Source organism: Oceanobacillus sp. MO10714A (assembly GCF_037072045.1).
Classification (GTDB): Bacteria; Bacillota; Bacilli; order Bacillales; family Amphibacillaceae; genus Oceanobacillus; species Oceanobacillus indicireducens.
Map to the genome: position 1 here is coordinate 1 of NZ_JAXHDC010000022.1, position 50,987 is coordinate 50,987.

At 38.5% G+C, this 50,987-nt stretch carries 51 protein-coding genes, 1 pseudogene and 1 riboswitch; of the genes and pseudogenes, 33 read left to right on the forward strand and 19 right to left on the reverse strand.

The features are described from left to right. Positions 1-40 precede the first annotated feature (40 nt). Positions 41-234: pseudogene (locus SPD53_RS11815) on the forward strand (helix-turn-helix transcriptional regulator). Between the two features lie 32 nt (positions 235-266). Here the strand turns inward: SPD53_RS11815 and SPD53_RS11820 are convergent. Next, positions 267-854, reverse strand: a complete 588-nt coding sequence (locus SPD53_RS11820) for an AAA family ATPase (RefSeq protein WP_336252686.1) — start codon at positions 852-854, stop codon at positions 267-269. A 323-nt stretch (positions 855-1,177) separates the two neighbouring features. Here SPD53_RS11820 and SPD53_RS11825 point away from each other — a divergent pair, with 323 nt between their 5' ends. From SPD53_RS11825 to SPD53_RS11885, 13 genes are all read left to right on the forward strand, one after another. Continuing rightward, on the forward strand, positions 1,178-2,587 hold the full coding sequence (locus SPD53_RS11825) for an ISLre2 family transposase (protein ID WP_336252687.1): 1,410 nt from the start codon (positions 1,178-1,180) through the stop codon (positions 2,585-2,587). Between the two features lie 714 nt (positions 2,588-3,301). Further along, entirely contained in the window at positions 3,302-3,631 is a 330-nt protein-coding gene (locus SPD53_RS11830) for a cupin domain-containing protein (protein WP_336252688.1), read from the forward strand. Positions 3,632-3,921: 290 nt separating this feature from the next. Beyond that, complete coding sequence (locus SPD53_RS11835; protein ID WP_336252689.1) at positions 3,922-4,356, forward strand: hypothetical protein; 435 nt, start codon at positions 3,922-3,924, stop codon at positions 4,354-4,356. 79 nt (positions 4,357-4,435) lie between these two features. Beyond that, the gene (locus SPD53_RS11840; protein ID WP_336252690.1) at positions 4,436-5,002 is read left to right on the forward strand and encodes an AAA family ATPase; all 567 of its coding nucleotides are present in this window, start codon (positions 4,436-4,438) and stop codon (positions 5,000-5,002) included. A 337-nt stretch (positions 5,003-5,339) separates the two neighbouring features. Beyond that, positions 5,340-5,651 carry a hypothetical protein gene (locus SPD53_RS11845; protein ID WP_336252691.1) on the forward strand — a complete coding sequence of 104 codons (312 nt, stop codon included), beginning with the start codon at positions 5,340-5,342 and terminating at the stop codon, positions 5,649-5,651. A gap of 362 nt (positions 5,652-6,013) precedes the next feature. Continuing rightward, positions 6,014-6,199 carry a hypothetical protein gene (locus SPD53_RS11850; RefSeq protein ID WP_336252692.1) on the forward strand — a complete coding sequence of 62 codons (186 nt, stop codon included), beginning with the start codon at positions 6,014-6,016 and terminating at the stop codon, positions 6,197-6,199. Positions 6,200-6,381: 182 nt separating this feature from the next. Further along, positions 6,382-6,546, forward strand: a complete 165-nt coding sequence (locus tag SPD53_RS11855) for a hypothetical protein (protein ID WP_336252693.1) — start codon at positions 6,382-6,384, stop codon at positions 6,544-6,546. 147 nt (positions 6,547-6,693) lie between these two features. Beyond that, positions 6,694-7,137, forward strand: coding sequence for a GNAT family N-acetyltransferase (locus SPD53_RS11860; RefSeq protein ID WP_336252694.1), 444 nt, complete (start codon positions 6,694-6,696; stop codon positions 7,135-7,137). Positions 7,138-7,722: 585 nt separating this feature from the next. Beyond that, positions 7,723-7,953 (forward strand): hypothetical protein, encoded by a 231-nt coding sequence (locus tag SPD53_RS11865; protein WP_336252695.1) that lies wholly within the window; start codon positions 7,723-7,725, stop codon positions 7,951-7,953. Positions 7,954-7,995: 42 nt separating this feature from the next. Continuing rightward, complete coding sequence (locus tag SPD53_RS11870) at positions 7,996-10,179, forward strand: type IA DNA topoisomerase (protein ID WP_336252696.1); 2,184 nt, start codon at positions 7,996-7,998, stop codon at positions 10,177-10,179. A gap of 117 nt (positions 10,180-10,296) precedes the next feature. Continuing rightward, positions 10,297-10,998 carry a hypothetical protein gene (locus tag SPD53_RS11875; protein ID WP_336252697.1) on the forward strand — a complete coding sequence of 234 codons (702 nt, stop codon included), beginning with the start codon at positions 10,297-10,299 and terminating at the stop codon, positions 10,996-10,998. Between the two features lie 245 nt (positions 10,999-11,243). Beyond that, entirely contained in the window at positions 11,244-12,452 is a 1,209-nt protein-coding gene (locus tag SPD53_RS11880; RefSeq protein ID WP_336252698.1) for an NAD(P)/FAD-dependent oxidoreductase, read from the forward strand. Between the two features lie 279 nt (positions 12,453-12,731). Beyond that, on the forward strand, positions 12,732-13,571 hold the full coding sequence (locus SPD53_RS11885) for a VanW family protein (RefSeq protein WP_336252699.1): 840 nt from the start codon (positions 12,732-12,734) through the stop codon (positions 13,569-13,571). A gap of 46 nt (positions 13,572-13,617) precedes the next feature. On the opposite strand, the gene SPD53_RS11890 is transcribed toward SPD53_RS11885, so the two are convergent. Beyond that, positions 13,618-14,154, reverse strand: coding sequence for a YceI family protein (locus SPD53_RS11890; protein ID WP_188857098.1), 537 nt, complete (start codon positions 14,152-14,154; stop codon positions 13,618-13,620). A gap of 256 nt (positions 14,155-14,410) precedes the next feature. On the opposite strand from SPD53_RS11890, the gene SPD53_RS11895 reads away from it, so the two are divergent. The 3 genes from SPD53_RS11895 (at position 14,411) to SPD53_RS11905 (ending at position 18,268) form a co-directional block, all read left to right on the forward strand. Then, positions 14,411-16,189, forward strand: a complete 1,779-nt coding sequence (locus SPD53_RS11895) for a M3 family oligoendopeptidase (protein ID WP_336252700.1) — start codon at positions 14,411-14,413, stop codon at positions 16,187-16,189. 55 nt (positions 16,190-16,244) lie between these two features. Further along, positions 16,245-16,349, forward strand: a riboswitch (TPP riboswitch). 121 nt (positions 16,350-16,470) lie between these two features. Then, positions 16,471-17,049, forward strand: coding sequence for an energy-coupled thiamine transporter ThiT (gene thiT, locus SPD53_RS11900; RefSeq protein ID WP_188857096.1), 579 nt, complete (start codon positions 16,471-16,473; stop codon positions 17,047-17,049). A gap of 238 nt (positions 17,050-17,287) precedes the next feature. Next, the gene (locus SPD53_RS11905; protein ID WP_336252701.1) at positions 17,288-18,268 is read left to right on the forward strand and encodes a zinc-binding dehydrogenase; all 981 of its coding nucleotides are present in this window, start codon (positions 17,288-17,290) and stop codon (positions 18,266-18,268) included. Positions 18,269-18,445: 177 nt separating this feature from the next. Here SPD53_RS11905 and spoVAE read toward each other — a convergent pair whose 3' ends face one another. The 6 genes from spoVAE to SPD53_RS11935 form a co-directional block, all read right to left on the reverse strand. Next, positions 18,446-18,796: a stage V sporulation protein AE gene (spoVAE, locus tag SPD53_RS11910; RefSeq protein WP_156856345.1), complete on the reverse strand. Its 351-nt coding sequence runs from the start codon at positions 18,794-18,796 to the stop codon at positions 18,446-18,448. Between the two features lie 7 nt (positions 18,797-18,803). Next, positions 18,804-19,808: a stage V sporulation protein AD gene (spoVAD, locus tag SPD53_RS11915; RefSeq protein WP_156856333.1), complete on the reverse strand. Its 1,005-nt coding sequence runs from the start codon at positions 19,806-19,808 to the stop codon at positions 18,804-18,806. A 1-nt stretch (position 19,809) separates the two neighbouring features. After that, the gene (gene spoVAC, locus SPD53_RS11920) at positions 19,810-20,283 is read right to left on the reverse strand and encodes a stage V sporulation protein AC (protein WP_156856332.1); all 474 of its coding nucleotides are present in this window, start codon (positions 20,281-20,283) and stop codon (positions 19,810-19,812) included. 17 nt (positions 20,284-20,300) lie between these two features. After that, the gene (locus SPD53_RS11925) at positions 20,301-20,753 is read right to left on the reverse strand and encodes a YhcN/YlaJ family sporulation lipoprotein (protein ID WP_156856331.1); all 453 of its coding nucleotides are present in this window, start codon (positions 20,751-20,753) and stop codon (positions 20,301-20,303) included. Positions 20,754-20,905: 152 nt separating this feature from the next. Next, positions 20,906-21,646: an oxygen-insensitive NADPH nitroreductase gene (gene nfsA, locus SPD53_RS11930; RefSeq protein WP_336252702.1), complete on the reverse strand. Its 741-nt coding sequence runs from the start codon at positions 21,644-21,646 to the stop codon at positions 20,906-20,908. Between the two features lie 24 nt (positions 21,647-21,670). Beyond that, positions 21,671-22,408, reverse strand: coding sequence for a hypothetical protein (locus tag SPD53_RS11935; protein WP_336252703.1), 738 nt, complete (start codon positions 22,406-22,408; stop codon positions 21,671-21,673). 156 nt (positions 22,409-22,564) lie between these two features. Here SPD53_RS11935 and SPD53_RS11940 point away from each other — a divergent pair, with 156 nt between their 5' ends. Both SPD53_RS11940 and SPD53_RS11945 read left to right on the forward strand, forming a co-directional pair. After that, positions 22,565-22,975: a YwpF family protein gene (locus tag SPD53_RS11940; protein ID WP_156856328.1), complete on the forward strand. Its 411-nt coding sequence runs from the start codon at positions 22,565-22,567 to the stop codon at positions 22,973-22,975. Between the two features lie 28 nt (positions 22,976-23,003). Beyond that, positions 23,004-24,368, forward strand: a complete 1,365-nt coding sequence (locus SPD53_RS11945) for a TrkH family potassium uptake protein (protein WP_336252704.1) — start codon at positions 23,004-23,006, stop codon at positions 24,366-24,368. A 77-nt stretch (positions 24,369-24,445) separates the two neighbouring features. Here the strand turns inward: SPD53_RS11945 and SPD53_RS11950 are convergent, their stop codons facing one another. From SPD53_RS11950 to lepB, 4 genes are all read right to left on the reverse strand, one after another. Continuing rightward, on the reverse strand, positions 24,446-24,571 hold the full coding sequence (locus SPD53_RS11950; protein ID WP_156856326.1) for a YjcZ family sporulation protein: 126 nt from the start codon (positions 24,569-24,571) through the stop codon (positions 24,446-24,448). Between the two features lie 101 nt (positions 24,572-24,672). Next, a complete protein-coding gene (locus tag SPD53_RS11955) occupies positions 24,673-25,815 on the reverse strand; it encodes a S1C family serine protease (RefSeq protein ID WP_156856325.1) in 1,143 nt (380 codons plus the stop codon). Between the two features lie 33 nt (positions 25,816-25,848). Beyond that, complete coding sequence (locus SPD53_RS11960; RefSeq protein WP_336252705.1) at positions 25,849-27,000, reverse strand: zinc ribbon domain-containing protein; 1,152 nt, start codon at positions 26,998-27,000, stop codon at positions 25,849-25,851. Positions 27,001-27,594: 594 nt separating this feature from the next. Next, positions 27,595-28,125, reverse strand: a complete 531-nt coding sequence (gene lepB, locus SPD53_RS11965) for a signal peptidase I (RefSeq protein WP_156856324.1) — start codon at positions 28,123-28,125, stop codon at positions 27,595-27,597. Positions 28,126-28,251: 126 nt separating this feature from the next. On the opposite strand from lepB, the gene SPD53_RS11970 reads away from it, so the two are divergent. Together SPD53_RS11970 and SPD53_RS11975 are read left to right on the forward strand one after the other, a co-directional pair. Further along, positions 28,252-28,437 (forward strand): aspartyl-phosphate phosphatase Spo0E family protein, encoded by a 186-nt coding sequence (locus SPD53_RS11970; RefSeq protein WP_336252707.1) that lies wholly within the window; start codon positions 28,252-28,254, stop codon positions 28,435-28,437. A gap of 433 nt (positions 28,438-28,870) precedes the next feature. Then, on the forward strand, positions 28,871-29,038 hold the full coding sequence (locus SPD53_RS11975; RefSeq protein WP_156856322.1) for an FbpB family small basic protein: 168 nt from the start codon (positions 28,871-28,873) through the stop codon (positions 29,036-29,038). A 45-nt stretch (positions 29,039-29,083) separates the two neighbouring features. On the opposite strand, the gene SPD53_RS11980 is transcribed toward SPD53_RS11975, so the two are convergent. Next, positions 29,084-29,995 (reverse strand): DMT family transporter, encoded by a 912-nt coding sequence (locus SPD53_RS11980; RefSeq protein WP_336252708.1) that lies wholly within the window; start codon positions 29,993-29,995, stop codon positions 29,084-29,086. Positions 29,996-30,117: 122 nt separating this feature from the next. Here SPD53_RS11980 and SPD53_RS11985 point away from each other — a divergent pair, with 122 nt between their 5' ends. From SPD53_RS11985 to SPD53_RS11995, 3 genes are all read left to right on the forward strand, one after another. Then, entirely contained in the window at positions 30,118-30,444 is a 327-nt protein-coding gene (locus SPD53_RS11985; RefSeq protein WP_336252709.1) for a hypothetical protein, read from the forward strand. A gap of 432 nt (positions 30,445-30,876) precedes the next feature. Beyond that, positions 30,877-31,737: a methyl-accepting chemotaxis protein gene (locus SPD53_RS11990; protein WP_336252710.1), complete on the forward strand. Its 861-nt coding sequence runs from the start codon at positions 30,877-30,879 to the stop codon at positions 31,735-31,737. Positions 31,738-31,754: 17 nt separating this feature from the next. Next, positions 31,755-33,212, forward strand: a complete 1,458-nt coding sequence (locus SPD53_RS11995) for an aldehyde dehydrogenase family protein (protein ID WP_156856318.1) — start codon at positions 31,755-31,757, stop codon at positions 33,210-33,212. A 200-nt stretch (positions 33,213-33,412) separates the two neighbouring features. On the opposite strand, the gene SPD53_RS12000 is transcribed toward SPD53_RS11995, so the two are convergent. From SPD53_RS12000 to SPD53_RS12010, 3 genes are all read right to left on the reverse strand, one after another. After that, a complete protein-coding gene (locus tag SPD53_RS12000; RefSeq protein WP_156856317.1) occupies positions 33,413-33,883 on the reverse strand; it encodes a YkyB family protein in 471 nt (156 codons plus the stop codon). 254 nt (positions 33,884-34,137) lie between these two features. Then, entirely contained in the window at positions 34,138-34,710 is a 573-nt protein-coding gene (locus SPD53_RS12005) for an SCO family protein (RefSeq protein ID WP_156856316.1), read from the reverse strand. A 96-nt stretch (positions 34,711-34,806) separates the two neighbouring features. Continuing rightward, complete coding sequence (locus SPD53_RS12010) at positions 34,807-35,667, reverse strand: metallophosphoesterase (protein WP_156856315.1); 861 nt, start codon at positions 35,665-35,667, stop codon at positions 34,807-34,809. A 538-nt stretch (positions 35,668-36,205) separates the two neighbouring features. On the opposite strand from SPD53_RS12010, the gene cbpB reads away from it, so the two are divergent. The 4 genes from cbpB to SPD53_RS12030 all read left to right on the forward strand — a co-directional run bounded on the left by cbpB (position 36,206) and on the right by SPD53_RS12030 (position 41,314). After that, positions 36,206-36,655 carry a cyclic-di-AMP-binding protein CbpB gene (cbpB, locus tag SPD53_RS12015; RefSeq protein ID WP_156856314.1) on the forward strand — a complete coding sequence of 150 codons (450 nt, stop codon included), beginning with the start codon at positions 36,206-36,208 and terminating at the stop codon, positions 36,653-36,655. A 193-nt stretch (positions 36,656-36,848) separates the two neighbouring features. Beyond that, positions 36,849-38,597: an ABC transporter ATP-binding protein gene (locus SPD53_RS12020; RefSeq protein ID WP_336252711.1), complete on the forward strand. Its 1,749-nt coding sequence runs from the start codon at positions 36,849-36,851 to the stop codon at positions 38,595-38,597. Positions 38,598-38,706: 109 nt separating this feature from the next. Next, complete coding sequence (locus tag SPD53_RS12025; RefSeq protein ID WP_336252716.1) at positions 38,707-40,449, forward strand: ABC transporter ATP-binding protein; 1,743 nt, start codon at positions 38,707-38,709, stop codon at positions 40,447-40,449. A gap of 196 nt (positions 40,450-40,645) precedes the next feature. After that, a complete protein-coding gene (locus tag SPD53_RS12030) occupies positions 40,646-41,314 on the forward strand; it encodes a potassium channel family protein (protein WP_336252712.1) in 669 nt (222 codons plus the stop codon). Positions 41,315-41,356: 42 nt separating this feature from the next. On the opposite strand, the gene rnjA is transcribed toward SPD53_RS12030, so the two are convergent. The 3 genes from rnjA to def form a co-directional block, all read right to left on the reverse strand. Continuing rightward, positions 41,357-43,024, reverse strand: coding sequence for a ribonuclease J1 (gene rnjA, locus SPD53_RS12035; RefSeq protein ID WP_156856310.1), 1,668 nt, complete (start codon positions 43,022-43,024; stop codon positions 41,357-41,359). 2 nt (positions 43,025-43,026) lie between these two features. Further along, complete coding sequence (locus SPD53_RS12040; protein WP_156856309.1) at positions 43,027-43,236, reverse strand: DNA-dependent RNA polymerase subunit epsilon; 210 nt, start codon at positions 43,234-43,236, stop codon at positions 43,027-43,029. Between the two features lie 581 nt (positions 43,237-43,817). Next, positions 43,818-44,369 carry a peptide deformylase gene (gene def / locus SPD53_RS12045; RefSeq protein WP_336252713.1) on the reverse strand — a complete coding sequence of 184 codons (552 nt, stop codon included), beginning with the start codon at positions 44,367-44,369 and terminating at the stop codon, positions 43,818-43,820. A 785-nt stretch (positions 44,370-45,154) separates the two neighbouring features. Between def and SPD53_RS12050 the strand changes: the two genes are divergently transcribed. The 5 genes from SPD53_RS12050 to lpdA all read left to right on the forward strand — a co-directional run bounded on the left by SPD53_RS12050 (position 45,155) and on the right by lpdA (position 50,971). Beyond that, positions 45,155-45,814: a YkyA family protein gene (locus SPD53_RS12050; protein WP_156858003.1), complete on the forward strand. Its 660-nt coding sequence runs from the start codon at positions 45,155-45,157 to the stop codon at positions 45,812-45,814. 417 nt (positions 45,815-46,231) lie between these two features. Then, positions 46,232-47,275 carry a pyruvate dehydrogenase (acetyl-transferring) E1 component subunit alpha gene (pdhA, locus tag SPD53_RS12055; RefSeq protein ID WP_336252717.1) on the forward strand — a complete coding sequence of 348 codons (1,044 nt, stop codon included), beginning with the start codon at positions 46,232-46,234 and terminating at the stop codon, positions 47,273-47,275. Positions 47,276-47,278: 3 nt separating this feature from the next. After that, positions 47,279-48,256 (forward strand): alpha-ketoacid dehydrogenase subunit beta, encoded by a 978-nt coding sequence (locus SPD53_RS12060; protein WP_156858001.1) that lies wholly within the window; start codon positions 47,279-47,281, stop codon positions 48,254-48,256. Between the two features lie 23 nt (positions 48,257-48,279). Further along, positions 48,280-49,560, forward strand: coding sequence for a dihydrolipoamide acetyltransferase family protein (locus SPD53_RS12065; protein ID WP_336252714.1), 1,281 nt, complete (start codon positions 48,280-48,282; stop codon positions 49,558-49,560). Positions 49,561-49,564: 4 nt separating this feature from the next. Continuing rightward, positions 49,565-50,971 (forward strand): dihydrolipoyl dehydrogenase, encoded by a 1,407-nt coding sequence (lpdA, locus tag SPD53_RS12070; RefSeq protein ID WP_336252715.1) that lies wholly within the window; start codon positions 49,565-49,567, stop codon positions 50,969-50,971. The last annotated feature ends 16 nt before the right edge of the window (positions 50,972-50,987 follow it).

The following is a 50,987-nucleotide window of genomic DNA, read 5'->3' on the forward strand; positions in this document are numbered from 1 at the left end:
TTGTTTAAATAAAACAACAGAATCAAATGTTCTAACGTTTATACTGCAAAATCGATTAAAGGTGGCACGAGCAGAAAAAATATGACACAAGGCGAATTGGCAAAAACAGTTGGGGTCTCAAGGCAAACGATTAGTTCAATCGAGACAGGACAGTTTAGCCCAACTGCCAAATTAGCTTTGTTGCTATGTATTGCATTAGATAAGAAGTTTGAGGACTTGTTCTATTTTTATTAAGTGATTAGGCTATACGACAATTGATCCAGATTTTAGCGTATATGTTTTATTAATGTCATTGTTCTATCCAGCCATTTTCTTAATGAAGTTCTATCGTCTGGTATAAGGGTTATATTACTTCTTTTTGCTATTTCTTCAACAACGAAATCAACACTTATATTATCCGTTATTATTTTTTCTTCTGTAATATCTGTATGGAATGCATGGATACATCGGTCGATTTGTGATTTCGTCCAAGTCTCTCCTCGTTCTAACCGTTTATTCAACCGTTTTAATAACGTTTCCTTATTTGCATATAGAATATAATGCTTTAAAGGTATACCATCATCTGTAAGTTTTTGAATGATCTCTTTGTAATACTGGGGATTAGTTACTGTCATTGGTACAATGATTACGCCATCATATGTATTGGAAATGTATTTCAACATGCTGTAATTGAAAGACCGCCATTGTTCATGGTCCTGAAAATCAGATTTGTGTAATTCCTTTGGTGTATTTTTTCGAATAAAATATCCTATGTTTTCTGGGTCATAAACAAAAGAGTTGGGCAGTCGACGTTTTAATTCAAATGCAGAAGTTGTTTTTCCCGAACCAAATGCACCATTTAGCCAAATAATCATGTATGTAACCCCTTTTTATTGCTTTTTCAAATTACTGTATCACCTCAATATATCATTAGACCACCTTCAGTACAAAGGATTTTATTTCCTTGGAATCTACTGAGAAGGAAATCTCGTTGAACAGAATCATTTTATTTTTATTAAGGATCGGATACTTAGCCAAAATAAGAACTGTTCTAGATATGGGTATGATTCCTGTATATGAGGTATGTGTAAAATAGTTCTCGGTGGGATTTCTGCAAAATCCTAGTCAAAAAAGAAGAGGCACTCTATCATAAATGTATGCATACCAAAGCAAATACATCATAGAAAGAGGCCTCTTCATGGATACTATTATATCAGAATTATACAGATTAATACATCAAACAGATAATTTAATTGAATTCGAGGAAAATGTTCGCACCTTGATGTATGAGGTGTTTACGTCCTTATTGGGGGACGTATTCACCAATATGAATACTGTCATTGTGAAGAAAAAACAAGCAGAAGGATGGTCCGTTGAAAGAAATGACGAAAGGGAAATTCAATTCACTTTTGGTGGAGTGAGATTTACACATACGCTTATGCATGATCCAGAAGGTCATGCCCACTATCCATTTGATGAATGGGCTGGATTTAAAAAGTACAAGCGTAGAAGTCCTTTTGTAGAAGTTAAGGTTGCCGAAATGGCCGCTGAAGGCACGTACCGGGATGTGGCTCATGTACTGAAAGAGTGGACAGCTGTAGATATTAGTCATTCAACGGTTGGAACAATTGTGAGGGAAGTTGGAGAAGCACAAGCAAAGGCGGATGAAGATATGGTCATCGATTTAGAGGAATCCGCTGAATTGCCAGAAGGTAAGGAAGTTGATTTTCTCTATGCAGAAGCTGATGGAGTATTTATTCGGGGAACGGAAAAGAAAAAGAGTCACGAGGTAAGCCATGCGATCGTTTATGAGGGTTGGGACAAGAGTGGAGAAAGAGTATCTCTGCGCAATCAGAAAGTGATCATGACGACTAAGCCAACTTCGGAGTTTTGGAAAGAACTTCAAGCACTTACTGCCAACCACTATTCCTTGGAGAAAACGCAGATCGTGACAAATAGCGATGGTGGAGCCGGCTACACAGCTGAGAAGTTTCAAGAAGCCTTTTCCCAATCGGCATACCCTGTCCTAAACCAATTAGACGCTTATCATGTATTTCAAGGGCTTAATCGAGCGCTTGGTGCCGGCAAGAGTGACTATAAAACAGAATTACGAAAAGCGTTAGAGGATCACGATTTGGAGCATTTTAACTTATGGCTGGACACCTACGAAAGCACGCTTGATGACCCCAAAAAAGTCGAAAAGGTGAGAGACTTTCGGACTTATATTTTGAACAATTGGGATCGTATTTTGGACTGGAGGAAGCGTGTAGATAACCCCCCAGTAGACGCTAGAGGTTTAGGAGCGATGGAATCCCATCAGCGGCGTGTTACTTATCGTATGAAGAAACGAGGCATGCATTGGAGTCCAGAAGGTGCAGAGGCGATGGTAAAAGTGAAACAAGGTATACTAAATGGCACCTTACGGGAAGTTTACCTTGAGAACCTTAAACGAAGCGCAAGAAAGCAGCGAGAATTCAAAAAGATTGTCCGAATGTCTTCTTATCTGCATCAACCTACACGCCCATCGATAGGCGCTAAGCAAGGCTCAATCGGCGTATATGCACCTCATTCATCCGCGATTGGGAAGCTAGCCAAAAGCTTTAGATAATCATCTCCCGGCATTTTAAGTTAGGTTCTTGGTCTTTAGAACCTAACTTAAAATGCCGGGGAACCAAGCGAAGACATTCGCGCGGTAGCCGGAAAAAGCGTACAACTATAGAGTGCCGGAAATACTGGGGTGAAGACGGTACCGAGAAAAGCTTGACACAAACGTATATGAGTCATGGGTGTGTACAATCATCGTATTCGTGGTATAATTAAATATAGAAAGACATAAATTAATAACGACCGCCCATGTTGTTACATGGAATGGTCGAATAGACCGAACCCCGACAAGAGGGGCTAGGCGTTGTTCAGGAAAATAATCCCTCAAAGGCCTGTCAAACCACATGAGGGATTATTTTTTATGGTTATTATCAGAAACAATGAATGCTACTAACATCCCGAAAGATATCATGAGCGTTAGAGCACTAACAATGTCCATAGGCGTCACCTCCCTTCTTGAAGACTTTAAACGCTTTCAAAAAGATCGACAGTGCTACCTAACCCCCCCACGCGAAGCCAGTCTATTGTAAATATTATATCATAAAATTGATGGGATGGAGGAGGGCTTCAATAAACTCATATATCTGCAGCGAATGGGGCGCTTAGCGAAGTTTTGTAATTAAGTTATGTTATTACATTGGATGCCATGAATTAGTGGCATTCTTTTTTTTAGTGAAGAAACCTTGGAATATAAGCTTATCTATAGTAGGAGGGCATAATGGAGTTTTATAAATTTAGTAAATACAGTGGTAAAAAGATTTTAAAATTCAATTCAGATTTTATTATGTCTCGTATTATTCAAACAGACAAGCCAACTAACATTGGATGTATGTATTTAGATGAAAATGGTAGCGTTGGCTATCACCAAGCAGTCGTACCTCAACTTCTTTTAATTTTGAACGGCGAGGGCTATGTTCGTAATGAAAAAGATAACTATTTTAATGTTGAAGCTGGGGATGCTGTTTTTTGGGACAAAGATGAATGGCACGAAACGAAAACCAAAGTAGGATTAACTGCTATCGGATTATTAAATGAATTTGGTTTATAAGTTAGGAGGTAGTTGAATGAGTGCAAAAGAAGAAGTGATAAAGATAATAAAAGACTTACCTAATGATGTGACGTTAGAAGATATTGTTAACGAGCTCTGTTAAAGTGAAGATTGAAAAAGGGCTGGATAAACGTAATAATGGACAAGGCGATCTTAACAGGGGCGGTTTTATTTACGGTGCTAAGAATTGAGTTTTATTATTGGAATATTATGCTAGTATTAAGGAAGAAGTTATTGTGCTAACGGGGCAGGTTAATGAAATAAGAAGCAAATGTGAGAAGGTACATATAGTGAAGAAAGTTTTATTTAGTTTGATATATTTGTTGTTTTTATTATCAGCTTGTAGTAATCAGCAATCGAGAACGGATTATTATTTATCGCTGACTGGGCAGAGTGATAATTGGGAATTGAGTGGTTATGAAATACTGCTGAGTTCAGAGGGAAGAAAGGCAGGAAATGGAACACTGATAATGAAGGAAGAGACTGAATATTTTACGGACTCTTTTAGTTTTAATACACATGCTGTTATTAATGGTGTAGATAGTACAATTCATGCTGGGTCAGTATCTGGACGAACGGATATTTCAGAACAAACAACAGGAACTATCGAAGGGGAAGGTGAGAATTCAATTACGCTCAATGATGTAAGTAGTGTTTATATGGTAATTGAATGGTGGGATTCAGATGAAAATGAAAATGTTCAAGAACGAATTGATTTATATTAATCTAATAGTGCTGAAACATTTTTGCGTTAACGGGTGCGTTTAATTTAAAACATTAGATGGGATTTAAAGGGGGATAATATTGAAAAGGTTAGTTGTTATTACAGTAGGCAAAACCCATAGTGGGAAAAGTACATTTGCAAGAGATTTAGAAAAAGAACTAGAAAATTCTTTTGTTTTAGACCAGGATAATCATGCTGAATTTATTAATACGTATTACCAAAAGTTACAACCGAAAACTGGATCTAATACTCTTAAACATTCTATCTCGAAATTAATTGCTAATTATGCAATAGAAAACACGGATCTTCATATCATTGCTAGTAGTGCAAATCGAACTAGAAAAGGTAGAAAGTATTTGCTTGAAGAATTCTATGATAAAGATAAGTTTATCCGTATCTTAGTTCATTTTGATATTCCAGATGAAATTCTAAAAGAACGGGTTATCAACAGTACACGTAATACCAATATATTTAGAGGTGCCTATTCTAATTTTGAGCAAGTGCTTATTCGGCAACAAGCTGAATCTTTACATGAGGATGTAGTAGACCCGGAAGAAGGGGAAGCAGACTATTTATTTGTAATTAAAGATAACAAAGAGGTTAATTCTGTCATCGAAGAAATTGTTAGTATATCTAAATGTAAATGATTATCTTTCGGTTTTAAATTAAAGTTTTTTATTGTGCTAACGGTTGCTTTAGTGGAATAATTAATTATTAAATTAATAGTTAAGAGAAAAAAATCTCTTCTTTCTTTAATATTGTGTTTAGTATCGGGATATTAGTTTCCTTTTGATATTCAAGTTCTAACCTATTCTCTTGAAATCAATTGCTCGCCAACCTGTGGAATGATGATCACTAAATGTAATCGTTACTAAACAGGGCGGAAACGTGATTAGTTCGCAACCGGGCGTTGTTCTGGAACAAGGCTCAGCGTCCAAACATGAGGAAAAGAGTAAGGTCGTGAATGAAATGGAGGATTATTTTATGAAGCGAAAAGTTTTATCCGTTATTCTTTTTAGTATGACTTTAATTGCAGCGTTTTTAGGCATATATGGTCAAGACATAGCTTATTATTTCGAAGACCATTTATTTTATGAGTCTCCATTTAAGACTTTAATTATTGTAACTGTAACGAGTGTTAGTTTATTTTTACTTACATTCATAATAGAAATTATCTTATTGGCAGTACAAAAAATAAAACCAAAAGTATTTATTATGTTACTGATCACAAATGGTGTAGTTGGTTTCTTTATTTCGTGGTGGTCTTTGTTTGTTTTAGCTATGTGGTGGGGGTAATATCAATTCATTAAAAGGTCGCAGGAGTAGAATAAATATACCCTGGGAATAGAGTGTTACATAATGCACTTTGAAATTTGGTGAACGAATAGTGTATAAGGAGAAAGTTGAATGTGAAATGGGTATTCACATGAATAACACCGGCCATGTTGATCCTTGTTTAAAGAAATCCTATTTTGCTACATTGAATTAAGTTTCATTATTTTAAACAAAGTCCGATAACCGGTTAAAAAATTTGGTACAATTAAGTTAATGATCGGATTATGGTAATGAAACAAAACGGGCCAGATTGTCGCATAGAGCTTATTGAACAGGTTATCAGGTTACGGGAAGATGATTATTTTCTGAAGGAGTTTCTTTAAATGAATGAAAAAGAAGTAAATAAGGTCTATATAGTATCGGGACCAGCTGGAGTAGGTAAGACAGCAACCTCAAAGGAACTCGTTAAAACATTAAAGAATAGTTCCTATATCTCTGGCGACTATATCAGTCACATGCACGTTAACGGTAGGAAAAACCCTAGGAGAGTCAAGAAGAACTTTCTTTAATTTGAGCCAATATTTTAAGTCTTACAGAAAATTTTCTTAGGTATGGTAATGATGTAATTGTCGATTATGTAACTTTTCCTCAAGAAGCAAAATGGATTAGTGATAATCTTGAAAAATTAAATGTAGAAGTTAATTATGTAGTTTTATGGACTGATATTGAAACATTAGTTAGTAGAGATAATATGCGAAAGCCGGAGCATAGAATGGGTGAACGATGTTTAATTTTAGTTGATGAGTTTACAGAGTCAGGATTAGATGAAAAGCATATTTTTGATACAAGTAAAAATATTCCTATTACTTATGTGGTAAATGAAATTATGAGCAATCCAAAATATAAAATGACATAGAATCTTGTTTGATTAACGGGCGTGTTCGAGGAATAATGCTGTTCCGCGGAATCGAGCCAGATTGCTCAGTAACTGGTTGTTGAATCAAAAAGATGGATTGAAAGGTTTAAACTGTAAACAATCACATATTTTTTGGGGGAACGTAATTTGAAAATCAAAACTGATCGTTTGTTAATCATTCCGTGTACCGTGGAAAGCTATAATGCTTATTCTGACAGGTATGAAATGGGTTCACACATTGAAATGCATCTCGAGGAATTAAAAAATGATATTGAATCCAAAGGTTGGGGTGTTTGGTTTATCATTCATAGCGACAGCAACCAGGTTATAGGGGATGTAGGTTTCAAAGGAAAACCAAACAATCAAAAAGTTGTTGAAATAGGTTATGGAATTAGCTCTGACTATCAAAATAATGGTTTTGCAACAGAGGCCGTAAATGGTATCAAAGATTGGGCTTTTGCTTCCAATCAAGTTGAAAAAATAGTTGCGGAGTGTACTGAAGGGAATATAGCGTCAATAAGGGTTCTTGAGAAAATAGGGATGTGTCGAACCTGTTCTAAAAATGAATTTATATATTGGGAAACCCCATAAATAATAAAAAATTAAGGGTTTAAATATCAGTGATTTTTAGTTCTTTAAAAGTGTGCGTTTGCCAACAATGGACTATACTGCTGTCGGACATGATTGTGAAAGACCAGAAGTAGAAAGTAATCAAAATTTTAATAAAATATTTAGCGGATAGAACCTGTTTTGAATAATTCTTTTCAAAATAGGTTCTTTGAGTTTTAAAGTATAACGTGAGTTTTTAGACTATCTTTGAACAAATATTGTTTTAACATAACACCTAAATATGATTGACTTTTATAACGAAATCGTCCAAACTAAAAAAGAATAAACGTTCGGTTTGGAAGTGTTGAAAAGATAAAATGAAAAGTAGAAAACATAAACTCTTTTAGAGTGAAAAGTTAAACATACGTGAAAGGGGATTGACTTAAAGATGGGGCATGCATTGGTCCTCTTATGCGGATGATAATGGTCAAGCAACAAAGCAACTTGATATACGCTAGTTGAACCCGTCTAGCAAACGGTTAAAATTAATTTTTGTTTGACCTATTAAAGAGAATAGTCGAAGAAGTGAGTTACTTATAATTCAATATTGATATGGAGGTTATTTTAATGAAGGAATCATTCTTGATTATCAAAAGAATTGAAAGTGACTTAAAAGAAATTGTTAAGCAAACTGAAACCAAAATCATGAAATCTATTCCATCCCTTCCCTCCTACGATTTAAGGACAAGTAGAAAGTACTATATCTCCCACGACTATGATCCGCCGTGGGATCATTCTGGTAACCTATTTACTAGTTTATCGGGAAATGTCTCCCAAAAACGATATTATCGTTTATAATCAAAAGAAGCAACGTGTGTTTTACTTGGAGGTTAAAATGATATGAAATTAATTCTTGCTGAAAAACCATCCGTAGCAAAAAACATTGCAGATGCCTTGCAGATCAAGACGAAGAAAGATGGTTATTATGAAGGAAATGGTTATTTTATTACATGGGCTTTTGGTCATTTAGTAGAGTTATATGATGCGAAAGATTATGAACCGAAGATGCAGCGCTGGCATATGAATTATTTCCCGTTCATTCCGCAGACGTTCAAATATAAAGTGAAAAGCAATCCGCGGAACAGGAAAGCGGCTGACCCAGGAGCTGTAAAACAATTAAAAATTATTGAATCACTTATTAAAAAAACGGAAGTGGAATCTATTATTTCCGCTTGTGACTATGATAGAGAAGGTCAACTAATCGGTGACAGCATCATTTATCGTGGTGGCAAACGGCCGAATAAACCGGTGTACCGGCTCCTCTTGAATGAATGGACGCCAAATGAAGTGCGAAGCGGATTAGAGAAACTAAAGCAGAATGATGAGATGAAAGCTCTCCGGGACGCGGGAATCAGCAGGCAGTGGGCGGATTGGGTAATCGGGATTAATCTTACCTCCGTCACGACGCTGAAATACCAAGAGGGGAGTGGACAAGCGTTAAACATCGGACGCGTGCTCTTGCCGACATTGAAAATCATTTATGACCGGGATAAGGAAATTGAGAATTTCAAACCAGAAGATTATTATAAGCTTGCTGCTGTTTTTGAAACAAACGAGAAAGAGGTTTATGAAGGGACATATACAGAAGGTAAAGAAGATAAATTTAAGAAGAAAGAAACGCTTCTTGAAATTGAAGAAAAAATTGCTGGCAAACAAGGACAAGTCATGGATAAAAAAGTGACAAAGAAAAAGGAATTCCCGCCATTTCTTTTCAACCTTTCGAATCTTCAAGGGTTTATTACGAATAAATACAAAGGCTGGACCTCAGACAAAGTCCTCAAAGTTGCCCAGTCCCTATATGAGAAAAAGTTAATCACTTATCCTAGAACTTCCAGTGTAGCGCTTGATGAGAGTTTAGTCGGGAAAACGGCACATGTGTTAAAGACACATAGCGAAGATTTACCTTATAAAGATGAGATTAAATTTATGAAGACAAGACGGGTATTCAACAATGCGAAAGTAGAAAGCCATAGCGCAATCATACCGACTTATTTAAAACCGAAACGGCTTAACTCTGACGAATCAATTGTTTATCAGGCAATTAAAAACCGTTTCATCATGCAATTTATGCCGATTGCTGAATACGAGGAAACTAACCTGACGACAAAAATACTCGATGCCCCAATCGACGGTGTGTTTATAACGAAGGGAAGAGTCCAACTAATTGAAGGCTGGAAAAAAGTAGAGAAAATCCAGTCGAAGGATGTCCTTTTACCTATTATTCAAGTTGACGATCAAGTAGACATTAAGGAAACAAAATTAACTGATCATGTAACGAAACCTCCGAAACAGCATACCGAAAGAACGCTGCTGCGGGTCATGGAAACGTGTGGTAAGAATATAAAAGAAGATAGTGAAACAGATGAAGAGTTGCTCGGTAGCATATTAACGGGTTTTAGTATTGGCACACCTGCAACACGTGCTGAGACGATTAAGAAATTGAAGGATGTCGGGTATATTTCGGCAAAGGGAAAAAACCTAACTTGTACAGAACTAGGAAGAAAGCTTGTAGAGACTTTCCCGGTGAAAAGTTTATTTGATCTAGAATTTACCGGCCGACTCGAAAAACGTCTCGCGGATATTCAAAAAGGGGAAGAAACGCGAAAAGACTTCCTCAGTCTAATTTTTCAGTTCACAACAGAAGCAGTTGAAACTATTAAGCAGGACGAGGAAACGATCATCCATAAAGCAGCTAAAAAGAAGGCGACGAACGAAGTATTAGGTAAATGTCCAGCTTGTGGCGGGGACGTCGTTGATACTTACATGGCCTTCAGCTGTAAAAATTGGAAAAGCGGCTGTAAATTCGCCATCTGGAAAAATGATAAGTTCCTCGCCACGATGCGGAAGAAACCGACAAAAACAATGGTGAAGCAGATTTTGAAAAATAACCGAGCTTACGTCAAAGGATTGACTAGTAAAAAAGGGAAGAAATTCAATGCTTACCTTTCTTATCAGAAGAAAGAAGGAACGGCGTATTATAGCTGGGAAATGGATTTTAATAAGAAACAAACACATGAAAAATGACGAATTTCTTAGGTAAATGAGAGGTAAAGGAATAATTTATCAAAAACCATTGAAAAACCTCCTACTAAAAGCTTACAATAGGGGCAATTGGAAAGATGTAGCAAGGAGGGATAAATCGTGAAACCTAGGAAGCTGTTAATTATTAATATTATTACGTTTCTTGTTTTTGTTGGCGTTGTTGGCTTAGGGATTTACCAAGCGAATGCGAACCGTGGCGAACTCGGGAAAATAGATAATGAAGAGTTTGAAAAAGAAGAAACGGAAGAAACCGAGGAACAGGAAGACATTGAAATCGTAGAAAAAGAAGATGATGAACCATTTGAGACACCAGTAGATACGGTGAAAAAGGAAACGCTTAGTTCTTTAGTTTTAAAGGATAAGGCAAAGTTCATCCTTGCTTCAAGTGACACAATTGAAGAGGTAGAGGAAGAGCCGCTGGAAGAACCGGAAGTTCCGGAAGAAGAATCGGTGGAAAATGAATTACCGGAAACGGAAGAACCGACGAACTGGAACTGGACCGTTCCAAATAACAATAATTCAAATACTGGAAATAATAATACCCCAGATAACTCAAGCAATTATAATAATCGTAATGATCATAACCCAGATACGCATAAGCGGCCGGCACCGTCGACTCCGAAACCGGACCCGACTCCGAAACCGGATCCGGATCCAAAACCATCAAAGCCGGAACCTGATCCAGAACCAAAGCCAGATCCGAAACCGGATCCGAAGCCAAATCCCGAACCAGATCCTGATCCGGAACCAGAACCGGAAGAGCCGATTGATGATGATCCAGACGGTGGAAGATTGCATTAATAAGATATGGAAGAAGGGATTTGTTTGAGCAAATCCCTTTTCAACTGCAGCTAAAAGAATAAGCTTTCTAAATTTAATAAAAACGATTTCATTAATAGCTTAATTAAGCAAAGTTTGCTATCATTGTAAAGTAGGTTATAAGCTAACTGGTACAAGCGTTCTTTTGTACATAATCATGCTATGAAATGAGAAGAAAAACGCTTTTACTAAACACAGAAAAAATACAAAAAGGGATGGTGTTTATAATGAACAAACCCAAAATTGTTGTCTTGGGGGCAGGTTATGCAGGGCTTACTGCAACGAGAAAATTAGCCCAAAAACTGTCACCTGAAGAAGCAGAAATTGTACTCATTAACAGGCATAACTATCACTATGAGGCAACTTGGCTCCATGAAGTTGCAGCAGGTACAATTAACCATAACCAGGCTCGCTATATGATTTCTGACGTGGTTAATCCAAAGCGTGTTCGTCTGATCTATGACACCGTAGTGGAAGTTAAAACGGAAGACCAGCGTGTCGTACTCGAAAACAGTGAAGTAGAATACGATTACCTCGTTTTCGCATTAGGTTTTGTAACAAATACATTCGGTATTAAAGGAATGGAGGAAAATGCATTCTTCATTCAAGATATCGACAGTGCGCGCGTCATCCGCGAACATATCGAATATAAATTCGCACAATACAGCAGTGGTGAATCAACAGATGATAGTGATCTAACTGTGCTTGTTGGTGGCGGTGGATTTACAGGTATCGAATTTGTTGGTGAATTAGCCGAGAAGATTCCTGAACTCTGTAAGAAATATGATATCCCGCGTAACAAAGCACGGATCATTAACGTAGAAGCGGCACCATCTATATTGCCGGTATTTGAAGAGGATCTTGTAGCATATGCGAAGAAATCGTTAGAAGACCGTGGTGTTGAATTTAGAATCGGTGCAGCTATTTCGGAATGTACAGAAGAAGGATTCATTGTTGGTGAAGATAATGAATTAATTAAAGCTGGTACAAGTGTCTGGACTGGAGGAGTAATGGGAAGCCCAGTACTTGAAAAATCTGGATTTGAAGTATTCCGTGGAAAAGTTAACGTTGACGCTGATCTGCGCTTACCAGGATCTGAAAATGTATTTATTATTGGTGACTGCTCATGGACTATGGATAAAGAAACAGGAAAACCATATCCACCAACTGGTCAATTAGCAACACAAGAAGGTGCTCATGTAGCAGAGAACATCAAGAACGCATTATATGGCCTACCATTAACAGACTTTGTTTTCGATGACAAAGGTACAGTAGCATCACTAGGAATTTCCGATGGTATTGGAAACATCTTTAATGGCGTGAAATTGCAAGGGAAGCCAGCAGCTGCGATGAAGAAGGTAGTTGACGACCGTACACTTTTGGTAGTCGGCGGACCGAAAGCATTGCTGAAAAAAGGAAAATATCGTCCTTTCTAATTTGGAATTCTACTATTAATCCACTATAAAAGGTAAAGAGGAGTAGATGAACGATGAAAAGATTTTGCAGCATTTTGTTGCTCGCTGTAGCTGCAATTGTAGGCTACCGAGCAGTAAGTGATATCCTAGAAGATTCAAGGGATTTCCGCTAATAAAACCAATCTAAAAGCCACCCGGTTTATAAACTGGGTGGCTTTTTTATTCATTCGTATGTTATATCTTCAGTTGAGCCATATTATAACAGAGGTGATAAAGTTGCGCCGTAATACTTTATATTTTGTGCTCACTCTGTTATGGTTTCTCTTGTCTATAGCGGTTGTTTCTGCAGAAGATGATGAAATTATGCTTCAGAGAGACGAACTCCAATCTTATTCCCTATCTGATTGGGCACATGGATTTGTAAATTGGGAAAGGCTGGATGAATTAATGGATCAATTGGCAGAACAAGTTAAAGAGCCCCCTACTAACGCAACACTTGGCAACGGCTTTGAAATTATCGAGGGGCAGCCTGGAAAAGCGTTGGATCGAATTGCTTTTACAACCTCTTTTTTAAAGGCATTTTATACTGGAGAGGATCAGGTGGTTGAAATCCCGACTAAAGCAGTTCAACCAAGGGTGAGTCAGGAAATGCTGCGGGAAATAACTCAAAAACGTCTTGGCTCTTACACGACTTACTATAATTCCGCAAACAAAGAACGGACAAAAAATATTAACCTTTCTGCAGAAGCTGTACATGGAACGGTTATTTTTCCTGGTGAAGTGTTTTCATTTAATGATATTGTTGGTGAACGAACAGAAGAGAAAGGGTATCAACGAGCGCCGGTTATTGTAAAAGGTGAGTTCTCAGAAGATATCGGCGGGGGTATTTGTCAATTATCATCAACAATTTTTAATGCAGTTGATTTACGTGGTATCCAAATGATTGAAAGGTACACTCATAGCCGCTCCGTTCCTTACGTACCCCCGGGAAGAGATGCAACCGTAAGTTGGTGGGGACCAGATTTTACATTTAAAAATTTATACAATGAACCAATCGTGCTTACCGCCTATGCAGCAAATGGCAGCTTAACAGTTGAAGTATTCTCTTCTGAAACAGTAGACTATTTCCAATCAAAATAAAAGCAGTATCCCGGATTCATGGGGATACTGCTTTTATGTGCATCAGTTACTCAGCTTTATGAAGTTCTAGTTCGAAGTGGATTTTTACTTCGTCGGATACGAGTACGCCGCCTGTTTCAAGTGTAGCATTCCAAGTAAGTCCGAATTCTTTACGGCTGATTTTCGTTTCACCGCTGAAGCCGGCAACTGTAGAACCGCTCATCGGGTCTTTACTTTGACCTTCAAATGTAACGTCTAATGTAACTTGATTTGTATTTCCGTTAATTGTTAAATCGCCAATTACATCATATTCATTATTTCCTTTGCGTTTTACATCTGTTGAAACAAATGTAAGTGTCGGATGATTCTCTACGTCAAAGAAGTCTGCAGAACGAAGATGGTTATCACGGTCTTCGTTACGTGTGTTTATACTTGCAGCATCAATCGTTACTTCGATTTTCGAATCGGTAAGGTCTTCCACATCTGCTTCGATCACTGCATCAAATTTGTCGAATGTTCCTTTCGCTCGAGAAATCATCATGTGTTTAACCGAAAAACCTACTTCACTGTGCGCCAAGTCTACCGTCCATTTTTCTCTAGTCATTTAAAATCCCTCCAAATATTATTAAGTATTCCTCAATACTTACTTTCTGTTACCTAGTATAAATTAATAAATCGGTAATGTCAATATATCTTAATTAAAAAATATTTATTTAAGGATAAATTAACAAAACGAAACCATTATTCAAATACCACTAAATAGACTATCTCAAACTTGTTTTCCGTGTAAATGGATCTTAATAATGCAATCCTTCAGATATTTCGATACAATAATATGGGGAGAAGAAGGAGGAAGAGAAATGAAAGAATATAATCCAACTTGGGATTTGGATTCACTATTTCCAGGAGGAAGTGCGTCACAGCAATTCAGAGATTATCTTGGTCAGATTCGAACGGAGATTAAACAATTAGAAGGCCAATTCACCACATTGGAAGTGGGGGTAGATTCATTTTCCACGATGCTTAGCCAGTTTATAAAGGAATTGGAGAAGACAATGTTCAAACTTCGTGAGGCTGGAGCGTTCGTCAGTTGTTTAAGTGCGCAAGATGTAACGGATGAAGGGGCTAAAACACTAGTTGCTGAATATGGCACACTTTCAGCTTCGTTTAATGGCGTGCTGACAACTTTCATGCAGAAACTTGCGGAAATCCCGGACGAGGAATGGCAAGCAACCATTCAGCACGAAGCGTTACAAGAAATAGGGTATGTATTATCAGAATATCGTAATAAAGCACGGGACTTACTTGCTGTGGAACAGGAAGTGCTGATTAATGATCTTGCTGTCGATGGTTATCATGCATGGAATCAAATGTATAATACAATCGTAGGGAATATGACAGTGGAAATTGAAGGGGAAGAAAAGATAGAGTCCTATTCAATTGGTCAGGCCTCCAATCTATTAACTTCAAGCGACCGAGCAACTAGAAAGAAAGTATTTGATAAGTTAAACGATGCATGGAATAAACAAGCATCCTTATTTGCACAAACATTGAATCATTTATCAGGTTTTAGACTACAAATGTATAAGCACCGCAAATGGGAAAATGTATTAAAAGAACCGCTGAGTATCAATCGGATGAAGCGAGAAACGTTAGATGCGATGTGGACAGCGATAGCTAATAATAAACAACCTTTTGTCGCTTATATAAATAAAAAAGCAGAACTATTGAATATAGATAAATTAAGCTTCTATGATGTCGATGCACCGATTACCGACCATGTTAAAAAATTGAGCTATACAGAAGGCGCCAAATTTATTATGGATCAATTCCGTTCTTTTAGCCCAAAGATGGCGGATTTTGCTGAGCAAGCTTTTGAAAAACGTTGGATTGAAGCGGAAGATCGGCCTGGCAAACGTCCTGGCGGTTTCTGTACAAGTTTTCCTGATAGTAAGGAAACAAGAATTTTTATGACGTATTCCGGAACAGCATCGAATGTTGCCACGTTAGCCCATGAACTTGGTCATGCTTATCATCAGCATGTGATGAATGACGTTCATGGTCTTAATCAACGTTATGCAATGAACGTCGCGGAAACGGCCTCAACTTTTGCGGAAATGATTGTCGCTGATGCAGCAGTTGAACAGGCAGAAACAGCAGAAGAAAAGAAAGCTTTACTTGAAGATAAAGTTAATCGAAGTGTTGCTTTCTTTATGAATATTCATGCCCGGTTTATCTTTGAATTAAATTTTTATAAAGAAAGAGAAAAAGGTTTTGTCTCACCGGCAAGATTGAATGAATTGATGGTGGAAGCACAGAAAGAGGCTTATCAAGATGCACTCGATGAATATGATCCTTATTTCTGGGCGTCGAAACTTCATTTCCATATAACAGGGACACCATTCTATAATTTCCCTTATACATTTGGTTATTTGTTCAGTCTTGGTATTTATGCCCGCGCAAAAGAGCTGGGAGAGAGCTTTGAAGACGACTATATTGCATTACTGGAAGATACGGGACGGATGTCGGTAGAAGAGCTTGCGATGAAACATTTACAAGTCGATCTTACAAAACCGGACTTCTGGGAAGCTGCAATCGAGCTTTGCATCAAGGACGTCGAAGCGTTTCTTAAACTGTAAATTTGTTTTATAAGTGTACATTAGCTATAATAGGGTTAACGAAAAAAGCATAGAAAAAGCCAACAGGGGGAGCTAATAGCTGAGAGTGGGCAACGAGGATTGCTCAGACCCTTTGAACCTGTTAGTTAGTACTAGCGTAGGGATGATGGTTTTTTGATGGATAAAAAGCAATGTGAGCGGATTCCCCATCAGGAACCTTCCCTTGGCATTGCTTTTTTTGTATTTAAAAAAGTTGTTCAAAATAGCTTATAAAAAGCTTATAAAAAGGGGAGTTATAACGAATGAAGTCTAATAAACTACTATTTTTAATTGAAGTATCAATCTTCACTGCTTTGGCGTTGCTTTTAGATATCTTGCCAATATCGTTTAAAATCTGGGCGCAAGGTGGTTCGGTCTCCTTTGCAATGATTCCGGTGTTTATAGTAGCGTTCCGTTGGGGATTAAAAGGTGGATTAGTATCCGGTTTCCTCTGGGGGATGTTACAGATTGCAACGGGGAACGCATATATTCTGACGCCACTTCAGGGGTTCATTGATTATACACTTGCCTTTACGGTGATCGGTTTTGCCGGTCTGTTCGCAAGACAAGTTCAAGAAGCGGTACGGGACGGGCGGACAAAAGTGTACCTAACGTATATAACGGCGGGTGTACTGCTTGGTTCTGTGTTGCGTTTCCTTGCACATACCGTTGCTGGGGCAGTATTTTTCGGTTCAGCAGCGATTGAGGGACAATCAGTTTGGGTGTATTCGATTATCTATAATTCATCGTACATGTTCCCGTCATTTGTATTGTCAGCAGTGATTGTATTTTTCCTATTCCACAAACAACCGCGCGCATTGCTCAACCTAGCATCAAGCTAAACCGCAATCTATCCGCTCACATTGCAACTGTAAAAATAATGATCTCTCCTAAATTAAGGAGAGATTTTTTTAGGTTAACTGTTTCAGAGTGAATACGTAGTTCCCCCGGCGCAGATTTTCAGCACAACATTATAAAAAAGAATCAATTCGTTCTGGTTGAAAATTCGCCCAAAGTCACTGATAATAGAAGATAATTATCTGAATAGATATAAAAGTATATACGAAAGGGGAAGTGGAAATGAAGGCATTTGTTGTAGAATATGGAGAATTAAAACTAAAAAGTATGCCAGAACCGAAACTAGGAAATAATGAAATTGTCGTAAAGCTAAAAACAGCGGGTCTGAATAGGAGAGATCTCTATATACCGAACCGGAGAGGTAACGATAAAGAAGCTTTAATCCTCGGTTCGGATGGAGCGGGGATCGTCGAATCAGTTGGAGCAGATGTCACTCGTTTTAAAGTGGGGGATGAAGTCATCATCAATCCATCACTTAACTGGCACGAAAATAGTGACGCACCACCAAAAGGATTTGACATCCTCGGCATGCCTGATCACGGAACTTTTGCCGAAAAAATTGTTATCAATGAAGAACAAGTAGAAATGAAGCCAAATTACTTAACATGGGAAGAAGCCGGTGTGCTCGCTCTTGCTGCATTGACAGGTTACCGTGCGTTAGTGACTAAAGGGAATATTAAAGCGGGGGAGACCGTATTTATTCCTGGAGCAAGTAGTGGGGTGAACACGTATATCATCCAATTTGCAAAAAGCATCGGTGCACGGGTGATTGTTTCTTCAAGAAGTGATGAAAAGTTGAAGCAGGCCCAGAAGATCGGAGCAGATCTTGCCATTTCAACGGAAAGTGATTGGGAAAAGGAATTGGAGAACGAGCAGATTGATCTTGTGATCGACAGTGTAGGTGCAGCGACGTTTAATCGTTCGTTGGACGTATTGAAGCAAGGCGGAAGAATTGTTATTTACGGAGCTACAGCTGGGGATGAAATTGACCTTAATTTACGGGCCTTTTTCTATGGTCAGTATCAATTGTTCGGCTCCACGATGGGAAGTCGTGAAGAGTTGCAACAGGTATTAGCCCATATGGAAAAGCATGAAATAAGACCGATTATGGATAAAACCTTTGAACTGGATGATGCCCAAGAAGCGTTCAATCATCTGGAAGTGAACAGCCAGTTTGGTAATATTGCTTTATTAATCGAGTAAAAATAGGACCGGTAAATTTCCCGGTCCTATTTTTTATCGGAACTTAAAACCACGGTCTGTAACGTAATTAAGCAGAGGTACTCTTTTTCGCTGTCAATTTCAGCTAGAAATGTGTTCCCATCCACAACCCCGCTAGAATGTTGCATTTGTTTTCTTCATGTTGTTTGTTACAGATCGCTAAGCTTTCGGCTTAAAGAGAATAGCACCGAGAACTCCAAAAATAATTGCTGCTGAAATACCGGCACTCGTCACTTCAAACATCCCTGTAACAACGCCAATCAGCCCGTGTTTCTCGGCTTCAGCCATGGCTCCATGGACTAAAGAGTTCCCAAAACTTGTAATCGGAACAGTCGCACCTGCTCCAGCGAAATCAATTAACGGTTCATATAAACCGAGTCCGTCAAGAATAGCGCCTAAAATTACGAGAGTTGTTAATGTGTGAGCAGGACTGAGCTTGAATACATCAAACATAATCTGTCCTATAACACAAATAAGACCACCAATAACAAATGCCCAGAAAAATATCATGAACAAGTCACTCCATTTCAATTGAGACTGCATGTGCAATAGCAGGAATCGAATCCTTTTGTTGAACGCTTAACGGGGAGTGCAAAGAGCCGGTAGCTACGAGTAACATCCGTTTAAACTCCCCTTGCATCATCCGTTTCAGAAAATGCCCGTACATGACAATTGCTGAACAGGCTGTGCCGCTTGCACCTGCTTGAACAGGTTGATCGGGACCGTAAATCGTCATGCCACAGTCCACGTATTGCTTATCTTCTAGTTGAATGCCTTGTTGCTTTAATAAATCAAAAGAAGTATTTCTTCCAATTTTACCGAGATCCCCGGTTATAATCAGGTCATAATAGGTTTCATCTACGTTTCTTTCCTTAAAATGTGTTTGAATCGTTTCCACTGCAGCAGGGGCCATTGCCCCTCCCATATTGAAAGGATCCGTGATTCCCATGTCAACAACTTTCCCAATTGTTGCAGAGGTCACAGTTGGGCCATTCCCTTGCTTACTGAGAACGGCACAACCCGCTCCGGTAACTGTCCATTGTGCAGTCGGGGGTTTTTGACTGCCGTAATCATTCGGATAGCGGAACTGTTTTTCCGCTGCGGCATGGTGACTAGCAGAGCCACTTACGATAAAGTCGGCAAATCCGCCATCAAGTAAAGCAGCGGATAATGCGAGCCCTTCTGTAGAGGTAGCACAAGCACTGAATAAGCCGAGATAAGGCATCGCCAATGACTTGGCACTAAATGTTGTAGGAGTAATTTGATTGATTAAATCTCCACTTATAAAGAAATTTACCTGCTCTTTTTCAATCGGACTTTTCTTTAATGCAAGTGTAACTGCTACTTCCATTAAACGCTGCTGTGCTTTCTCAAAAGTCTCTTCTTCAAGCCAGCCATCATCAAATAAATGGTCGAAATCACTGCGGAGAGGGCCATCTGCTTCAAATGGTCCTCCTGTTATACCGGTAGCGAGAATGACCGGCCGATTTTTAAATTCCCATGTCTGCTTTCCAAGTAACATATTATAAGCCTCCCAATTGCAGGAAAATCGTTTTGATTAATGCAATAATAAATGCGGCAAATACACCGTATACAATGACGGGACCAGCAAGTTTAAACATATTTGTCCCTACCCCGATAATAAAACCTTCTGTACGGTGCTCCATCGCTGCAGAAATAACTGCATTACCGAACCCCGTAACGGGAACTGCAGAACCGGCACCAGCGAATTGACCTAGGCGATCATAGAGGCCAAAACCTGTCAGAATCATCGTGATGAAAATGAGCGTTGCAGTCGTTGGATTGCCTGCTGTTTGTTCGGTAAAGTCGAAATAATAAATATAAAAGGTAGTGATTATTTGTCCGATTAAACAAATAAGGCCACCGATAAGGAAGGCTTTTACACAGTTAAGTAAAATTGGTCGCTTCGTCTCTCGTTTTTCCTCAAAGGATTGATATTGTTTAGCCTTCTTTTGCTCATTTTTTTGCTCTGTCATGTAAAACACCTCATTCCTTACGTCTGTTCTTTAGAAAGCTTGCGGATTCTTTCTAACTCTTTATTTAATTCAGCTTTGGATAAATCCCCACTATTTAACCGTTGTTCCAGTTTCTTTAATTCGAGAAAGATTTTCTGATCTGTTGATAGTTCAACTTCATGTTTATTGAATGTAGTTTCAACCGTGTTTTTCAGATCCTTCTTCAAGTCTTTTAATTGCAAACGGTCATGATGTTTTGGATTGACGGCAACCATAATCACTTTGTCATTATTGATTGCAATCACTTCGTTGACATCATGCTCTTGTTCAATAAGTTCTTTTGCATGGTTACTTGTTTCTTGTTTAAAATTGGTCGAAGTGCGCAGGATGGAGGAGTTTGTTTCACTTGCTGATTGTCCAGTGTCATTCGTTGCGCAAGCGCTCAATATAAGGAAGAGAAGAAAGGGAACTGCAAATACATTAGGTTTCATTGGAATCACACCTTTCTACAAGGTCTTATGTTCTTGAACTTACAGTTTTTAGCATTGGGAAATCGCTCGGAAATATACTTGGAATTTACTTCCTATTATTTAGGAGAAGCTGGGGAAGAAGAAAAAAACATCAGGCAAGGTTAACCTGATGTTTAATGTCTATTCATATTTTTGCTTTGTACGTATGCTGCGACATCCATACGGGTAGGTACGTTATATTTTCGGAGCATTTGCTTCGACCAGTTATCATCTTTAAGATTTGAATCACGCTGCTGGTAATAATCTGACAGGATTCGATCATAATCTTCTATATGCGTATGTTTTGCTTGATCATATGTATTTTTATGGAATACTGCTTCGAATGGCAGGCGAGGCTTAATGTCGGGCTCATGATCTGGATGGCCAACAGCTAGACCGAATAGCGGGATAACATATGCCGGGAGCTTCAGAAGCTCGTCAACCCGGTTGATATCGTTCCGTAAGCTTCCAAGAAAGCATGCGCCAAACCCGAGAGATTCCGCAGCGATAACCATATTTTGCGTCACTAACGCACCATCTACAGTCGCGACGATGAATTGTTCCGTACTTTCCAGATTCTGCTTAACATTTCCTTGTACCCCGTTCGAATCCAGATTAGCAATCCGGCTTAAATCGGCACAGATAACAAATAAGTAGCCATTCTTCTCTACGTAGGGTTGCCCAGAGACTTTTCTTAATTCTTTTTTTATGCTTTCATCTGTTACGCCAATAATGGAATAGGCCATAACATTACTTGAAGTCGAGGCCCGTTGCCCAGCTTCTACGATTGTTTTTACTTCATCCTTCGTCAATTTCTCTGGTGTGAATTTTCGAATAGAGCGGTGATTGTGGAGTAATTTAATTGTTTCGTTCATTGGTTGCTCTCCTTTATATTAAAATTATTCGATTGTTAGATTATAAGTTGTTGTGATAGCAGGTTGTTCTTCTAATGCGTTCCAAGCGTCCCAAGCCTCTTCGCTCGGTTCGGTCAAAACGGGAAAATCAATTGCAAGCGATGAATTATCTATCCACTCGAATGATAGGATCGGCCATGAAAAACCGAGGCTGCCTGTTTTTTCATTGTCCCTTACCATTGAGACAGTCGTCCAATCTTGAAGATCGAATATAACAATATGACCAGGAGTCAAATGTCCATTTCCCGGGCGGGTAAAGTGAAAAGCCACTTTTGTTGCATCTGGAGAGAACGTGTGACTTTCATATGTTGCCATATCTGCCACTAGAAATGCAGGCTTATGTTGATCTGGATGTAAGAGAAGATAAGAACATTGGTCATGATGGCAGGAGAAACGCAATATAAAGAATTCTTCGAGCCCCAATATATACTTCTCCAGTTCCATTTCTTTAAGTGCTTGCTGTGGTTTTTTCTGAGTTTCTAGAAACTGATGGAGTATTGGAATATCACGGATGGATAGGGAGACGATTTCTTCATTAATTGTAAACTCTGCGTAGTCCTCTATATCTTCAGGTTCTTGATCCAATGGTTCAGATTCTGTTGCAGCGGATGTTGTCAACGGTTCAAGATCTAAATCAGCTTTATGAATTGGAGAAATCGTATCGTTTTCAATACAAGCTGATAAAAGAATTACAATGAGCGCGACAGGAAGAATCATTCGCATAGTAACCGCTCCCTAGTAGTTTTTTCACTATCCAATTGTACACTACTTTTTATAAACATGCAGTTGCTTTGCATTTTAAAAAATTGTTAAGTTTTATTCCCATCTTGTAAAATTTTTGATACACTTCAATATAACGAAATGGAGGGGGAAATTAGGATGAAGACGTTTAAATTAAAACAGCTGCAAATTGTAGAATTCCATTCAGATACATATCAAACCGTACATATCCCGCTAATCGACGGATTAAGTATTAATCGGGAAGATAAAGAAAATCGCTGGTTAATCGAAGCATATACGAAGCGTGATCTCTTGGATTACTTCACAGAATTAAAAGAAACTTATAAAGAATTGATTATCCATGTCAAAATTACAACAGAGTTGAATGAATTGGCAACTTTCATGACGTCCATCATTGGTATCAATCAGATTGGTGATAATATAAACATTTTATTCCTCGGTACGATGGTGGACCACAAGACAAATAAGTTAGAGGGAATTTTACAGAAATTGATGAAGGAAGGGAACAGAGGAGGAGACTTGCTGAATAAGTTTAAAGAATATCTTTGAAAATTAAAGTCATAGGAGTATCTCGGCAATGAACATTCGTGATGGTAAACTAATTTGGTTGAATCGGTTAACCCCAGTTCAACTGCTGTTGCTTTTTTATATCGTTGCAGTCATCTTTTCGACTGCACTTCTTGCTTTACCTATAGCATATAAGGAAAATGTATCTATTTCATTTATCGATCTTTTATTTACAGCCGTTAGTGCGCTCAGTGTCACGGGATTAAGCACGATTTCAATTGTTGATACATTCAGCACTACCGGAATTATTTTTCTGACGATTATTTTACACCTTGGAGCTGTCGGCGTGATGGCGATCAGTACGTTAATCTGGTTATTAATCGGTAAAAAAATTGGTTTAATCGAAAGAAGACTAATTATGACGGACCAGAACCAGCCAAGTTTTAAGGGAATCGTTCGTTTAATTAAGCAAATTATTATTCTACTCTTGTTTGTTGAGCTGCTTTTTGTTATTATTTTAGGTTTTTATTATTTAAGATATTACGAATCGTTACCAGAAGCTTTCTTTCATGGTTATTTTACAACGATTACAGCTATTTCGAATGCAGGCTTTGATCTGACAGGCTTATCAATGGTCCCGTTTCGCGGCGATTATTTTATTCAAAGTGCGGTCATGTTCTTAATTATTTTTGGAGCGGTAGGTTTTCCTGTTTTAATTGAAGGGAAAGAGTTCTTGCTCGGCAAAAGGAAGAAAAATAGGACGTATCGCTTTTCTTTATTTTTTAAAGTGACAGTTACAACTTTCTTCGCATTGATTCTCATTGGAGCCATCGGGATATTTGTCTTGGACTTTAATGGGTTTTTCAAGGGAGTTGTCTGGCATGAAGCCCTCTTCTATGCGGTTTTCCAATCTGTGACGACGAGAAGTGGCGGACTTGCGACACTTGACGTTAGCCAGCTAACAGATGCAAATCAGCTCTTTATGTCATTTCTTATGTTTGTCGGTGCCTCGCCGAGTAGTGCAGGTGGGGGAATCCGAACGACCACTTTTGCCCTTGTGATGTTATTTATCTTAACGTATATTAACGGGAAGAAGCAGGTGCGGATTTTTAACAGAGAAATTCACGAAGAAGACTTGAGGAAAGCTGTGACAATTACATTGGTTGCATTTTTCATTATGTTTGTTTCAGTCTTGCTCGTTTCGGTTGTTGAGGATTTCTCTTTAACGCAGATTTTATTTGAGGTCACTTCGGCATTTGGTACGGTTGGACTTTCGATGGGCATTACTGCGGACCTTGGTATTGTAAGTAAAGTTTTGCTGATGCTCCTCATGTTTATCGGGAGAGTCGGCATCATCACTTTCTTGCTTATTTTTAGGCGACGCGTAACGAAGAGTAATGTCCGTTACCCGAAAGAAAGGATCATTATCGGTTAGTGATAAGGAAGTTTAAAAATGATAAACAAAAATAGCTTGTGCATTGGGTGGGGTATGCACAAGCTATTATTCGTGTCTTAGTAGAAAAATGCTGCTCCAACGATGATTAGCAAAATAAAAAGTACTACGATTAAAGCGAAGTTGCCGCCATAGCCGTAGCCGTAGCCACCACATCCGTAGCCACCGCCAAATCCGTAGCCCATATGTTTCACCTCCCACATCTACAGTGTTACTATATGCAGGAAAACTTAAAACGTATAGTCATTCGCACAGAAAAGGACAAGGAGGCACCAAACAAAACCAATTAATCGCTTGTATCTGTAATTTTTATGATTTTCAATTGGTCATTTTCATAAGCAAAGATAAATTCAAATTGATGAGAAGTCGTTTGCTCTTTTTCATTATCTTGATTGCTGTCCCGTTCAATGACATCAACTTCAATTGTTGTCTTAATTTGATTATTATCTAATACTTCACTTTCTGGATCCGTTATTCTTAAATCAATAATATGAATATATTGGTTCCTAAAATCTGCATAGGAAGTGCTTTGTTGCAGGCTGCTCCCAAGAAGTGAGTAGGCACTGATATAATCACGGATGCCGATACTGTCCCAGAAATACTCAATTAGGTAATTAGCATCCTGTACACCTTGTTCCATATTTATGTTATTTACAATATCTGTGATACTGGCAAATTTTAAATCTTCATTAACAGCCTCATTGGACCATTCTTTTACGATGTCAATTACTTCGTTTATCGGGATACTGAATCCGAACATCCCATCGTCCATCCCAACAGAATTAATACCAATGATTTCACCAGTTTCTCTTTTAATGAGAGGACCGCCACTATTACCATGGGTGATCGGTGCGGAAATTTGATAGGCATTGGCATAATGAAATCCATCAACATCCAAGTCTCGCTCCGTACCTGAAATAATTCCTAGTGTAACAGTATTCTGGAAGCCATGTGGACTGCCAAGAGCAATGACCTCATCCCCGATCTCCGCTAAATCATTAGAGAGGGAAAGATGTTCGCGATTGGCGAGTTGCGGTACACGAATGACTGCAATGTCTGTATCATCACTCATTCCAACAACAGCGGCAGGATAAAATCTTGCATTTGATGTACGGACGTAGATTGCATCCGCATCTTGAATGACGTGGGCATTTGTAATGATGTCACCTTTATTGTTATATAAAAATCCGGACCCGGTAATTGTACTGTATTCATTATGCCCTTCAATTTGGATCACGCTTTTTTCCGCTTCGTGTATAATTGATTTCAAATCTAGATTCTTGCTATTTTCGGCAATGTGGTTAACAAACGGTTGATTGACAGTAAGCTCCGTATTTTTCCAGTCGGAATACATCTTGAACAGAATAAACATGCCAATTAACAGAATGACAATACTTATGAGAATAGCGGGGTATCGTCTTTGTTTCATGAAGCTTCACCTCAGATATCAGTATCCGATTGATCAGTCGGTATACCATGTAATTCTTATTATTTCTGCTTCCAATTCACTGGACTTGTCTTTTAAATCAAAATGAGTAAACTCAAATTTACCTTGTTCGGTTGGGTAGAGTGTGTCTGGATAGACGAATATTTCATTCGTTAAAATTTCCTCCCCATTCCGCGAAAGGGCATAATCAACAAGTATTGAATTGATAGGAACGGTGGCATTACTCTTCACTGCTCCATTAACTATAACTCTACCATCTTCATCATTCTCCACTTTTATAGAGACAACTTCAATCGCATCGTTCTCATTCATTTGATGTTCCTGGTAGACGGTATCCATTGCTTGTTCCAAACGTTCCTTTGCTGCAGTTTCAAAAGAACTTTTTTCTTTATTAATATTTGCTAGTAAACTTTGTAGCTTCTCGGAATCTGGTGCGTATTTTAATCCATCCTCTGTAATTAAAAGGGCATCGTTAAATTGTTTATGATTCAATGCTTCACTTGCTGTTGAGAAAGTATACTCAATGAGTTCATTCCGTAATTGCATGACAATTTCATTCGCTTCTGGATGATTTATTTCTTCTGCTTCCCAAATGAGCATCCGAATTTCATTCATGCTTGGACTCTTTTCCAGTTTCGCTTTTAACTGTTCCATAAGGACAGAAGCGTGCGTTTGATCAATCTTTTCCACCAATTCACTGACAACAGGACCTTGATATGTCTTCAATTTATCTTCTGCTAGATGGAGAATGTCGAGTGCTTCATTATAATCTTCGGTTTGCAGGAGTTGCTCTGCTTTTTCCAATTGTTCTCCAATGCTTATCGCTTCCGCTGTGTATTGCAACGCTACTTGAGCCTGGTTGAAATCTTTCCGGTGGCGCAGAGAATCCTGAAGAAGTTGATTCGCCTGTGCATAATCACCCTCTTGCAGGGATTCTTGCGCTTCCGTATATAATTCAATTGCTTTTGCAGATTGATGATTGAAGTAGAGGGATGATATAAAAATACTACTTATAACAATGACCAACATGGCGATCGGGAATATCCACCATTTTTGGAATCTTGCGGGTTCGAGTCTTGCCTCTATATCCGGCAGCGGTCTTCCGCATTTTAAACAGAAATGCTCATCTTCTTTCACTTTGATCCCGCAATTTGGGCAATAATACATGGTCTACCACCTCCAATAATCTTTATTATTTTATCATAAATACTTTATTTAAAAGGAAAAAATTGATATGATAAGAGGGATGATGAGATACATAGCTTTAATTTTGAATGAAATAAATGATAAATTATGAAAGGGGTGCATATGAATGGAAACAATTTATGTAATTGTTCTCTTCGGCATTCTTATCCTAAACATGGGCTACTGTTTATTAGATAATGAAAAGTAATGATTCGAACAGGGCAGCCACACTCGACTGCCCTGTTTACTTTGTTGCTTCAGAAAACTATAAAATAAAGACGCTGTGAATAACGAGTTTCTAACTGTAGCCGCATTGGCTCTGCTTGGGCTATTGATCTGCTAGTATAACGCTTTTCGGTGAGACAAGTAATCGAAGTCCCGGGCGCCCGCGCATAATGTAAGGGCACTAGCGTCTTTGTTTTTATCACGTATTAACGGTCTGTAATATCCCCTTATCTAAACATAAGGGAAACTCAAAATGTCAAGGCGGGGATATACAGTCCGTAGGTCCCTGATTCTATTAAACTAACATTCAGTGGGGGAGGAAAGGAAACCCCTACTGAATGAAGTTTCACTTTATTTTGTTCGACCCCATTCACTAATTGGGTAAATAATGAGTTCTGACCTTCCAATGATTTCCTCGCGCTGAATAAATCCAAGGCCGTTACGGCTGTCTTTACTAATCGCACGGTTATCTCCCATCACAAAATAACTATCCTGAGGAACATCTATCGGGCCGAATTCTCCAGTTTTGCTGCTAATTTCTTCGCTCAGAAATGTTTCGATGTATCTTTCTCCGTCAATATATAATTCACTATTTCTGATTTCAACTGTTTCACCAGGAAGAGCAATAATTCGCTTGACATAATTTTTATCTGTTTGTTGAATGATGATAATATCTCCGCGCTTAGGCTCATTAAGGAGATAAATCATTTTATTAAAGATGAGTCTTTCGCCATTTTCGAGTGTCGGTTCCATGCTATCACCTTCAACGATCGATGTGGCAAATACGAAGTTTTGGATCAAAAGGGCAATAATAACAGCGGTTGCAATGGCTTTTAGCCATTCAAACCACTCGGATTTTCGTTTTGTAGCCAATGCTACCATCCTTTTCTATTTTAATTCACTTTTTATAGTAGCATAACTTCCTTGCATTATCGACAGTAAAGGACGAACTTTTTTCATAACAACTAATGAATTACAATTCAGTTTTAAAGGAGTGCTATAATTTTAATGGATACGCTTATGGATATGCTTAAACAAATTGAAGTTCTACGTAAAGAAATGATTCAGACAGCGGAGGAAAATGGGTTGAATCATGAAAAATGCATTACGATCAGTAAGGAGTTGGACCAGTTATTGAATGAATACGAACGGGTAAAACAGATGTCGTCTCCTAAAATAAAAACAAAACAATAAAATAATTTGAAGTAAATCTTCTAATGTGATAGAAGAGTATGATTCGGAGCGAAAACTTTGTAATTATCACGTATTAACGGACTGTAATATCCCCACCTCTAAACAAGAGGGAAACCCGAAATGTGAAGGCGGGGATATACAGTCCGTAAGTACCTGATTCTGTTCAACTAACATTCAGTGGGGGGAAGGAACCCTACTGAATGAAGTTTCACTTTATGAATAAACGGTTACATATTTCGAGAAGTATTGCGGGAATATTGTAAGTAAAAGAGTAATTTGTTTGAAAATTATCAGCAAATGACATATAATATAATTGAAATGATAATTTTCCGTTAATTTTGAATTAAAGTTCCTAAAATGTTCAAATAATTTAGATTAGAAAAGCGGAAAATAGGGTATAATGAAACTAGTATGTGAAAAGGAGTGCAAAAAGATGCGACCTAAACGTATGAGTTTTGAGCAACTCGTCAGCCAAAATATAAGAGAAATGCTAGAGGATGAAAATAGCATTAATCAGCTGGAGATGCGTTTGGAAAAAAGACATGAAGCGAATGCTAGAAAAAAACGCGAGCAAGACGCTGAACTTTTTTCTAATGAATAATAATAGGGTTTGAAAAAATGGGGAGGCTAGACGACTCCCCGTTTTTTATGCTCTAATTTTTTGATTATCAGCTATATGATTATCACGCTTATTATACACTTGAACAATAATGACAGCGGCGATAATAGAAGCCATTCCTAGCATCTGAATGAATGAGAACGCCTCTTGGAAGATGAAGATGCCAATTAACGTTGCAACGACAGGCTCTACCGTCGTCAGAATAGAAGCCTTTGAAGCTTCTGTTTGATTCAATCCATGGGTATAAATAATGTATGCGACAGCAGTAGGCAGCAGTCCTAAACCGAATGCATAAAGCAATACTTCTAGCTCGATTAGCAAGCTGGCTTTTTCCTTATAAGGAAAGAAAGGGGTTAAAGCAATTGCCGCAGTTAAAAATGTGAAAGTTGTAATAGTTAAAGATGTATATTTCCTTAGGGCATATTTACTGAATATGCTGTACAGTGCATAGCCGACTGCCGAACCAATTCCGAAAATGATACTTCCCCACTTAAATGCTTCTTTATCAAAGGGAATTAATCCAACGACAAGGCTCGTGCCAAACAATGTAATGAAAAGGGCAATGATTTTAATCCGTGTTAACGGTTCTTTGAATAAAAAATAAGAAAAGATTGTGACAAACGTCGGTCCTGTATAAAGTAATGCGGTAGCAACTGGGATTGATGATATTTCTATAGCGGTAAACATGCAATAATTGAAAAATACAATACTGAATACGCCAGTGCCAATGAAATATTTAATATCTGTTATTTTATGTAATTTCAAGCTCTTCGGGGTGGTACACAATAAATACAAGACAAGGATAAAAGCTGATGTCCATACCCGCAGTGTCACAACTTCCATCGGAATAAAGCCGTATGTATAGAGATTCTTTACGTAAAAACCGATTGTTCCCCATAACGCCGCTCCAATAAGAATATAAATAAATGCTTTATTCACCAGTATCGCTCTCTTTCCTCCATTTTCATATCATTATATTAGTAAAGTATTTAAATGTATAGTAATTTCGTGAAATGGGAATAATGAGGCTATTTAAGTTACTTAGCTGGAGGGTTTCGTCCATGGAGCGTTTCTTTTCTGAATTGATAATTTTTCATTATGATTTCCTTTTTATTATCGCGGGTTTATTATTGCTATTATGTATGTTTACTTTAGCTAGACGCCTGATCGAGTGGGGGAAAGAAAGGGATTATTTCCTCGCTTTTATTGTGGGGAGCAGCTTTTTTCTGAACCTATTCTTTTTTATATTAATCATCGGAAAGAAAGAAGGGCATGCAGTAATATTTCTGCCATATTTACTGCAGATCATTGGAATTTATGGGTTATTGCTGCTCCTTGGTTTGGGGTGTAAGTTCGTATTTAAACGAATTGTCCGTAAAAGGGTGTAAACAGTTGAATGCTGTCACGCCCTTTTTAGGGCATTTTTTAATTATATGATTTTATTAAAAGATACGTTTAAGAGGCTGGGACATAACTATTCTAATATGAATTAAATCCGAACAAAACTGCTAACTAACTCCGGGAATATACGGAGACTCCAGCAGGAGGCTCACCAGCCGCCTGCGGAAAGCGTAGTATATTCCCGGAGCGGTTGTTGATGCTCTTTCTTATCATTTGTTCGGATTTATAACCAAGAAGTTATGTCCCAGTCTCTTTTTAAAGTCTTATTAAAATTACTGAATAATATAGTTCACAAACAAAATGGTATTTCATATTTTTTCCATTAAACACTTCAAATTAACTATAAATGACCGATATAAAGAATGGAAATAAATACATATACCTATTTCGGGTAAATTTATGACAGGAGACGTGGAATAATGCAAGATTCTTTAATACAAAAAGAGACACATCCAGTCCTACAATCCTTTATCCAAGTAGCTCCATATTTTCAAATGCTAGTTAATGATGATATCACAATAGGGATTTATGATACAGAAAAATTGCTAATCAATATTCCTGCAAAAACCTTCTCACTTAATGTAGCTCCTGGTGATCCATTGCTTGAAGGTGATATTATTGCGAAAGCGATTCATGAAAATAAAAGTCAGGCTATGGTGGTACCGGCTGATTTGTTTGGAGTAAATCTTGTTTCCCGTGCAACACCTGTGCATGATGAGCATGGGAAAGTAATTGGTGGAGTTGGTGTTGGGTTAAATGTCGATAAGGCGAATAAACTTTCAGAAATAGCTGGCAGTCTATCCAATGTGATTAATGATGTAACGAATACGGTTCAAGAAATGGCAGAATCAGTTAATGAATTAGCTACGAATCTTAGCTTTGTTTCTGAAAAGGCAAATGAAGTAACAGATAGTGTAGACCTTATTGACAAAGTTTCAACAGTTGTTAGGGATATCGCGGATCAGAGTAATTTACTTGGATTAAATGCAGCTATTGAATCAGCACGTGCTGGAGAACATGGGAGAGGATTTGGAGTAGTCGCTGATGAAATTAGAAAAATGGCAACTAATTCAAAGGACAATGTACAGGAAATCCAAAATATTACAAGCCAAATTAAAAGTGTAATCGAGGATCTGGATAAGGATATACAAAAAGTAAATTTGGAATCCACTACCCAATCCGCTTCGATTGAAGAACTAACAGCAACAATGGAAGAAATCAATGGAAATATTCGTAGTTTAGCGGAGTTAGCTAGAGAAAACATTGAGTTAAACAATTAATGAAAGGTTGAATGAAGATGAGCTTTAAAGAATTAGCAAGTCAATATATTAACGGAGAATGGAAAGACGGTTCTAGTAATCTTACAATAGAAAATAAAAACCCATATAATGGTGAAATTATTGCAATATATAAAGCTGCTAGTATAGCAGATTTGAATGATGCATATGAATCGGCACAAACTGTACAAGAAAAGTGGGCGAAAACAAACCCAGTTGTACAAAGAGAAGTGTTTGATAAAGCAGTAGATTATATCAATGAAAATCATGAAGCAATCGTAAATATAATTACTGATGAGATTGGTGGTACACGTTTAAAAGCAGAATTTGAGATTGGCTTAGTTACAAATTTGATAAAAGAAGCAGCCACTTTTCCTATGCGTATGAATGGTACCATTTTACCATCTCCAATTGATGGTAAAGAAAACCGGGTTTATCGTGTACCAGTTGGTGTGGTTGGGGTGATTAGTCCATTTAATTTCCCGTTTTTCTTATCCATGAAATCTGTTGCACCGGCATTGGCTACTGGAAATGGTGTCGTATTAAAGCCGCATGAGCATACAACAATTACAGGCGGAACACTTATTGCTAAAATATTTGAGAGTGTTGGATTGCCTAAAGGCTTGTTAAATGTGATTACTACTGAAATATCGGAAATTGGAGATAAATTTGTTGAACACCCAATTCCACGTGCTATTTCCTTTACAGGATCAACAAAGGTTGGAAAACATATAGGAGAAGTTGCTGGAAGAAATCTAAAAGAAGTTCATTTGGAGTTAGGTGGAAATAGTGCTTTAGTTGTTTTAGAGGATGCAGATATTGATTTAGCAGTAAGTGCAGGCGTATTCAGCCGCTTCACACATCAAGGACAAATCTGTATGTCAACTAATCGCTTAATTGTTCATGAAGATGTATATGATGAATTTGTGGAAAAATATATCAAGACAGTATCTGGTTTGACTTGTGGTGACCCGAAAGATCCAAACACGATTATTGGACCAGTTATTAATGAACGCCAAGTTAAAACGACTGTAGAATTAATTGAAAAAGGTATTGAAGGGGGGGCAACTCCTTTACTTAAAGGAAATGTTACAGGGAACGTAATAGAACCAGTTGTATTTACTGATGTTACTCCAGATATGACGATTGCAAATGAGGAATTCTTTGCACCAGTTGTATCTATCATGAAAGTAGCAAATGAAGAAGAAGTTCTAAACTATGCCAACCAAAGCCCGTATGGTTTAAGTGGTGCAATTCATACAAGAGATGTAGAGCGTGGTGCCGAGCTTGCAAAGCGGATGGATACTGGCATGATCCATATCAATGATGGAACAATTAATGATGAGCCTAACGTTGCTTTCGGCGGTGTCAAAAATTCAGGAATTGGACGACTAAATGGAGAATGGAGCTTAGATGCGTTTACTACAACAAAATGGATCTCCATTCAACACACAAAACGAGTCTATCCATATTCTTAAGGTGAATAATCCCCTTCTAGCCATACTTGCGCAGTTTTCTGCAGCATAGAAAATAGGCCAATGAAAAATACAGTCTAATAATTAATATTATATATGGGTAACGAAAAAGTCCTTTGTTTTCTTATTTAGAGAAAATAAAGGACTTTATTATGTGTGCAGTTAGTGGTTAGTCATCTACTCGATTGAGCTTAACCAGAGGGTTAATATTTTCTATATCCATTGGTCGGTGGCCATTTCATTTTACCAAGTGATGAGGGTGTATAGTAAGCTGATGCATATGATCGACTTCTTTTCGGTTTGGTTGAAGACTTATAGTTGATATAAGGGTATAAAATCCGCTTAGCCTGTGAAAGTGACATTTTCGATTGGGGATTTCGGTAGTTTTTATCCAGGGAACCGAGATGTTCCAATTCTTTGAAGTCATCCTTTGTTGGAGGAATGTGAAAATAATAATCTGCCACTTTAACAAGCAGTGTGGAATGCTGGTTGCTGTACTTAGGCCTGTCCGAGAAATGAAGGCCTATCTTTTTTGCACGTTTTTCTCTTAGCAGCTTATTGATCGCTTCTTTTTTGATGAAATATAAATGTTGGGGCTCTGGGGCAGTTTTCGCATGGCGGTTAACACTGAAAATTGCCTGAGCTATCTCTTGTAGATCACTATCTGTATTCATAAATTCACTCCTTTAGCATACCTCTAGTATATCTATCGTACCTTAAAGATCCGGTTTAGGCAATGGGGGTAGGATGGATAGATTTTTTATAGTCTTTCGTGTCTCACCATTAGAAGTCCGTAGGCATACAGTCCGTAAATCCCAGGTTCTGTTCAACTAATATTCAGTGGGGAGGTAAGGATACCCTCACTGAATGAGTTTCAACTTATGAAAATCAAAAAAGCATTCGTAGTGAATGCTTTTGGTAGGTGATCTTAATCATTTAGCTTTTTGATATCATTTATTATTGATTCCATACTTTCGGATTGCACTCCGTCGTAGAACTTAATAACTTCTCCTTCTGGATTGATCAGGAAAAATCTAGTTCCATGCGTTACTTGATCCGTGCCTTCTGGGGCTTCGGCAAGTAAACTCTTAAACGATTTGATGGAAATTTCCTTTATCATTTCAAAATCATAACCCGTTAGAAATGTCCAATTACTGAAGTCTGCATCATAGCTTTCCCCATACTCGCGCAGTACTTCCGGTGTATCATAATCAGGGTCGACACTAAAAGATATAAGTTGGATATCGTCATATCCTTCTTCAGCTAAACGGTCCTGGAGTATTTTCATGTTGGCGGTCATTGGTAAGCATACTGTCGTACAGTTTGTGAAAATCATATCTGCAATCCAATATTCACCCTCTAAATCCTCAAGGCTCAGCGTTTCGTTATCTTGGGTGGTGAATTCGAAGTCGAGCATATCTTGACTCATATTCGTTTCGATTGCTTCACCACAGCCCGCAAGGAAAAGGGAGAGTGCCAAGATAAATAACAAGCGCTTCATGTAAGCAATCTTCCTTTCTAAGTATAATGCTTAGATTTAGTATAGCATGCTTTTCTTTTGATTTTAGCTGATCCCAATGATTTTCCTGTGAAACCTTTATGACAAATTCGCTTGAAGTGTATATTCATGGATTTCAGGTTTGCAAAATAAACGGTAGGGGACACGGGTAGTCCCAATGCCTGCATTTACAAATAATTGCAACCGATTGTCAATTAAATACTTACCACGTACATATTTTTCCGCGTAAAGAGGGGTGTAGAGGTGTCCGATGATAGGTAAGCGCACTTGACCGCCGTGGCTATGCCCTGAAAGTTGTACATCTACCGGATATTTTACGGCTTCATCTGCAAAATCTGGTTCATGGGCAAGCAAGACTGTAAATAACTCTGGGTTTGCTTGCTGTAATGCAGCATCCAAATCGGGCTTGCCTAGCATTAGATCATCAATTCCTGCAAGGATGAACGTATCCTGTTCCGAACTAATTTCTACATGGCTGTTTTGTAATAAGGTAAAATTAGCTGCTTCCATGATGTCGAGAATCGTTTCCGTACCGTAACCGCCATGATCATGATTCCCATAAATCCAATATTTTCCTAAGGGGGCGTTCAAACTGCCAAGTACTTCAATAATCGGTTCGTGTTCTTGGGCTTGTAAATATTTAGGGTTATCAACTAAATCCCCTGTAAACAAAATAATGTCCGGGTTACGTTTATTAATTTGGTTGGCAAGCTTTTCTAAGTTCTCAATCGAATAATTAAATCCAAGATGGGTATCAGAGAATTGAATGATTTTCTTTTTATGGAAGGTGGTTGGAATGTTATCCGATATAATGTTTTCTTTTTGGATATGTAGACTTGCTGGTTCAATTTCCCGACTGTAAAAAAATGTTCCCCCGCTTAAGCCGATTAAAGTCATTGTGAATCCTGCCGCTCGCTTTAAAAATGCTCGTCGATTCATCTGGGTCAAACCTTTCTATATAAAAACTTTCCGTTCTATTTAAATAGTTATACTTTCCTATTATAGCATGTAAGCGAAGGCTCCGTACAGGAAGAAATGTAAAGGGATAAAGCGGAATTTGGATAAGTAATGTAACTGTACTTAGTTTTAAAGGTTCCGAGTAAAAGTGTTATAATCTAAATTATCTGTTAAATTGTTGACATAATTCTTCTAAAACGATATACTTTAATAAGATGAAGTTTTTTAAATGCAGTCTTCATTATCCTTGTCATAACCTGCTCGCATTCCCTCGCATTACACCAACCAAACGTCTTCAATTTATCTTTTGAGTGTTTGAATTTCGTAAAATAACTTGTTATCTGATACAATAAAAGAGGAGCATCTTTGTATTAGAGTTAGTCCATATGACAATTAACTAATGATCATGAGAGAAATGTTAGCGCGACCATGTATTTAAACTTGTAGTTACACAAGGACAAGACGTAATAATTAACCCGCACAAAATATGGATATATAGTTTGAGAAGGGGGTAATTTTTTTGAGTACCATGCAAGAAAGGGAATTACAAAATATTCTTGTAGAAGAACTAATGATTTCATCTGAGAAGGTTGCTCATGTCCAACTAAACAATCCACTAGAACATGCTTTACTTGTGCTTGTGAAATCTGGTTATGCCGCAGTGCCTGTACTTGATTCGTCTTATAAATTAGTAGGTATAGTTGGCAAAACCGTGATTCTAAACGAAATTCTTGGGTTGGAACGATTCGAAATTGAAAACTTGTCAGAAATGCGCGTAGAAGAAGTAATGAACAGCGATATACCATGTTTGACAAGGAAGAATAATTTAGTGGATGGCTTGAATGCATTAATCAATCATGCCTTTATCTGTATAGTTGACGAAGATGGCTACTTCGACGGGATCTTAACGCGTCGAGCCATATTAAAGGAATTGAAGAAAGATATTTATATGAAACATTATAAAAAATAATCTCTAACGAATAAATATCCCCATAATATTTGGGGTTTTTTTATTGGTAAAACTTCATGTATTCATAGATTAAGAAAGCGGGACAAAACCCCATGTCCCGAAAAAAATTATTAAAATCAAGAATTTGTTATAGCTATTTATTTCGGTTTCCGATATATTTATATATACTGACAATTTTGAAGGGGGAGCACAATTGAATACATTTAAACGGTTGAAAGAATTCTATTGGCCATATAAGCACTATTTTCTTTGGTCGTTATTCTTTCTAATTATTCTAACGTGTATCACGGTTGTTTATCCGATCATTCTGCAAATAACAATCGATGAAGTCGTACTCCAGGATCGTTATGGACTCATTCTTTATATTTCGCTTATCTTCTTCGGCCTCATGATTATTAAAGGGATTTCCACTTTTTCCTTTCAATATTTAAGTGAATTATTTGGGATGACATCCGTATATCATCTTAGAAACGCTTTATATGGAAAATTGCAAGTATTATCCTTTAAGTATTACGATAATTCAAAAACCGGAGACATTATGTCAAGATTGACTGCGGACGTAGAAGGTTTTCGCTTTTTCCTATCCGCTGGATTTGCAGAATTAATTCGTATTGTCGTTCTGATTGGTGTCAGTTTAACGATCATGTTTTATTATTCCATTCCACTTGCGATCGTTACGATGCTTGCTATGCCTTTTTTGGGTATCATTGTTTTTCAATTTGACAAACAAGTGCACCCTGCTTTTAGAAAAGTAAGGAAATCCTTTGGAAGGTTAAATACGCGAGTGCAAGAGAATATCAGTGGAATGAACACGGTTAAATCATTATCACGAGAAGATTTTGAGATTGACAGATTTTCATCCAGTAATGATGATTACCGAAAGCGGTACTTGTTCACCTCTAAATTATGGTCGAAATACTTTCCGTTAATGGAGTTTATTGGTAATGTAGCGGTTGTTTCGTTACTGGGATATGGCGGATATCTCGTCATTAATGATCAAATGGCGCTTGGTGAACTTGTTGCATTCTTTAGTTTAGTCTGGTATATCCTCGGTCCGATTATGAACCTCGGGTTTGTTGTTAATATGTTTTCTCAAGCGAAAGCATCGGGAGAACGTTTGATCGAGATTCTTGACCAGGAAGAAGAGATTCAGGAAAAAGAAAATGCAATTAGGCAACCGATAAAAGGGCATGTCACGTTCAAAGATGTATCCCTTCAATATGTCGAAGAAGATGATGTAGCTTTAAAGCATATTGATTTTGATGCACCTCCCGGGAAAGTCATTGGACTGATTGGCGCAACTGGTTCAGGGAAAACGAGTATTACACAACTTATTACAAGATTTTATGAAGCGGATATGGGAGAAGTCCTTGTTGATGGTCAATTGGTTTCCGATTATGAATTGAAATCATTACGAAGTCAGATTGGCTTCGTATTACAGGAACCTTTCTTATTTTCAACATCCATCCGTGAAAATATCGCATACGGAAGACCTGATATAAGTGAAGAACAAGTGATAGATGCGGCCAAACGTGCCCAGGCCCATGATTTTATTATGCAATTGCCAAAAGGATACGATACATTACTCGGCGAAAGAGGGATGGGACTGTCGGGTGGCCAAAAGCAGCGGATTGCCATTGCTCGTGCGCTCTGTATTAATCCAAGTATCCTGATTTTGGATGATGCGACATCTGCGGTTGATATGGAGACAGAGTTTAAAATCCAAGCTGCTTTAAAAGAGGTAATGAAGGAGAGGACGTCCTTTATTATTGCTCATCGAATTTCCTCCATTAAGCATGCTGATGAAATTTTAGTACTGGAAGAAGGGGAAATAAAAGAACGCGGAACACATAATCAATTACTTGCAGAGCATGGAATATATCGCAGAATTTACAATATTCAATATCAAGACCGGGAAGAGATTATGGAAATTGTGAACTGAAAGGAGGGGGATTCGATTGGAAACTTCCAAGAAAGATAAGAAAAATCATTTAACTCGTTTTCATTATACGGTAGAACAAGTTATTGAAAAACCGTTTAACTGGAAACAAATGCTACGACTCTTAACCTATTTGAAACCTTATGCCAAAAGTTATTTGCCGGCCGCAATTATTGCAATGCTTGTATCAACCTTCGTCCGTTTGGCAGTACCGATTTTAGTCGGGAAGGTTGCGATTGATATTGCCATCTTAAACAAAGATACGACACTATTGACGTGGCTCGTTGTCATCATAGGCTGCTTGTATTTATTAAGTTATCTGGCAAACGTGTTGCGGATAAAATGGGTGAACCAGCTGGGGCAAAATGTCATCTATGATTTGCGCCATCACTTATTTTCCCATGTACAGCGGCTATCCCATGGTTTTTTCGATCATCGTTCGGCGGGATCGATTCTTGTTCGGATTTTAAATGATATTAATTCGTTACAGGAACTTTTTACAAACGGAATCATCAATTTATTAATGGATTCAATTACTTTAATCGGCATTATGGTTATTCTCTTTGTTCTAAGTCCAAAATTAGCCATTGCTGTATTAATCGTCTTACCGATTATGTTTTATATATCTACGAAGTTAAGACGAAATATCCGCCGTTCATGGCAGAAAGTACGGATTAATCAATCGCGAATGAACTCCCATTTAAACGAAGCGATTCAGGGGATGCGAATTACCCAGTCATTCTCACAGGAAAGAGAAAATGCCGAGTTTTTCGATGGAGTGAATAAGGGATTCTTTCACAGCTTTAGAGACGCAGCGAAAAAGAGTGCATTATTCCGCCCGTTTGTCGATATGAGTGATGCAGTTGGAACAATTATTCTTATTGCTTTTGGTTCCTATTTAATTTTGTTGGGAGAAGCAAATGGTGGAATCGCAATTGGTACCTTCGTATCATTTGCTTATTTTACCGGAATGTTTTGGGAGCCGATTTCAAGATTAGGTCAAATGTATAATCAACTCTTGATGGCAATGGCTTCCTCGGAGCGGATTTTTGAATTTCTTGATGAGCGACCTAATGTAAAGGAGAAAGAGAATGCGTATATCTTTCAGAATATGAAAGGGCATATTCAATTTGAACGCGTCCAGTTTTCTTATAATCAGGACCGGATTGCCCTGCATGAAATATCCCTAAATATTGAAGCAGGAGAAACGGTTGCATTAGTTGGCCATACAGGAAGTGGTAAATCGACAATTGCCAATTTAATTAGCCGATTTTACGATCCGACGGAAGGTGCAGTGAAAATAGATGGGAAAGATCTTCGGGATGTTGAACTTGCAAGTCTACGGAAACAAATTAGTGTTGTATTACAAGATACGTTTATATTCTCGGGCACTATTATGGAGAATATTCGCTTCGGAAGACCGGATGCAACCGATAAAGAGGTAATAGAAGCAGCAAAAGTTGTCGGGGCAGACGATTTTATTAAACGGTTGTCTAATGGATATGCTACGGAAGTGGAGGAGCGAGGGAATATTCTCTCGGCTGGTGAACGGCAATTACTTTCCTTCGCAAGAGCACTGCTTGCTAATCCGCGTATTATAATTTTGGATGAGGCAACAGCTAGTATTGATACAGAGTCAGAAATGAAGATTCAACAAGCTTTAAAGCTGCTGTTAAAAGGTAGAACATCGATTATCATTGCCCACCGGCTCTCAACGATCCGGGAAGCTGACAAGATATTCGTCCTTGAAAACGGTAAAATCCTCGAAAGCGGCAATCATCAGACACTTATCGCCAAGCGAGGAAAATATTATGAATTAGTCAAATCCCAATTCACCATGCTCGATGCGCTATAAAATTGGAAGTTTACTAAGTTTTTTTCCAGCTCCGCAGCCGCAATCGGAAAGCGAGAGATATCAGGCTTGCGGGGCAGGCCTTAGTAGAGAGGGAGTTTTTCTCTTTAATATTACATGTATTTGTTAATTTTGTGCAATATTTAGGTAAAGGTTATAATAGAGCTACAAAGATGTTACTAGTTTTGGAGGGATTGTAATGAGTAAGGATTATGCGGTGATTGGTTTGGGGAGGTTCGGTGGCAGTATTTGCCGAGAATTAAGCAAAGAAGGAAAACAAGTGCTTGCTATTGATATTGACGAAGCAAAGGTTAATGAATTTAAAAACATTGCCTCCCACGCCGTCATACTCGACTCTACCGACGAAGAATCATTAAAAGAAATTGGAATTCATAATTTTGAACACGTCATTGTTGCAATCGGAGATAGTCTCCAAGCTAGCATTCTAACAACAGTCATCTTGACAGACTTGCATGTGGAACGCATCACCGTAAAAGCGCAAAATGACTATCATGAAAAGATATTGCGAAAACTTGGTGTTGATCGGGTTATCCATCCGGAGCGGGATATGGGGAGGAGGATTGCACAAAATATCATTTCAAATAATATTCTCGATTTTCTAGATTTATCCGATGACCACAGCATTGTCGAGGTGAAAACAGGGAAGAAAATGATCGGAAAATCATTAATTGATCTCGATATCCGAGCAAACTTTGGTTGTAATGTAATGGCGATAAAAAGCGGCGAGACAATCGACGTCTCACCAAGTCCTGAATATGTGTTTAAGCCTGATGATATATTGCTTGTCATCGGTAGCGATGACGATATTCACCGTTTTGAAAAACAGCTTATTATTGATGAACAATAAAAAACATTAGCAGGCAAATAGATGTCTGCTAATGTTTTTAATTTATACTTCCATAATAATCGGTAAGACCATCGGACGGCGTTTTGTCCGTTCATATAAGAATGGTGCAATTGTGTCTGTAATTTCATTTTTAATTTCAGACCATTGGCTTGTTTTTCGTTCCATTACTTTATTTAAATGTTTCGTGACAAGCTCTTGTGCTTCTTTGATAAGATCTTCTGATTCCCGCATATAGACGAAACCGCGAGAAATAATATCCGGACCAGCTGCGAGCTGGAACTGTTTCATATTAATGCTTACGACAACAATCACAAGACCTTCTTCTGAAAGGATGCGTCGGTCTCTTAGAACAATATTACCGATATCGCCAATCCCGCTTCCGTCGATATAAATCGTACCTGAAGGAATTTTACCAGCTACATCAGCAGTATCTTTGCTTAAGGCAAGCACATCACCATTGTCGAGGGTGAAACAGTTATCTGGATCTATTTCACAATCAACTGCAAGCTTGATGTGTTCTTTCATCATTCGGTATTCACCATGAATCGGCATGAAGAACTTCGGTTTCATCAAGCGAAGCATCAGTTTTTGTTCGTCCTGCGCCCCGTGACCAGAAGTGTGTACATTGCTTAATTTACCATGGATAACCTCAGCACCTGCACGATAAAGTTTATTGATGATTCGGCCGACACTAATTGTATTTCCAGGGATTGGAGATGATGAAAATACAACCGTGTCGCCAGGTATTAATTGAACTTGCTTATGTGTGCCATTAGCAATTCTTGAAAGGGCCGCCATTGCTTCACCTTGAGAACCTGTGCAAAGTATCGCTACTTCATCAGCAGGAAGACGATTGATTTGGTTACTATCCACAAATGTATCTTTAGGTGCCTGGATGTATCCAAGTTCCAGTCCTAGATTGATCGCATTCTCCATACTGCGTCCAAATACTGCGACTTTTCGACCGTATTTTACTGCCGAATCGATCACTTGGCTCAAGCGGTAGATGTTGGATGCGAATGTGGCGAAAATTAGTCTGCCATCAACCCGACTGAATATATCGTCGATGCTTTCACCAACAACCTTCTCAGACAACGTGAAGCCAGGGACCTCACTGTTTGTGCTGTCCGACAATAAGCAAAGTACGCCTTCTTTGCCAATCTCAGCCATTTTTGTCAAATCAGCATGCTCTCCAACTGGGGTGAAGTCGAATTTAAAGTCCCCAGTATGCACAATGTTTCCTGGAGGTGTTTTAACAACAACTCCATAGGAATCCGGAATACTATGGGTTGTCCGGAAAAAACTAACGGAAGTCTTACGGAATTTAATAACATCATCTTCATTAATAGGATTTAACTTAGCATTCCTTAATAAACCATGTTCTTCTAGTTTCGATCTGATTAATCCAATTGCAAGTTTTCCAGCATAAATAGGCACATTGATTTCACGCAATAGATAAGGGATCCCTCCGATATGGTCCTCATGTCCGTGGGTGATGAATAATCCTTTAATTTTATCTTGGTTTTGTACTAAATACGTATAGTCCGGGATGACGTAATCAATTCCGAGAAGCTCGTCCTCGGGGAATTTGATTCCAGCATCGATGATAATGATTTCATCCTGGAATTGAACAGCATACGTATTTTTACCTATTTCACCGAGTCCTCCTAAAGCGAAGACTGCAGTTTGATCATTTTTTACAAACTTCATATTCAGATTTTCTCCACTTTAAAATCATCGGATTGTTTTTCATACTCTAGATGTGCCTCATCTAATTCTTGGATATATTCCACATTGTATTTTCGATCTCTTAATTTTTCACGTACTTCTCTTACAGAATCTGCTTCAATATAGAGACTTTGCGTTCGTTCTCGAACTGGAGCTTCATCTTCAAGTTCTTGATATAAAACTTTATATATCATATTATCTCTCCTGACATTTTAATATTTAGCGTTGCAAATAAAACATACTAAGCGCATGCTCTGGTACCCATGCGCCCAGCATGTATTCGATGTTATTAAAGTTCCTGCAAGTTTCCGTAGCATGCATGAATTCTAGTTGATTGGTGAATAGTAATCATTCTATTTATAAGGTGTAGGCACACGTTCTTTTTGACCTATAAAATCTTTCAAACGTTTCTTGAGCTTTTCTTTAAGGCGCTTTAACATGTTTACACACGTCTCCTTTCAGATATTAAGAAAAGCAGCAAAAACATTTTACCGATCCAATCCTCTTATCTACATTATAGTACGAATCAATGAAATTTGAAATGATTAAGGAAAAAAATATTATTTAGAGGTACATTTTCCCTTTTTAATAGGTGGAAAAACTTACCTCAAAATGGTGGACGATGAACGGGTACCCCATCTACCTAAAGATGCTATGCTGCTTTCGTTTGAGTAATCCTATTTTTTGCCATTCATCGGAATTTATACTTTATATTATGCGAGTCTGTCCAGGGAGGTACATTCTTGGGGAGGGGAAGGTGCCGGGCACCTTCCGATTATTCAACTGGTTTTGAATTTTCCGGGATATAGAACGGGTTTTCCTGATTGATATGATCGTAAAACATGATACCATTTAAGTGATCGATCTCGTGCTGAAAGACAATAGCGAGATAACCTTTTAACCGTATTTTGATTGGATTATTGTCCATGTCGAATGCTTTGACCGTGATGCGTGCATATCGCGGAACGTACCCTTCTACTTCCCGGTCTACGGATAAGCAACCTTCTCCTGTTGGTAGAAATGCTTTTTCAACGGAATGAGAAACAATTTTTGGATTAACAAGCGCATATTCATGAACTGTGCCTTTCTCATCTACGTAATAGACGGCAAACATCCGTTTTTCAATTCCGAGTTGTGGTGCAGCTAAACCTACACCTGCGCGTAATTTATATTTTTCAGCCATTTCGTCGTCTTGACTGTTTTTAAGAAATGTTACCATATCTTCTAAAAGCTGCTTTTCATCTTCGGTTAATGGCAATTCTACTGCTTCAGCAACTTTCGTTAACGAAGGGTGACCTTCTCGTACAATATCCTTCATTGTAATCATATCTATTTCTCCTTACTTTAATTGGATTAATTTGTTTCCTTACTTTATCTTAATCATATCTGAAATACTCAACTTTCGCATCTATAAAAAACTAACGTGGTCAAAGAAATATAGACCAGCTCAACAAAAAATTCAATTCAATGAACTACCGCTCGTTTTCATTCAGCGTAAGTGTAACCTTCTCCTAGAGGTCCGCAGTCCAGACACCTCTCGCACCTGCTGAGCGGCTGGTGAGCCTCCTCGGGCTACCGCCCTGCGGGGTCTCACCTATGCCTTTCCTCCTGCAGGAGTCTCGAGGTGTCTGGACTGCTCCGAGGAAAGGCGTGATTTGGATTACTGTTTAATATTCCAAAAGTACAATCCTTATCATAACGGAATAATTTCTTTTTAAAATAATCCTTTAGACCAGTTCAGTTGCCCGGCGGACGGTGACTCCTACGGGAAAAGCACGAGTCCAGACCTGAGCAGGAAGCGGTTTTCTTCCGAGGCAGACTAAGTTCGCCACGTCCTGTGGCAACGTCTGACATTAACGTCCTGTGCGTCGAGGCTTCGGCCGTGCCTTAGGATGCGCATCCGTCCGCCGGGCAACTGAACGGTAATTAGAACGCCAATAAAATGAATGCTCAAAATACTTACGCTGAATGAAAGGATTAACACAAAAGTATATCCGTTATTTTTCTGTAGGGGGGATGATTCTAATCGATAATTGTCTATCGGTTCGGGCTGAATTTATGATATACTCTAAAAACATACTTATGAATTAGATGTTTAGGAGGTTACAGAACATGTTGTGGAAGAAAAGGATTCTTATATTTGGATTATTGCTCATCATCTTATCGGCATGCAGCAGTGAAAGTACAGAAGAGAAGATACATACACACTTAGAGGAAACTGTCCTGCTGGAACAAGAGTTCGAGGCTCAACAAAGTGAGATTACCGAACTTGAAAAGCAAGAACAAGAAATTTATGCTAAAGTGATTGATCTAGGAATGGATGACTTCGAGGAAATTACGCAGCTCTCCCAAGATGCTATTACAATAATAGAAGAGCGCGGTGAAAAGATTGACACTGAACGCGAAAGTATAAACGGAGCAAAAGAGGAGTTCCAATCGATTGAAGCACTTCTTGAAGACCTTGAAGAAGGAGATGCTCAAACGAAGGGTGAGGAAATGTATCAGACAATGATAGAACGTTACGATACATATGATGAGCTTTATGAAGCGTATAAAGAGTCACTCAACTTGGAAACGGAATTATATACATTGCTTCAGGAAGAAGAAGTGGAACAAGATGAATTAAATGAACAGATTGAAAAAATAAATGAAAAATATGAACAAATATTAACTGCGAACGATGCTTTTAATGAATTGACAGTCGAGTATAACAACTTGAAACAAGATTTTTATGAAGCAGCTAATATGGAAGTTACATTTGAAGAAGAATAAGATGATAAAACCTTATGTAGGCGGAACAGGATGCATAAGGTTTATTTTTTTGCCCATTTTATCTATATAGATTAAAATAGTCCTGTATTAGTCGTTTTTGCAAAACTGTAATGGAACAGCAATGTAAAGAAACATTGGGTTATAACATGGTTTGTTGATTAGGCTTACCTCGATAAGGGTAGAGTGAAGTTAAAGTGTTTGACCTATTGAGGAATTTAAGCTAATATTTAATAGTACACGATTTGTACTAGTTTTTTTGCGGAAATCTATATAACAGTTCCTTGGTGAGGATATTCACCATTAGTTATTGCGCGTGAATGCAATGGAAGTGTTTGCTTCCGATGACAATATTTTATTAATAAAGGAGAGGTGACTACCTTGAAACATGTATTAAAAGATGTTGAGAGTAAGTTCGAAATGTTCCAGATTTTAAACGAAGATGGAGAAGTTGTTAATGAAAAGGCCATGCCTAAGTTATCTGATGATGAGCTAAAAGAGTTGATGCGCCGGATGGTTTACACACGAATTCTTGATCAACGTTCAATCGCACTTAACCGTCAAGGACGTTTAGGTTTCTATGCACCGACAGCGGGTCAGGAAGCTTCACAGTTAGCGAGTCATTTTGCGCTAGAGAAAGAAGACTTCATTTTACCGGGATATCGTGATGTGCCACAGCTTATTTGGCATGGTTTACCGCTGTATCAGGCATTTTTATTCTCGAAAGGTCATTTCCATGGAAACCAATACGAGGATGGCTTGAATGCATTAGCTCCGCAAATTATTATCGGTGCACAGTACGTACAAGCTGCTGGTGTTGCACTTGGTATGAAATTACGTGGATCGAAAAATGTGGCGATTACTTATACTGGTGACGGTGGAACATCTCAAGGCGACTTCTATGAAGGTATCAACATGGCGGGTGCTTACCAAGCTCCGGCAATCTTTGTTGTTCAAAACAACCGCTTTGCAATCTCTGTACCGGTAGAAAAGCAAACGGCCGCGAAAACATTAGCACAGAAAGCTGTGGCTGCTGGTATCGAAGGAATTCAAGTGGATGGAATGGACGTGCTTGCAGTTTATGCAGCAACTAAAGATGCGCGCGACCGTGCTGTTAAAGGTGAAGGTCCAACATTGATTGAGACATTGACATACCGTTTCGGTCCACACACGATGTCAGGTGATGATCCAACTCGTTATCGTTCCGAAGACTTGGATAAAGAGTGGGAGAAGAAAGATCCACTTGTGCGTTTCCGTAAGTTCTTAGAAGGAAAGAAACTATGGAGCGAAGAAGACGAGAATAAAGTAATTGAAGAAGCAAGAGAAGATATCAAACAGGCGATTAAGAAAGCAGACCAATATCCGAAACAGAAAGTAACGGATTTAATTAATAATATGTATGAAGAGCTCCCACACAACTTACAGGAGCAGTTAGAATTTTATGAAGAAAAGGAGTCGAAATAAATCATGGCGCAAATGACAATGATTCAAGCAATTACAGACGCAATGCGTAACGAATTGAAGAATGATGAAAACGTACTTGTGTTCGGTGAAGACGTTGGACAAAACGGTGGAGTTTTCCGTGCGACAGAAGGATTGCAGGCAGAGTTTGGTGAAGAACGTGTATTTGATACTCCGCTTGCTGAGTCTGGTATCGGAGGACTTGCGATCGGTCTTACAACTCAAGGTTTTCGTCCAGTTCCGGAAATTCAATTTTTCGGCTTCTTATTTGAAGTAATGGACTCTATCAGTGGACAAATGGCTAGAATGCGTTACCGCTCTGGTGGTACGTACCAAGCTCCAATTACAGTTCGTGCACCATTTGGTGGAGGGGTTCACACACCTGAACTTCACGCAGACTCATTAGAAGGACTCGTTGCACAACAGCCAGGACTTAAAGTTGTCATTCCTTCCACTCCATATGAAGCGAAAGGATTACTCATTTCTGCAATCCGTGATAATGATCCGGTAATTTTCCTTGAACATATGAAACTTTATCGTTCATTCCGTGAAGAAGTACCGGAAGAAGAGTACACCGTTCCACTTGGGAAAGCAGCAGTGAAACGCGAAGGTAAAGATGTTACATTAGTTGCCTACGGTGCAATGGTACACGCAGCGCTAAAAGCGGCTGATGAGCTTGCGGAAGATGGTATTGAAGCGGAAGTAATTGACTTACGTACGGTATCACCAATCGATTACGATACAATTCTTGCATCTGTTGAGAAGACAAACCGTGTCGTAGTTATCCAAGAAGCACAACGTCAAGCTGGAGTTGCAGCAAATGTGGTTGCGGAAATCCAAGAAAGAGCAATTCTGCACTTAGAAGCACCAGTATTACGTTTAACTGCTCCGGATACAGTATACCCGTTCTCAGAAGCGGAAGAAGTTTGGCTACCAAACCACAAAGATATTATAGAAAAAGTCAACCAAGTAATAAACTTCTAAAATCATCATAGGAGGTAGAGAAAATGGCATTTGAATTTAAATTTCCGGACATCGGTGAAGGAATCACAGAAGGCGAAATAGTAAAATGGTTCGTTAATGAAGGCGATGAGATTAGTGAAGACGATGTCCTTTGTGAAGTACAAAATGATAAAGCAGTTGTAGAAATTCCAGCACCAGTAGATGGTACAGTTAAGAAAATCTACATTCAAGAAGGTGAAGTTGCGACAGTAGGAAATACTTTTGTTTCGTTTGATGCAGAGGGTTATGAGTCTGATGATAGTACGGAAGAAGCACCTGCACAAACAGAGGAAGCAAAAGAAGAAGCGAAAACGGACAGTGCAAAACCAGCTCAAGCGAAAAGCGCAGATTCAGACAGTGATGCAGTAGTCATCGCCATGCCTTCTGTAAGAAAATATGCACGTGAACAAGGCGTTAATATCAAAGAAGTTTCTGGAACAGGCAAGAATGGCCGTATTTTAAAAGAAGATATCGATGCGTTCGTAAGCGGAGATGCACAGCCAGCTGAAACTGTTACAGCAGAAACTGCCGAAGATACAAAAGCTGCTTCTAGTGCACAGCAGGTTGCCGTTCCTGAAGGTGATTTCCCAGAAACACGCGAGAAAATGTCGAATATCCGTAAAGCTATTGCGAATGCAATGGTTAACTCGAAAACAAAAGCGCCTCATGTTACGTTAATGGACGAAATCGATGTAACAGAGCTTGTTGCACACCGTAAGAAATTTAAAGAAGTTGCAGCGGAGCAAGGTGTGAAACTAACATATCTTCCTTATGTTGTAAAAGCTTTAATTTCTGCATCGAAAAAATATCCTATCCTTAACTCTATTATCGATGATGCGACTGATGAGATTGTACAGAAACATTACTATAATATCGGTATTGCAGCTGACACGGATAGAGGATTGCTCGTTCCGGTTGTTAAGAATGCAGATAGAAAATCCATCTTTGAAATCTCGGCAGAAATCAACTCCTTGGCAGAAAAAGCTAGGGATGGTAAACTGAAACCTGAAGAGATGAGAGGAGCTTCGAACACAATTTCAAATATTGGTTCAGCTGGTGGACAATGGTTCACTCCAGTTCTAAACTACCCTGAAGCGGTTATTTTAGGAATTGGTAGAATTGCTGACAAGCCAATTGTACGTAACGGAGAAGTTGTTGTTGCTCCAGTACTTACATTATCTCTAAGCTTTGATCATCGTATCGTTGATGGTGCAACTGCACAACTTGCACTGAACCAAATTAAACGTGTACTAAATGATCCACAACTAATCATGATGGAGGCGTAAGAAGATGGTAGTAGGAGATTTTCCAGTAGAAGTAGACACACTTGTCGTTGGCGCTGGACCTGGGGGATATGTTGCTGCAATCCGTGCCGCTCAACTTGGACAGAAGGTAACAATTGTCGACAAAGGAGCGCTAGGCGGAGTTTGCTTAAACGTTGGATGTATTCCATCTAAGGCACTCATCACTGCTGGACAGAAGGCAGCTGAAGCACAAGGTATTGAAGAACTTGGTATTAAAGTAGAAAAAGTTTCTGTTGACTTTTCCAAAGTGCAAGAATGGAAAGATTCTGTCGTAAACAAACTTACGAGCGGTGTTGAAGGATTACTTAAAGGCAATAAAGTAGATATTGTAAGTGGTGAAGCATACTTTGTAGACAAAAACACTGCAAAGGTTATGGATGAAAAGAATTCACAAACGTATAAATTCAATAATTGCATCATTGCAACAGGATCTACACCAATTGAAATCCCAAGCTTCAAATTCTCTGATCGTGTACTTGATTCTACAGGTGCACTAAGCTTAAAAGAAATTCCTAAGAAGCTTGTTGTAATCGGTGGAGGTTATGTTGGAACGGAGCTGGGAACTGCCTTTGCTAACTTCGGTACTGAAGTTACGTTCCTTGAAGGTGCAAAAGATATCCTTGGCGGGTTTGAAAAACAAATGACACAAGTTGTGAAAAAACGTCTTAAGAAAAAAGGTGTTACCATTGTTACAGAAGCGGTGGCAAAAGGCGTTGAAGAAACAAAAGACGGTGTGAAAGTTACCTATGAAGCAAAAGGTAAAGAAGAAATTCTTGAAGCGGACTACGTACTTGTTACAGTCGGCCGTAAGCCAAATACGGAAGAAATCGGCTTAGAGCAAGTTGGTATCGAACTTGATGAGAGAGGTCGTGTTAAAACAGATAAGCAGTGTCGTACATCTGTAGATAACATTTATGCGATTGGCGACATCACTGCAGGTCCGCCACTTGCCCATAAAGCTTCTTATGAAGGTAAAATTGCAGCAGAAGTAATCAGTGGCGAGAAGTCTGAAATTGACTATATCGGTGTTCCTGCAGTAGCCTTTACGGAGCCGGAACTAGCAACTGTTGGATTATCTGAACAAGAAGCGAAAGATAAAGGCTTTAACGTAAAAGTCGGTAAATTCCCATTCGCAGCGAATGGACGTGCATTGGCCCTAAACGAAGCAGACGGTTTCTTGAAACTGATCACTCGTAAAGAAGACGGTCTTGTCCTCGGTGGTCAAATTGCTGGACCGAACGCAAGTGACATGATTTCTGAAATCGGCCTTGCAGTTGAATCTGGCATGACAGCCGAAGATATCGCATTAACCATCCATGCGCACCCGACACTAGGTGAAATTACGATGGAAGCTGCAGAAGTAGGACTTGGAAAACCAGTCCACATGCTATAAAAACAGAGAAAAATGG

Bases quoted from the DNA above. Each gene is read 5' to 3' on its own strand.
- SPD53_RS11820 (WP_336252686.1), bottom strand. From the start codon at position 854: ATGATTATTTGGCTAAATGGTGCATTTGGTTCGGGAAAAACAACTTCT.
- SPD53_RS11825 (WP_336252687.1), top strand. From the start codon at position 1,178: ATGGATACTATTATATCAGAATTATACAGATTAATACATCAAACAGAT.
- SPD53_RS11830 (WP_336252688.1), top strand. From the start codon at position 3,302: ATGGAGTTTTATAAATTTAGTAAATACAGTGGTAAAAAGATTTTAAAA.
- SPD53_RS11845 (WP_336252691.1), top strand. From the start codon at position 5,340: ATGAAGCGAAAAGTTTTATCCGTTATTCTTTTTAGTATGACTTTAATT.
- SPD53_RS11850 (WP_336252692.1), top strand. From the start codon at position 6,014: ATGAATGAAAAAGAAGTAAATAAGGTCTATATAGTATCGGGACCAGCT.
- SPD53_RS11855 (WP_336252693.1), top strand. From the start codon at position 6,382: ATGCGAAAGCCGGAGCATAGAATGGGTGAACGATGTTTAATTTTAGTT.
- SPD53_RS11865 (WP_336252695.1), top strand. From the start codon at position 7,723: ATGAAGGAATCATTCTTGATTATCAAAAGAATTGAAAGTGACTTAAAA.
- SPD53_RS11870 (WP_336252696.1), top strand. From the start codon at position 7,996: ATGAAATTAATTCTTGCTGAAAAACCATCCGTAGCAAAAAACATTGCA.
- SPD53_RS11880 (WP_336252698.1), top strand. From the start codon at position 11,244: ATGAACAAACCCAAAATTGTTGTCTTGGGGGCAGGTTATGCAGGGCTT.
- SPD53_RS11890 (WP_188857098.1), bottom strand. From the start codon at position 14,154: ATGACTAGAGAAAAATGGACGGTAGACTTGGCGCACAGTGAAGTAGGT.
- SPD53_RS11895 (WP_336252700.1), top strand. From the start codon at position 14,411: ATGAAAGAATATAATCCAACTTGGGATTTGGATTCACTATTTCCAGGA.
- thiT (WP_188857096.1), top strand. From the start codon at position 16,471: ATGAAGTCTAATAAACTACTATTTTTAATTGAAGTATCAATCTTCACT.
- SPD53_RS11905 (WP_336252701.1), top strand. From the start codon at position 17,288: ATGAAGGCATTTGTTGTAGAATATGGAGAATTAAAACTAAAAAGTATG.
- spoVAE (WP_156856345.1), bottom strand. From the start codon at position 18,796: ATGATATTTTTCTGGGCATTTGTTATTGGTGGTCTTATTTGTGTTATA.
- spoVAD (WP_156856333.1), bottom strand. From the start codon at position 19,808: ATGTTACTTGGAAAGCAGACATGGGAATTTAAAAATCGGCCGGTCATT.
- spoVAC (WP_156856332.1), bottom strand. From the start codon at position 20,283: ATGACAGAGCAAAAAAATGAGCAAAAGAAGGCTAAACAATATCAATCC.
- SPD53_RS11925 (WP_156856331.1), bottom strand. From the start codon at position 20,753: ATGAAACCTAATGTATTTGCAGTTCCCTTTCTTCTCTTCCTTATATTG.
- nfsA (WP_336252702.1), bottom strand. From the start codon at position 21,646: ATGAACGAAACAATTAAATTACTCCACAATCACCGCTCTATTCGAAAA.
- SPD53_RS11935 (WP_336252703.1), bottom strand. From the start codon at position 22,408: ATGCGAATGATTCTTCCTGTCGCGCTCATTGTAATTCTTTTATCAGCT.
- SPD53_RS11940 (WP_156856328.1), top strand. From the start codon at position 22,565: ATGAAGACGTTTAAATTAAAACAGCTGCAAATTGTAGAATTCCATTCA.
- SPD53_RS11945 (WP_336252704.1), top strand. From the start codon at position 23,004: ATGAACATTCGTGATGGTAAACTAATTTGGTTGAATCGGTTAACCCCA.
- SPD53_RS11950 (WP_156856326.1), bottom strand. From the start codon at position 24,571: ATGGGCTACGGATTTGGCGGTGGCTACGGATGTGGTGGCTACGGCTAC.
- SPD53_RS11955 (WP_156856325.1), bottom strand. From the start codon at position 25,815: ATGAAACAAAGACGATACCCCGCTATTCTCATAAGTATTGTCATTCTG.
- SPD53_RS11960 (WP_336252705.1), bottom strand. From the start codon at position 27,000: ATGTATTATTGCCCAAATTGCGGGATCAAAGTGAAAGAAGATGAGCAT.
- lepB (WP_156856324.1), bottom strand. From the start codon at position 28,125: ATGGTAGCATTGGCTACAAAACGAAAATCCGAGTGGTTTGAATGGCTA.
- SPD53_RS11970 (WP_336252707.1), top strand. From the start codon at position 28,252: ATGGATACGCTTATGGATATGCTTAAACAAATTGAAGTTCTACGTAAA.
- SPD53_RS11975 (WP_156856322.1), top strand. From the start codon at position 28,871: ATGCGACCTAAACGTATGAGTTTTGAGCAACTCGTCAGCCAAAATATA.
- SPD53_RS11985 (WP_336252709.1), top strand. From the start codon at position 30,118: ATGGAGCGTTTCTTTTCTGAATTGATAATTTTTCATTATGATTTCCTT.
- SPD53_RS11990 (WP_336252710.1), top strand. From the start codon at position 30,877: ATGCAAGATTCTTTAATACAAAAAGAGACACATCCAGTCCTACAATCC.
- SPD53_RS11995 (WP_156856318.1), top strand. From the start codon at position 31,755: ATGAGCTTTAAAGAATTAGCAAGTCAATATATTAACGGAGAATGGAAA.
- SPD53_RS12000 (WP_156856317.1), bottom strand. From the start codon at position 33,883: ATGAATACAGATAGTGATCTACAAGAGATAGCTCAGGCAATTTTCAGT.
- SPD53_RS12005 (WP_156856316.1), bottom strand. From the start codon at position 34,710: ATGAAGCGCTTGTTATTTATCTTGGCACTCTCCCTTTTCCTTGCGGGC.
- SPD53_RS12010 (WP_156856315.1), bottom strand. From the start codon at position 35,667: ATGAATCGACGAGCATTTTTAAAGCGAGCGGCAGGATTCACAATGACT.
- SPD53_RS12025 (WP_336252716.1), top strand. From the start codon at position 38,707: ATGCTACGACTCTTAACCTATTTGAAACCTTATGCCAAAAGTTATTTG.
- SPD53_RS12030 (WP_336252712.1), top strand. From the start codon at position 40,646: ATGAGTAAGGATTATGCGGTGATTGGTTTGGGGAGGTTCGGTGGCAGT.
- rnjA (WP_156856310.1), bottom strand. From the start codon at position 43,024: ATGAAGTTTGTAAAAAATGATCAAACTGCAGTCTTCGCTTTAGGAGGA.
- SPD53_RS12040 (WP_156856309.1), bottom strand. From the start codon at position 43,236: ATGATATATAAAGTTTTATATCAAGAACTTGAAGATGAAGCTCCAGTT.
- def (WP_336252713.1), bottom strand. From the start codon at position 44,369: ATGATTACAATGAAGGATATTGTACGAGAAGGTCACCCTTCGTTAACG.
- SPD53_RS12050 (WP_156858003.1), top strand. From the start codon at position 45,155: ATGTTGTGGAAGAAAAGGATTCTTATATTTGGATTATTGCTCATCATC.
- pdhA (WP_336252717.1), top strand. From the start codon at position 46,232: ATGTTCCAGATTTTAAACGAAGATGGAGAAGTTGTTAATGAAAAGGCC.
- SPD53_RS12060 (WP_156858001.1), top strand. From the start codon at position 47,279: ATGGCGCAAATGACAATGATTCAAGCAATTACAGACGCAATGCGTAAC.
- SPD53_RS12065 (WP_336252714.1), top strand. From the start codon at position 48,280: ATGGCATTTGAATTTAAATTTCCGGACATCGGTGAAGGAATCACAGAA.
- lpdA (WP_336252715.1), top strand. From the start codon at position 49,565: ATGGTAGTAGGAGATTTTCCAGTAGAAGTAGACACACTTGTCGTTGGC.